Below are 56,086 nucleotides of genomic sequence, written 5' to 3'. Positions count from 1 at the left end.
ATCCGCCTACGCCGACTTCATGTTGCGCTGACTTCATACCGAGCTCAGCTGAGGATCGACATTGAAGCCGAAGACCGACATTGAAAGATTCACGGCATCTGCATACCCTGATGGAAATCCTAGGCGCAAGTATGGCTGGACGATACCCTGACGGCCGGTGACCAGGGCCGCGCCGCAATTTGCCTTGATGGACGCAATTTCGCGCTGCGCCAAGGCACTGGGGTGACAAATTACGCGCTCGCGTTGCTGGAGGGACTGCGTGCGACAGGGCGCGCGGCCGACGTACTGCTTGATGTCCCACCGGATGTCGCATTGGGCGGCTCCCGCCAGATTGGCCATCTGCGGCGCTGGCTGCGTGCGGCCTGGCCGGCGGCATGCCGCGCGGCGGCGATTGCCACGCCACCCGCAGGGTTCGCGCACGCCTGGCTGGCGCCCGATGTCTTTCGCTTGGCGCAGGTGCATTTCGACATCCACGGAAACTTGCTGGAGGTGCGGAGCCGTCAGCCGCCGGCGCTGATGCACTGGACGTATCCGCTGCCGCTGGTATTCCGGAACGTGCCAAACGTCTACACGGTTCACGACCTCATCCCGATGCGCACACCAAACCTCACCGATATCGACAGCCGCCGTTTCGCCCGCATCATCCGGGCGGTCGCGCGGCGGGCCGATCACGTCGTCACGGTTTCCGAAGCCTCTCGCCGCGACATCATGACCCTGCTCGGCCTGCCGCAGGAGCGGGTGACCAATACCTACCAGCCGTTGAACCTGCCGCCCGGCCTGGATGATGCGCCGCCGCCGGATAGGCGGGGACACTTCCTGTTCTGTGGCGCGATCGAGCCTCGGAAGAACATTGGCCGGCTGATCGCGGCCTATCGCGAAAGCGCGGCGGTTGCTCCGCTGATCCTGGCTGGCCCCGATGGCTGGCGGGCGGCGGAGGAGCTCGCCGCCGGCGGGGCCGAGATCCGCCCGCTCAGCGAACTGGCCGGAACAGCGCCGGAACACCGCGGGGTCTGGCGCGCGCCATGGCTGCCGCGACCCGCTTTGCTCGACCTCCTGCGTGGCGCGCGGGCCTTGCTGTTCCCGTCGCTGGCCGAGGGGTTCGGTCTGCCAATCGCCGAAGCGATGGCACTCGGCGTGCCGGTCCTCACGTCAGGCGGCGGCGCCACCGAGGAGATCGCCGGTGATGCGGCGCTTCTGGTCAATCCGCTCGACATCCGCGCGATGGCGGAGGCGATTGCCTGCCTTGATCGAGACACGGAATTGTGCGAGCGCCTTGCCGCGGCCGGGCGGCGCCGGTCAGCCGCGTTTTCGCCCGCGGCCTGTTTCGGTCGGCTCGCCGCGATCTATGATCGGCTGGGAGTTGCCCGCACATGACCTCGCCTTCCGGCGGAACGTCCGTTCGCATCGGCATCGACGGCTTTAACCTGGCCATGGCCCAGGGGACGGGGATTGCCACGTATGCCCGCGTTCTGAGCCGCTGCCTCACTCAGCTTGGCCACCCGGTCGACGTGCTGTACGGGCTGCCGATGTCCGCGAACGCCTCGCCGATCATGCGGGAAGTGGCGTTCTTTGACCGGCTCGACCAGGAGCCCCGCCGTGCGCCCGATCCCGTCATTTCGGCACGCTGGTGGCGCGAGCGTGCTGCCGCACGGCGCGGCTGCGAGGCAATGGAGATGCCGATGACGGGGCTGGTGGACCGGCGCGGCTTCCGCATGCCGGACTTCGACCGCATCCTGAATGTCTCCGACCTGTTCCAGTTGGCCGTGCGGCACTTCCGCCAGACCCGGCGGTTCCTGCGGGTGCGCATCCCGGACGGGCCAGCGATCATGCACTGGACCTACCCGCTGCCGATCGTCGTGGAGGGCGCGCGCAACATCTATACCGTGCACGACCTGGTGCCACTTCGCCTGCCGCACACCACGCTGGACGACAAGGGCTATCATCTTAATCTGGTTCGCAGTTGCATCGCCGAGGGCGCGGCGATCTGCACGGTCTCGGAAGCCTCGCGTGCCGATATTCTTCGGGTCTACCCGGAGGCGGCGGGGAAGGTGGTCAACACCTACGAATCGATCGACCTGCCGGAGCAGGCACTGCCCGAGGCCGCCGACCTCGCCGACTTCCTGGGCGGGGTGTTTGGCCTGGTGCCACGTGGCTACTTCCTGTTCTTTGGCGCGCTGGAGCCGAAGAAGAATATCGGGCGCCTGCTGGAAGCCTATCTCTCGGCCGGCACCTCGGCGCCGCTTGTGCTGGTGGGTGGGCGAAGCTGGAAGGCCCAGTCCGAGCTGCGATTGTTGCGGCTACGCGCGAGCGATCAGCCGGGTGGCCCGCGCATCCGCCGGATAGACTATCTGCCCTTCGGCACGCTGCTGCGGCTGATCCGGGGCGCACGCGCCGTGTTGTTCCCATCGCTCTACGAGGGCTTTGGCCTGCCGGTGGCGGAAGCCATGGCGCTGGGCACCGCCACGCTCACTTCGACCGAAGCGTCGTTGCCGGAGATTGCCGGCGACGCCTCGGTGCTGGTCGATCCGTATGACACGGAGGCAATCGCGCGCGGCATCCGCATGCTCGACCAGGACGAGGCGCTGCGCCGGCGCCTGGAGGCGGCGGGTCCACCTCAGGCCGCCCGTTTCGGCGCGGCGCCGTACCGCGCGGCGCTGACAGCGATGTATGCGGACGTGATGACGAAGACGCCCTCGGGGCGACGATAACCAGACCAGGATCGGCGCTTTCCGCAACGCCCTGTCGTGCGACGGGCCGGCGCGGCGGCGGTTTTGCTGATCAGCTTGGAACCGCGCCGTCGAAGGCGGACACGCCGTCGCGCGGCCGCCACACGTTGCGCTTCATCCCAAGGCCCTCGGCCAGGTCGCCACCGCGCCAGTAAAGCGGCACGCGGTAATGGCCGAGTTCGCCGATCGACCAGGGATCAAGACCGATCCAGGGCAGGAAAGGATTGCGGCGGCCATAAGCCCAGATCTCGACCCGCCGCGTCGGTCGTACGCTCGGCCCACGGGCATGAAAGCCGTGGGTGTCGGCAACAACAAGCGTGTTGGCGGGCACCGCGAGCGCCACCGGCGGAGGCAGCCCGAGTTCGGCAAGCTCGGAGGCTTCGACACGGAAGGAGCCGCGCCGCGTCATCCTGTCAGGGGCGTCGGGCGCACGCAGGCTCATGCGCTTTTCCCAGTCGAGCCGCGCCGTGGTCGCACGGTGCGAGCCAGGCACATAGGTGAATGGACCTTCGTCCTCCGCGACATCAGTAAGGAACAGCCAGGCCTTCACCGTCGGGTGGAACGTGTCGGCGTGCAGCGCGCATTGCGGGTCCTCGGGACCGCTGAGAACGTGGCTCAGGATGGTCTGCACATAGACGAGGGGCGCGGCATTATAACTCCAGGCGAAGCGGATCAGCCAATGCCATTCCGGCATGGCCAGCACGTCCCGCATCGCCGGGATGCGCGAGAGCGTCGCCGGGTCGATGGCGATGCGTCGGGTGATCGTGTCGCCTTGCACCATTTCACGGCCCTGGCCGCGATGGACGCGAATTTGCGCGCACAGCCGCTCGAACAAGGCGGGTGCCAGGAAGTCCCGCTTGACGACGAAGCCATCGCGCTCGAACGCCGCCCGGTCCGCCGGTTCAACGTTGGCGCCGATCGCACGGCGGCGGCGAGCGGCCAGGCGATGCGCGAGCGCCACCCGTCCGACATGCAGGCCGCGTTCATTAAGCTGGCGGCTGCCGATCATCGGATTGTCCATGAACGATTTCGCGCCGGTGAGAAGCTGGGCCGCCCAGAATGGTGCCGCGAATGGGCGGATGACGGCACGCAACAGCTCGGGACGGGAACCGGTGGAGTTCATGAATGCCTATGATGCCGGTGAAGAACTTGTTGATCCAATGCACGTTGCCGATGCCATTCCGACAGGTCCGGCAGCAGGCACTGCAAGCCTGAGTCTCGGCGCGCCGCGTCGGGTTGGCAATCCCCGGCCAAAGGAGGCCACATCCCCCAGTCCGAGCTTGTCCGCCTGGGCTTGCCCGCCGTCATCATGGCCAGGCATGGCGGATCGTCGGTCGCGGCCTGGTTGCCTGTGGTCGAACTGGTCGGATCGTGTCCCCCGCGCGAACGCCGGCTTCAAGCCGGTGCGAATGCCGGCTTTCCAGACAGACACCGCGATCCGCTGACTTTGACAGCGGCACGCGCCGGGGCTTTTCTCGCCGCCGGATGCAACCAAAGGAAACCCGCCGATGCGCCCGATGGAAGGGATGCGCGTGATCGCGCTGGAACACGCCGTGGCAGCCCCACTCTGCACCCGGCATCTGGCCGACCTCGGCGCCGACGTGATCAAGATCGAGCGGCCCGGCGATGGCGACTTCGCCCGCGCCTACGACAGCTATGTCAATGGGATCTGCAGCCACTTCATCTGGCTCAACCGCGGCAAGCGCAGCGTCACGCTGGACGTGAAGAACCCGGACGGCCGCGCCGCGCTGGATAGGTTGATCGCCGGCGCCGACGTGCTGATCCAGAACCTGGCGCCCGGCGCCGCCGCGCGCCTTGGCCTTGGGCACGAGGCACTGAAGCCGGCCAACCCGAAACTGGTGGTCTGCGACATCTCTGGCTACGGCGAGAGCGGACCGTTCGTGCGGAAGAAGGCCTACGACCTGCTGATCCAGGCGGAATCCGGCCTGATCAGCGTCACCGGCTCGCCAGACGAGCCGTCCCGCGTGGGTATCTCGATCGCCGACATCGCCACCGGGATGTACGCGCTGACCGCCATCCTGTCGGCGCTGCTGCGCCGCAGCCGCACCGGAGAGGGCGCCAACGTGAAGGTCGCCATGCTCGACGCGCTGGGCGAGTGGATGACGTATCCGATGTTGCGCCAGGCCTATGCCGGCTCGCCGCCGCCGCGCCTGCCGACCAACCATCCCGCCATCGCACCCTATGGCGCGCATCGGACGCAGGATGGCCAGGTAATCTTCGGGCTGCAGAACGAGCGTGAGTGGGTGACGTTCTGCCAGAAGGTGCTTGGCCGGGACGAGGTGCGGACCGATCCGCGCTTTGCCACGCAGCATGCCAGGCGGGAGAACCGGGTGGCGCTGACCACCCTGATCGAGGATTTCTTTACCACCATGCCGACGGAGCAGGTGGTCGCGCTGCTGGATCGTGCCGATATCGCCAACGGCCGGTTGAACGAGCCAAAGGACGTCTGGGACCACGTCCAGTTCGCCGCGCGCGACAGGTGGCGCATGGTCAACACCGAAGCCGGACCGGTCCGTGGCCTGCTGCCGCCGTTCGAGTTCACCGACCAGGAAGCGATGCTGGGCGATGTTCCGTCCGTCGGCCAGCATACCGATGAGGTACTGGCGGAAATCGGCTTCTCACCGGATCGGATCGCCGCGATGCGCGGGGCCGGCGCGGTATGACGCAGTTTGATCCCACCCAGCACCGCATGATAGCCGAGCAGCGCTGGTTTGAAGACTTCCGCCTTCATGAGCGCTTCGTCCTGCCCAGCCGGACCATGACCGATGCGGTCTTTCTGGCGTTCCAGGCCGCCAGCGGCGACAACCATCCGGTCCACTACGACGTGGAATTCTGCAAGGCCCGCGGCATGCCCGGGCTTCTGGCACACGGCCTGCAGTCGCTTGTCCAGACGGCGCCGGGGGCCGGCCTGTTTCCCTATCTGGTCGAGGATTCACTGGTTGGTTTCATCGAGCAGTCGAGTCGCTTCCTGAAGCCGGTCCATGCCGGTGATACGGTTTATCCGGCGCTGGAGATCGATGAACTGACGCCAAACCGGACAACCGGCGTCCTAGGGTTTCACAGCACGATCCACAATCAGCGGCGCGAACTGGTGCTGGAGGGGCGTCAGCGATATTTGCTGCGCAAGCGGCCAGCTTGATGCCCCGGCGCGCAGCCTCGTATCGCGCATCAGAGAAGCGCGATACGTCGCTATTGGCCTGAAGTATCTGATACACGCGCCGAAACGTGGCCGCTACGCGTCTGACGCTTCTCTGCGATCAGATACTAACATCAAACGGTATCAGCGGACCCGCCGCAACAGCAGCCGCACCGACCCGGGATTCAATGCATGCGGATGCGATGCCGCCAGCACCAGTGGCCTTAGGTCCGGCCGGTTCAGCCAGTGCGGCAGCTCGCGGCGGATGGCGCCGCCATTTTCGCTGTTGCCACGGCCGGTGATAATTTCGACGCAGCGCAGCCGGTCGGCGTGAGCGGAGCGCAGGAAGGCGACAAGCGCATGGAAGGCGTGCTGCACGGTCAGTCCGTGCAGGTCCAACCGCCGCGCCGAGGGCAGCTTGCCCGAGCGAAAGCGTTGCCAGGTCGCGCTGTCCAATCCGCCAGGCTGGCCGCCAACCGACAGGGACGGAATGATCGGCCGTGGTGGACGCACGGCGGGCGTCGACACCTGCCTGGTCGGCGGTATAACGGGTGTAGCCGCTTGGACGGGCTCGCCTGAGGCACCAGCGGTATGGCTGGTCGTCGAGGCACGCAGCGGAGCGATCATGCGGGCAAAAGTCGCCCATGTTTCAAGATCGGCCTGGCTCAGGACTCGCGCGCGGGGCGGCATGAAGCTGCAATCGATAAAGGCGTCAACAACTGATGAGTGGCAGGATCCTGATCTCGCCACATCCCGGGGATGCTGGCGGGTTCAAGCCTCGCAACGCGGGGAGGGCGATGCTTCCTCGGCGCGTGTTTGGTCGCCACGCCGTGCCGGCGAGAGCCATGCCGGTGCGGCACGACCTTCATCTCAAGGCGGATCGGGCAACGGTCGGTCATGACAATGATCTGGCTGGTCGAGCCGTGATGAATGCGGCCGCGTCTCGGCGTCATACCCGTGCTGTAAACAGCTCCCGCTACTTCGGATCGCGCGACAGGCCGCGTGAGGCGAGTGCGTCCAGGTAGGCCGCCCAGAGAGCGTCCTTGTTCTGCCCCATTTCCCAAAGATAGTCCCAGGTATAGATCCCAGTATCATGCAGGTCGTCGAACAGCAGCCGGACAGCGTAATGGCCCACCGGCTCGATACCGATGATACCGACATGGCGGCGGCCGGCGAGGATCTGCTTCTGGGCAGGGTTATGACCCTGAACCTCGGCGCTGGGGCTTTCCACGCGCAGCAGTTCAGTCGGAAGGGCGCAAGCTGTTCCGTCATCGAACGTGACATGTAGCACACTGGTCGCCCGGTCCAGTCGGATCTCAGTGGGGATCACCATTATTCGTCCAGATGGCGGGCTTCTTCCGGCAGCATGATCGGGATGCCGTCGCGCACTGGGTAGGCCAAGCCGGCTTTCCGGCTGATCATCTCATTCGCGAGGCGGTCGTATTCCAGCGGTCCCTTGGTCAGCGGGCAGACCAGGACCTCCAGCAGGCGCGCGTCAACGGCTGATTCCCGCCGGGTTGGATCGACATCCGACATGACGATCAGCTTACCGCATAGCCGGGTGGCATGTCAGGGCCGGCCGCGCCCATCTGCAAAAGCGCCAGCAGCGTCGCGGCGCGCTCGGCCTCGGTCGGGGCTTCCAGCAACGCCTGCTTCTCCACCGGCTCGAACGGACACGCCATCGCCAGGGTCACCACCAGTACCTCGTCCGGCATCCGCCTGATCGCGTCCCAATTCGCCTCGACCTGGCGGCGCAGGAAGTAGCCGCGCAGGGCTTCCACCAACTTCTCCCGTTCCACCGCCGCTGGTTCCGGGATCTCGTGAAGGTCGGTGGCGAAGCGGGAGTAATCGCCACGGGCGCGGCGGTAGCCGTGGCGCATATCCAGTTCACTGTCGATGGTGAAACGGACCAGCCCGGTGAGCGTGATCAGCAGTCGGCCGTCGTCGGTTTCGCTGAACGACGATACCCGGCCCAGGCAGCCAACGCGATATAACGCGGGACCGTTGTCGACACGGGGGATGTTCGGATCGGGCTGGATCATGGCGAACATCCGGCCGGACGCCAGCGAGTCGAAGATCAGCGCCAGGTAGCGTTCCTCGAAGATGTTGAGCGGCAGCTTTCCGCCCGGCAGAAGCAATGCGCCCGTCAGCGGAAAGACCGCGAATTCGGACGGCAGGTCCTGCAGCTTCGGGTGAAATGCCGCCATTCAGCTAAACAGGATCGCGGATAGGCGACGGCGCGCGGCGGCGGTGGCGGGATCGTCGGATCCCCATGCCTCGAAGAACTTCAGCAACTGCAGTCGAGCCGCGTCTTCGTTCCAGCCGCGGTTGCGACGCAGGATTTCAAGCAGCGCCTCGGCTGCCTGCTCGCGCTCGTCTGAGGCGTTCAGAGCCGTCGCGAGATCGTAGCGTGCCTGATGGTCGGCCGGATCGGCCGCCAATCGGGCTTGCAGCGACTGAAGCTGGCCCTTTGCCGCTCGACCTTCCTTGGCCAGTGCCAGGGCGCTGCGGGCGCCTGCGATCTCCGCGTGGTCGGTCAGCTTCTCCGGCACCTCGGTCAATGCGTGTTCAGCGTCTTCCTCCTGGCCCAGTGCCATCAGGGCACGCAACAGGCCGCCCCAGGCGTCACCGTTCTCAGGCTCCTCCTGCAGCAAGGCGCTGAACAACTCGCCGGCCTGCTGGGCATCGCCCTGCTCCATCGCGGCTTTGGCCTCCGCCAGCAGATCAGCCGCCGGCATCGAGCCGCCGGTGGACTTCAGCAGCGCCTCGACAAAGCGTTTGACCTCCGATTCCGGCTGCGCGCCCTGGAACAGGTCGGCGATCTGACCCTGCCAGAACGCCGCGACCGTTGGCACGGACTGCATTGGCAGACCAAGCTGGGCAAGCTGGCGCACCAGCGCCTGGTTCGCGTCGATGTCGATCTTGACCAGCTTGACCCGGCCGGCCGCCGCCCGTACCACTTTCTCCAGCGTCGGCGTAAGCTGCTTGCATGGCCCGCACCAGGTCGCCCAGAAGTCCACCAGCACCGGGATGGTGCGGGACGCCTCGATGACCTGCTGCATGAACGTCTTCTGGTCGCCGTCGACGATCATGTCAGCCGGTGCCGCCCCATGAGGGGCCAGGGAAGGGGAGCCCGAAGGCGATTGGCCGATGATATGGTCCATTTTCGTTTTCCTGATCAGTCGTCCCTGAATGACGCTGAGAACTTCAAGCGTCTAGATGTTGCCGGCTGGCAAACAAACAAGCGGCTGTTTGCGAGGCTTTAAACATGCCGCCGAAGGCCGTGGTCGTCCAGAGGCGCGGCGGATCGCCTAACGCCTCAGTCGAACAGCGAGCTGACCGAGCTTTCGTCGCTGATCCGGCGCATCGCCTCGGCCAGCAGCGGGGCGATCGTCAGCTCCTTGATGTTGTCGCAGCGCTTCACCTCCTCCGTCACCAGGATCGAGTCGGTGATCGTCATCATTTTAATTGGCGAAGACGCAATGCGCGCGACCGCGGCGCCCGATAGAACACCGTGCGTCACATAAGCGCTGGCGGAACGCGCCCCGCGCTTGATCAGCGCATCGGCGGCGTTGCAGTGGGTGCCGCCGGAGTCGACGAGGTCATCCACCAGGATGCAGTCCCGCCCGACCACGTCGCCGATGATGTTCATGACCTCGGAATGGCCGGCGCGTTCACGCCGCTTGTCGATGATCGCCAGGTCGCAGTTCAGCCGTGTCGCGATCGCCCGCGCCCGCACCACGCCGCCAACGTCGGGGGAGACGATCATCAGGTCGCAGCCTTCGTAATGCTCGCGAATATCGCGGGTAAACAAGGGTTCGGCGATGAGGTTGTCCACCGGGATGTCGAAGAAGCCCTGGATCTGGCCGGCGTGCAAATCCATCGTCAGCACGCGGTTGGCACCGGCCTCGGTAATCAGGTTGGCCACCAGCTTGGCGGAGATCGGCGTGCGCGGCGCGGACTTGCGGTCCTGTCGCGCATAGCCAAAATACGGGATCACGGCGGTGATACGGCGGGCGGAGGAGCGGCGCAGCGCGTCCAGCGTGATCAGCAGCTCCATCAGGTTGTCGTTTGCCGGGAACGAGGTTGACTGGATGACGAAGACATCCTCACCACGCACATTTTCCTGGATCTCGACGAACACCTCCATGTCGGCGAAGCGGCGGATGGAGGCCTTGGCCAGCGGCAGCTCGAGGATTTGGGCAACAGCCTCGGCCAGGGGACGATTGCTGTTGCAGGCAACGATCTTCATGGGCAGCGCCGCCGGATAGAAAACCAAACCGGTCCAAGCGCCGGAACGGGAGGCTTTTAGCAACGTGGCTGTCACATGTCCACGTGGATGGGCCGCGTTTGCAGGCTTGATTGACCGCACCGAAACGCCTACATCTATTCCGTCTGCTTGCAGACTATGGTGATAAACGGTGCGTGGAATAATCGTTGTGGACCCGGGGGCAGTGCCCGGCGCCTCCACCATTCATCCCAGGGTCATGGGACGCATGGGGGCGAAACAGGCTCGACACGCGTGGTAAAGACTCACCTTTTGCCCGGCATTGTACCGCCGTTATCGGGCTAAATCACAAGTGCCAATGACAATGAGGCGCTCGCTGTCGCTGCATAAGCGATAAGCGCGGTACGGGGGGCACCGGGCAACAGAAGCCCCCCAACTTGTTTGCAGTCAGGACTATTTTGGCTGGTGCCGAACCAGTCCCGGTTCGTTCCGTGGCAGCGACAGGACAGTGGCAGCGTCAACGCCTGGCCCATCGGCTAACGCCGATACGGCGATGGAAGAAACAGCCGAACCGGCAGCTTGATCAGACCTTCCCCATCCTTGACAATGATCAACGCTTCCGGAGCATGGTCCAGGATCATCTCCCGGCATCCGCCGCACGGTGATACCACGGCTGCCTCACGATCCTCCTCTTCCGGCTTTGGATGCCGCACGGCCACCACGGTAGCGATCGTTCCATCGCCCTCGAGCACGGCTCGACCAAATGCGACAGCCTCGGCACATACAGCCAGACGACCGACTGTGGTGCCGATATGCACGCCGGTCCAGATCTGGCCGTCGCGCGATTGGATAGCCGCCGCTACCGTATGCCAAAACGGCTTGTAATGCTTTTCCAGTACCAGATTGGCTGCCGCGACAAGCGCGTGATCATTGGGCGTAAGTGTGATGTCCTCAAGAACCGAATTATTCAGCCGCTTCGGCTTCTTCAGTCTCATCCGGAGCACTCAGCATTGAGTTCGCGACGACGCCGGACTGCTCCCGCACCTTCACCTCGATTGCATCCGCCATGGCGCGATGGTCTCGGAGGAACTGCTTTGCATTCTCTCGTCCCTGGCCGATCCGTTGACTGTCGTAGCTGAACCATGCGCCAGATTTTTCCACAACATTGGCTTTGACGCCAAGATCAAGAAGTTCCCCAACCTTGCTGATGCCTTCGCCATACATGATATCAAATTCGACCTGTCGGAATGGGGGTGCCAGCTTGTTCTTGACGACCTTGACGCGCGTCTGGTTGCCGACAACCTCGTCGCGTTCCTTGATCTGACCGATACGCCGAATTTCCAATCGAACAGAAGCATAGAACTTCAGGGCGTTACCACCCGTGGTTGTCTCCGGATTGCCAAACATAACGCCGATCTTCATGCGGATCTGATTGAGGAAGACCAGCATGCAGTTGCTGCGGCTGACACTCCCGGTAATCTTGCGCAATGCTTGGCTCATGAGCCGAGCGTGCAGGCCCATGTGGCTGTCGCCCATTTCGCCTTCCAGTTCGGCGCGCGGCACCAATGCGGCAACGCTATCGATCACCAGCACATCAACCGCGCCGGATCGCACGAGGGTATCGGTGATTTCCAAGGCTTGCTCGCCCGCATCCGGCTGGCTGATCAACAGATTATCGACATCCACGCCGAGCTTGCGGGCGTAAATCGGGTCCAGCGCATGCTCCGCATCAACAAAGGCGCACGTCCCGCCGCGTCGCTGCGCCTCTGCGATCGCGTGCAAAGCCAACGTGGTTTTGCCGGAGCTTTCCGGTCCATAAATCTCAACGATGCGGCCACGTGGCAGGCCACCGATGCCCAGCGCCAAATCCAGGCCGAGCGATCCGGACGGAATGACTTCAATCTGCTCGTCGCCAGCGCGTGAGCCCATGCGCATGATCGAGCCTTTTCCGAAAGCTCGTTCGATCTGTGCCATCGCCGCGTCAAGCGCCTTGTTCTTTTCCATTGGAATAACCCCTGGTTCGGTTTTGGCCACGCCGCATTACTCCTAGGATTTATACCTGATCGACAACTATGTGCAACCAATACGTGCAGTTAGCCGGACGGCTTCACTAGAAGCCATCTTGTCAATGAACCGCGCCGCTAACCACATGTAATATGTTCCTTCGTCTCGGGAAGCAAGAACCAATCAGGAACTAAACTCACACGTTTTATGTCATCTGCCCTGAACGGCGTCCGGTTGACAGCCATGCTTCAGACCGCCTGGATAAGCTGTTGGAGGCATGATCCAAGCAGCCCTGCTTACGTGCGCGGCCGTCCTATCGGCCCCGCGCGTACCAGACAGCCCTTGGATCCACTGGTATCGTTTGCAACGTGCGGCAAGTGTCAGCGTACCGGCTTGATTTGCGGGCCAATCCGGCCAACGGTGCGACCCGCCCGCGGCATCGGAGTGACAACGGAGCAGTAGGAGCGACATGACCGTCATCGATAAGGCCGAACGTTTCCAGGCGCTGCACCGGCAAGGCTGCTTCGTCATCGCCAACGCCTGGGATCAGGGAAGCGCCCGTATCCTGACCCAGGTCGGCTTTCCGGCAATCGCCACGACTTCGGCGGGGCTTGCCTTCATGCTCGGCCGGCGCGACGGCCGCGCCAGGGTCTCCCGTCAGGAGGCATTGGCAAACGCACGCGACATCGTCAAAGCCACTGATCTGCCCGTGTCGGCGGACCTGGAAGACGGTTACGGCGCTGCGCCGGAGGACTGCGGGGACACGGTCAGGCAGGCTGCCGAAGCCGGCTTATGCGGATGCACCATCGAAGACACCACGGCCGATCCCGCGGCACCGATCCATGGCTTCGACATCGCTGTCGCCCGGGTAAAGGCGGCCGTCGCCGCCGCCCGCGCCGCGTCGCATCCATTCGTGCTCACCGCGCGGGCGGAGAACTTCCTGCACGGCAGGCCCGACCTGGACGACACCGTTCGACGCCTGGTCGCGTTCGCCGAGGCGGGAGCGGACTGCCTGTACGCGCCGGCGCTGCCGACGATGCAGGCCATCCGCACGGTGGTCGCGGCGGTGGCGCCCCGGCCGGTCAACGTGCTGTCCGGTCCGCGCGACCAATTGGTATCGTTGCAAGCCCTGGCCGAGGCTGGGGTTCGCCGCGTCAGCGTCGGTGGCGTGCTGGCGCGCGCCGCCTATGGGCAGGTGCTGCAGGCGGGGCGCCTGTTGTTGGCCGGGGACGTGCCGGTCGCGCTGCGCGGCGTCGCATCCCATGCGGAGATCGAAGCGATGATGGAGGTGGTCCCTGCGGACGCCGGCGCCCCCAGCCGGTCATAGCCGAACCATCAACGTCGCCACGGACTACGGCGTCGGTTGGTCAGCCAGACACTGCGCCGCTCGCCCCGCGGCAACGCTACCGGTGCCAATGACAAAGATCGCGCCATTTCGGATTCTTCGGGCTGCGGGAGACATCTGCCGCAGCGAACGGCAGCTCAATCGCTGCTTGCCGCCAGCACGGCGTTCTTGGCTGCCTCGGCGAGTGTTGGGTGAATGTGAATGGCGTCGCGCACCATGGCGACCGTGCCGCCGGTGTTCATCAGTTCGACAAAAAGCTGCACCACCTCCGCTCCCTGTTCGCACAGCGCGGTCGCACCCAGGATGGTGTCGGTTTCCGCATCGACGATTACCTTGATGAAGCCGTCGGTCTTGCCGAGTTCGCGCGCCTTGCCGCTGTCCGTCATGTTTTGTCGGCCGACCTTGAACGGCTTTCCCGCCTTGCGCGCTTCTGCCTCGCTGAGGCCGACACGACCCAGTTCGGGATCGGTGAACATCGCATAGGGAACAATGCGGCACCGGCTGTCGCTGCCATCGCCAAGGAACTGCGATTGCAGGACGCGGAAATCGTCGTACGCCGTGTGGGTAAACGCCGGGCCGCCGCGAATGTCGCCCGCGGCCCACAGGTTCGGCACGTTAGTACCCAGATGATTGTTCACCAGCACGTGCCCCTGCTCATCGAGCTGGACCCCCACGGTTTCCAGCCCGAGTTCATCCGTGTTCGGCCGGCGGCCTGTCGCTACGAAAAGATGCGTGCCCTCCACCGAACCGCTGGACAGGTGCAACCGCACGCCGGGTCCCGCCGGTTCGATGCGTTGCACGTCCGCGTTCAGGTGCACGCGACATCCATCGCGTTCGATCGCCGCATGCAGGACCGCGGCGACATCGGGGTCCTCGCGCTCCGCCAGTTGGCCGCCCTTTTGCAACACGGTGACCGCGCAGCCGAGGCGTCGAAACGATTGCGCCATCTCCAGGGCAATGTAGCTGCCGCCGAGGATCAGCAGATGCCTGGGTGGTTCTCGCAGGGCAATCCAGTTCTCGGCATTGATCACCGGCACCTGATCAAGACCCGGGATGGCGGGCTGCGCTGTCCGCGTTCCGGTGTTGAGCACGACGCGTCGCGCGCGCATGAGCGTCTGGCCGGCCCTGATCCGGAACAGGCCCTCTTCTTGCCCGTCCAGGCGTCCGTGCTCCGCCAGGAAACGCGGGTTTTCCGTGCCTGCGAAGCTCGCATCCAGTTCGCCCTTGGACCGCGCGACCAGATCGCGGGCCCGGTCCATGACCGCGAGAAAGTCGATTTCGACCGTCGGGATGCGAATGCCCATCGTCGCGGCGCGCCGCGCGTCGGCAGCCAGTCGGGCCGACGCTATGACAGCCTTGCTGGGGGTGCATCCGAAATTCACGCAGGAGCCCCCCAGATGCATGCTCTCAATGAGCGCGACAGGGCGGCTTGCCGCCGCCAAGGCCCGCGCGAGGGGCACGCCAGCCTGACCGCCGCCGATAATGGCCGTCTCCGTGGTGATTTCAATCATGCTCGCCTTAGCGTCATCGCGACGGCCCTGGTTGCCTGCCCGCTTGCGTCGGAGCTGATTTGGTCGGCGTGGCGAGCCGGCTTACTCAGCCGTTTACAGCGTGGCACGTCCACCGCAGGCCCTTGCGAACGCGGATGACGCAGTGTTTTTGACCCCGACCGTTCATTCAGCAACCACGCCGACAGGAGACGCGAGCATCAATTACACCAAGCCATCCAGCGCCGCGTCGAGGGTAGCCGCGTCGCGTTTCGGTGCCGGTCCTGGCCGAGGCGGCAACCCGATGCGATTGTGCCAGACAACCGTCATGCCGACAGCCGTTGCGCCTGGCACATCGGCACTGCTGCCGGCGACGAACAATGCGTCGCGTGCATCCACATCGAGGGCCGCGAGGACGGCACGGTAGGGCTCCGGGCGAGGCTTATAGAATCCAACCTCCTCCGCCGTCACGACCACGTCGAAAGGCACGCCGCAACGGGCCGCCGCGCGCCGGCCGAGCTCGATGGAACAGTTGGTCACAACACCCAGGCCTAATCCGCGAGCACGTAGGCCAGAGAGCACGCCTGGCACCTCCGGCCAGGCAGCCAGGCTGTCCCAATCAGCGTGGAGCGCGGCGGGAGCGGCGGATGGCAGGCCCGCCTCGCGCGCCGCCTTGGCCACGAGTTCCTCGTACGGTTGGTACGCGCCACAGCCATAGGTCAGTTCAAGATAGCGGGCGCGCCACCGCCGGCCAAGGCGCTTATCGCCGGCGCTGGCATCCCATAGGGACCAGCTATCCAGCAACGCCGTGAGGAGGTCGAAGACAACAGCCTTGGGATATGCCATGCCCCGCTGCTTGCACTTCAGAGGCCGCTTGTCGATAGCGCTGAGCCTGTCCATCGAACAGCGTCCGACGTATCCAGCGGCATCCCCAGCGGCATCCAAGGCTGGCATGAGCCACAAATAAACCGATCAAGACACTGCGACGCGCGGAACAGCAGCCGAGCTTCGCGCTTCCTGTCTCTGCGCAACGGCCATGGGATCATAGCGTCATGACGGATACTCTTCAGGCAAGTCGGCACGCCACGGGCGGTGCCGAGATCTCGCCGCCGCTGGTTTCACTGCGGATCAACGGCAGCGTCCATACACTCGCCATCGGACCGGAGGTCACGCTGCTCGATGCACTGCGCGAGCATCTCGGGCTCACCGGCTCGAAGAAAGGCTGCGGCCTTGGGCAATGCGGCGCCTGTACCGTGCTGATGGACGGCATGCGGGTCAATTCCTGCCTTGTGCTGGCGGTGCGGGCGGAACATCGCGACATCACCACGATCGAGGGCTTGGTGCGGGACGACGGCACGCTGCATCCGGTGCAGCAGGCGTTCATCGACCACGACGCCTTCCAGTGCGGCTATTGCACACCGGGCCAGATCATGTCCGCGGTGGCGCTGATCGAGGAGGGGCGGGCGGCGGACGAGGCGGAGCTGCGGCGCCACATGAGCGGCAACCTCTGCCGATGCGGGGCGCACGCGAACATCATCGCCGCCATTCGCCAGGCGGCCGAACAAATCGCGCGGTCACCGGAAGCGGCGCGGACTGTTACACCGGAAGCGGCGCGGACGGTCACGCCGGAAGCGGCGCGGAATACCACCGCACAGGCAGGCGCGGCGCCATGATGCCCTTTACCCTTGAACGGCCGGCCTCGTTGCCCGCGGCGTTGCGCGCGGATGCCGAGTTCATCGCGGGCGGCACCGACATGGTGCAGCTCATGCAGGAGCACATCCGCACGCCCGGCCGCCTGATCGACCTGTCGGACGTGCTGCCGCGCGGCATCCTTGTTGATACCGACCGCGCCCGTATCGACGCCGGCACATCGATGGAAGCGGCCGCCACCTACACGCCGCTGTCCGAGGCCGCACCAGCGGTGACCATGGCGCTGATCGAAAGCGCCAGCCCCCAGGTGCGCAACCTCGCGACCATGGGCGGCAATCTGCTGCAGCGCACACGCTGCGGCTATTTCCGCGATGTCGCCGTCGCCGCGTGCAACAAGCGCCGGCCTGGCTCCGGCTGCGCCGCGATCGGCGGCGAGAACCGCAACTTCGCTGTTCTTGGCACCTCCGAGCAGTGCATCGCGACGCACGCCTCGGATCTGGCGGTGGCGCTGGTGGCGCTGCGGGCGGAGCTCGATCTCGACGGGCCGCAGGGCGCGCGTCACATCGCGCTTTCGGACCTCCATCGTTCGGCGGCTGACCGTCCGGAGATCGAAACGACACTGCGGGCTGGCGAGGTCATCACCGCAATCGAAATTCCGCTGGATGCGGCCTCCGCCAACTCGGTCTACGTCAAGGTGCGGGACCGCGCGGCGTTCGAATGGGCGCTGCTGTCCGCCGCGGTCGGGCTACGGATCGAGGGCGGCAAGATTACCCAGGCGCGTATCGCCATGGGCGGCGTCGGCACCAGACCCTGGCTCCTGGACCGCGTCGAGTCCGCCCTGCTCGGCTGCGCCCCGACGCGGGCCGCCGTGGCCGAGGCGGTGGCACTGGCGACCGAAGGTGCCCGCGGCTGGGGCCACAACGACTTCAAGATCACCCAGATGCCGGTCCTGCTGACACGCGCGATCGAACTGGCGGCAGCACAAGCGGGAGAACGCGCATGAGCGTCATCGGCAAGCCCATTCCGCGCGTGGATGGCCGAGCGAAGGTAACCGGATCGGCGACTTATGCCGCTGAGTTTCACCCACCCGGCATGGTCTGGGGCGTGCCGGTCCAGAGCACCATCGCGCATGGCCGCATCACAAGTATCGATGCCGCCGCGGCCGAACGGGTGCTCGGCGTGCTGCGCGTGCTGACGCATGGGGATGTCCCGCAACTGCCATGGCATGAGCACCGCCAACTGGTCGATCCAAACACTGGCCAGCTTGTCCGCGTGCTCAACACCGATCGGGTCTACCATCAGGGCCAGCACATCGCGCTGGTGGTGGCCGAAACGCCCGAAGCCGCGGACCACGGCGCTCGGCTGGTGCGGGTCGAGTACGCGCCGGAACCGGCGATCACCGCGATCCAGGATGCGGTGCGCGATGCCAAGCTGCTGGAGGAGGACGAGGTCGATCCGCAGGCCGGCCCCGGCATCACCAGCCGCGGCGATCCCGAAGGCGCCTATGCGGCGTCGGAAGTCCATGTCGACGCTACCTACATCATGCCGCGGCAGAACCAGAACCCGATGGAGCCGCATACCTGTACGGCCTCGTGGAAGGGCGATGAACTGACTTTGTGGGACAAGACGCAGTGGCCACAGAATTGCGCTCAGGCGGTTGCCTGCGCGTTCGGCATTGAGCCGGCCAAGGTCCACGTGATCTGCCCCTTCGTGGGCGGTGCGTTCGGCTCCGGTCTGCGCGTCTGGACGCACACCTATCTGGCGGCGATGGCGGCCCAGGTAGTCGGCCGTCCGGTGAAGATCGAGCTGTCCCGGCGGGAGTACTACCAGAATTGCGGCGCCCGTCCCTGGACGCAGCAGCGCGTGCAGATGGGCGCCACGCGCGACGGCAAGCTGACCGCGATCATCCACGAGACGATCGGCGAGACCTCCACCCACGAAAGCTATGTCGAGGCGACGCCGCGCCCGGTGCGGGTGGTGCATCATTGCGACAACGTCGAGACGCGGTACAAGCTGGCGAAGCGCCACATTGGCACACCCAACGCGATGCGCGCGCCGGGCGAAACCACCGGTCTCTATGCGCTGGAATGCGCCATGGATGAGCTTGCCGTGGCTTTGGGCATCGATCCGGTGGAACTGCGGCTGCGCAACCAGGTCGATCATGACGAATACCAGAACCTGCCGTTCACCTCGATCTCGCATGCCGACGCATTGCGTGTCGGCGCGGAAAAATTTGGCTGGCAGCGCCGGACGGCGGCGCCCCGCTCGATGACGGATGGACGGTTGCTGATCGGCTGGGGCATGGCGTCGGCCTTCTACCCGACCAACGTCTCGCCGGCGTCGGCGCGTGCTCGCCTGACGCGCGACGGCGTGGTGGACGTGATGACCGCGTCCTCCGACATGGGACCTGGCACCTGGACCTCGCTCACGCAGGTGGCGGCGGACGTGCTGGAGGTGCCGGTGGAGCGGGTCAACCTGGCCATCGGCCTGAGCGATCTGCCCAAGGCGCCGGTGCATGGCGGCTCCATGACGATGGCGAGCGTCGGCAACGCGGTCTACCAGACCTGCCTGAAGCTGCGCCAGGAGGTGCAGCGCCAGACTGGCGCCAACGATATCCTGTCGGTGGCCGCGCGGCTTGGCGAAGACATTGAAGTGGAGGGCGATTTCAGCCCCGGAGAGCTGAAAAAGCATTACTCACCGGCGGCGTTTGGCGCCACTTTCGCCGAGGTCTCGGTCGATCCGGACACCGGGGAAACACGGGTGCGGCGTGTGGTCGGTGCGTATGGAGCCGGGCACATCGTCAACCCGCGCCTGGCGCGTAGCCAATGCATCGGCGGCTTCATCATGGGGGTCGGCCAGGCATTGATGGAGCACACCGAGGTGGACGATCGTACCGGGCGCGTCACCAACGCCAACCTCGCCGAATACCTGGTGCCCGTGCTGGCCGACACACCGGACCTGGATGTCATCGTCCTGAACGAGGAGGATGCGCATATCGGTCCACTGGGCGCCAAGGGGCTGGGCGAGATTGCGCTGTGCGGCATTGGCCCCGCCATCGCGAACGCGGTCTATCACGCGACGGGACGGTGGGTGCGCGACCTGCCGATCACGCCGGACAAGCTGAGCGGGCTCTGGCTCGATTGAGGAAACTTGCCTTGGTTGCTACCTGAACGCATTGCGATCTGTCACGGCTTGATGCGCCGTGGCAAATCGCGGCGCCATGAATCGTGCGGAAAAAGGCTCAAGCTTGCGTGGCGGCGCGCTCGGTTACAATGAGGTTCTGCCACTGCTCGCCGGTTATGCGGTGTGGCGTCGTCATGCTTACTGCCAGTTCCGGCCGATCTCGTAACCGATGATCAAATCTAGCGACCCCGATAAGGCGGTGTGGCGGGCGTCGACCTCGGTTGGGATGCGAACGTGGCGCGTCGCCCAGAAAAACCATAGCACTAGCACAACGATCAACAGCGGCGGCCAAATCAGCAGCAGGACGATGGCGGTGGCGGCGCTGCCAATCGTCCAGGTGGTGATTCTGATCACCCGGGCCATGGCGCGGATAATCGGGCGGAGGACGCTGGCAACCGTCTGGCCTTTGTGGTCCTCGGCAAAGATGCGGACGCGGTCGACGATCACCGCGAAGACGCCGGCAAATATCGCCAGCAGAAAGAGCGCGTTCCCCATCTGGCTGAGCGGGCCGATGGCGGGCGGGGCCTGGCTGGCCTGCGCCTGGGTCGGAACGGTCGCCATGCCGAGAACGATGACGGTGGCGACGGCAGGTGTTATAAAATATGAGGTCATCCGTGGTGTGTCCTTCACCCTGGGTAGTCAGAGGCGGCGGCCCGCTGTTGTCGGGCATCGATGCCGTCTCGCTTGCATAGCCGGTTTGTTCCGTTTCCTCAATGGTAAAGACTCGCAAGACGACACAAAGTCGTTATCATACTACGCTGCAACCAGCATTGGCGTTGTCACTTGACGGCCGGAGGTTGCGATAGACGGATTATGGTAACCACACCTATATTAGCCGGATCACCGCGCGCGCGACCGGGGCGTCGGCCATGCGGAAGGTGCCGGCTTCCGAGCCGCCCTGCAGCATGGCCTTGACCCCCGGCGCGCCGTCGTAGCCACCCTTGAGGTCCCGGGTCAGCCCGCGCGCGACCGCGTAACGCTGGAGCGCCGCCGGTTCGGCGTCAGCGGCGGGGCGGAAGATCCGAGGATGCCTGGGCCTGATTCTCCGCCGCCTCCTTGAGGTGCTTCTTGCCCTGGCGCATCCAGTCCAGGTCCGCGTGCTCCATCCCGACCTTGAGCAGCGCCTGGCCGAAAGCCTGTTGCATGGCCGGATGCATTTGCCGCTTGTTGTCCTGCGTCTTTTCCATAGCGTTCCGAAACCTCTTGAAGAACTTGCAGAGCGTTCAGATTACCATGGAATAGATTCGATGAATTCACATTTTGCTGAGCCTCCTCGGCGTAAGCCTCCAGCAGCTGCGTCATCTTGACCTGCGACATCCGGCCGGTGAGCTGCTCGCCGTAAGCCGCCCGCAGTATCTTCTCGGCTTCCGGCGAGAGGCGCGAAAACGCATCCCGCTGCGCCACCGCGTCGGCCAGCGCAATGCCGCGCGCGCGCCTGCGCGACAACCTCGGCCGCCTGCACCAGGTGCGGCGCCAGATCGACCGCCGGATCAACCACGCCGGCGTCGATGCCGGCGCGCAGCCGCGCCATCGGCCCGGCAGCGTCGGCCATGGCACCGGCAAGCACCCGCGCTGTCGGATCGGAGGTCTCGGTGAGCGCCGTGGTCAGCCCGCGACTGCCATAGGTCGCTGCACCAGCGCCGCCTCTAACTGCCGATTACGCCCGTCCGTAAGTATCCTCCAGACGCACGATATCGTCCTCTCCCAGATACGCGCCGGACTGCACCTCGATCAAATTCAGCGGGATGCGTCCGGGATTTTCCAGCCGGTGTACGCAGCCGAGCGGCAGGTAGATGCTTTCGTTCTCCCGCACGATCAGCACGTCCTGGTCGCGGGTTACCCGTGCCGTACCGTTCACCACCACCCAATGTTCGGCGCGATGAAAATGACTCTGCAGCGACAACTGCCGCCCAGGCGTGACGACGATGCGCTTGACCTGGAAGCGGTCGCCCTGGATCAGGCTTTCGTAGTAGCCCCAGGGCCGGTAGCTGCGGTTATGCGCCACCGCTTCCGACCGGCCGGCCGCCTTCAGCCGCTCGACGATCTTCTTGACATCCTGCGCCTGGCCCCGGTGCATCGCCAGCACCGCGTCCTCGGTCACCACGACCACGGCGTCCTTCAGCCCGACCACCGCGGCCAGCATGCCGTCGCTGCGGACGTAGCAGTTCTCCGCGCCCTCCAGCACCACGTCGCCCAACGCGACATTGCCATCGGCGTCCTTGCGACCGAGTTCCCACAACGCGCTCCAGCTTCCGACGTCGGACCAGCCAAGGTCGGCGGGAATGACGGCTGCCCGGCTGGATTGCTCCGCCACCGCGTAATCGAGGCTGATCGACGGGCAGGCGGTGAACGCCGCGACACCCAGGCGGATGAAATCCAGGTCGCTGCTACGGTCCGCCACCGCCTGGCGCACCGCCGGCAGCACATCAGGCGCATGCGTCTCCAGTTCCTCGAGCAACGTACCTACGGTGAAGACGAACATCCCGGAGTTCCACAGATGCCGGCCGTCGGCGACGAACCTCGCCGCGGTCTTCGCATCCGGCTTTTCCCGAAACCGGGCGACAGCGTGGACGCCCGCGGCGTCGCGCAGCGGGTCGCCGATCTCAATGTAGCCGTAGCCGGTTTCGGGTGCGTTAGGCTTCATGCCGAAGGTCACGACATGGCCGGCGCGGGCGGCGGTGGCGGCGGCCTGAAGGGCGACCTGCAACGCCGGAAGGTCGGCGATCGACGCGTCGGCCGGCATCATCCACAACACCGCATCCGGCTCGGTTTCCGCCACCAGCACGGCGGCGGCGGCGATGGCGGGAGCACTGTTGCGGCCCACCGGTTCCAGCAGGATGCGCGCGTCATGGATGCCGGCGGCGCGAAGCTGCTCCGCGATCAGGAACCGATGCTCGTGATTGCACACCACCACCGGCGGCGCGAAACCCGGCCCGCCGGCCCGCAGCGCGGTTTCCTGCATCAGCGTCCGCTCGGATAGCAGCGGCCAGAGCTGCTTTGGAAAACTCTCCCGCGACACCGGCCACAGCCGTGTGCCGGAGCCGCCAGACAGGATAACGGGGACAATACGTTGCTCGGTCATGACCTGCATCCAGTTTGGTGGTCTTTCTTGCCCATCCGGCTTATCTCTGCCAAGCTGAAACATTATCGAGGCAAGCAAAGGATGCGCAGAAGATGCAGGTCGAGATCGAATACTGCGGGATGTGAGGTTATGAACCGCGTGCCCGTGCGGCACGGGACCTGATCCTGAAAGCCAACCCGTCGGCTACGGTCAGCCTGCGCAAGAGCGGCGGCGGGGTTTTCGAGATCACCGTGGACGGCCGGCTTGCCTGGTCAAAGAAGGCAACCGGACGTTTTCCAGAGGAGCGGGATGTGGCGGGCTGCATCGCCAGCAGCCCATAATCCCGAGGTTCCCGGATCACTGGCGCACTGCCTGTCGCGTGACGACGGTTGAATGCCTTAATATTATGACACCTCGGAATTGCCGGATGCGCGGGCATCTGGCATATGCCGGGTCAGCGCGGCGTATCGGCGGGCGGGGCGGTGTGGACCCGACTGAACGAACGACCAGGAGGGGACAACCGGAATGAACATTGCCCAGATTCTGATCATTCTCTGCGGCCTGGCCGCGCTGGTCTATGGCGTGATTACCACCCGGCAGGTGCTTGCCGCGGATGCCGGGACATCCCGCATGCAGGAGATTTCCGCCGCCGTGCAGGAGGGCGCGCGCGCCTACCTGAACCGGCAGTACGCCACGATCGGCATGGTCGGCGTGGTCATCATGATCATCCTGGGGTTGATCCTGGGCATTCACACCGCGATCGGCTTCTTCATCGGCGCCGTGCTGTCCGCCGCCACCGGCTATGTCGGCATGAACGTCTCGGTACGGGCTAACGTGCGCACGGCGCAAGCCTCCCGTCGCGGCCTCGCCGCCGGGCTTGATGTCGCCTTCAAGTCCGGCGCCATCACCGGAATGCTGGTGGTCGGCCTCGGACTGCTGGGTGTCGCCGGCTATTACTTCTACCTGCGCGGGAGCATGGTGCCCGGCGCCGATATCCGTCCGGTGCTGGAGGCGATGGTTGCCCTCGGCTTTGGCGGATCGCTGATCTCCATCTTCGCCCGCCTGGGCGGCGGCATCTTCACCAAGGGCGCCGACGTCGGCGCCGATCTGGTCGGCAAGGTCGAGGCCGGCATCCCAGAGGACGACCCCCGCAATCCCGCCGTCATCGCCGACAACGTGGGCGACAACGTCGGCGACTGCGCCGGCATGGCCGCCGACCTGTTCGAGACCTATGCCGTGACCATCGTCGCCACCATGCTGCTGGCGGCCATCCTGTTCGACGGCGCCGTTCGCGACGCCCTGCTGATGTTGCCATTGGGCATCTGCGCCATCTGCATCCTCACCTCCATCGCCGGCACCTACTTCGTCAAGCTTGGCGCCGACAACGGGATCATGAAGGCGCTCTATCGAGGCCTGGCGGTCACCGGCGGATTGTCCGTGGTCGGGATCGCCATCGTCATCCTGGTCACCGTCGGACTGACCAGCCCGCTGGTGTTGACAGCCGGCGGATCAGTGAACGGGTTCGATCTGTTTATCTGCGCCCTCGCCGGGCTCGGCGTTACCGGACTGATCGTGGTGATCACGGAGTACTACACCGCCACCGAGTACCGGCCGGTAAAGTCGATTGCGCAAAGCTCCACCACCGGCCATGGCACCAACGTGATCCAGGGGTTGGCGGTTTCGATGGAGGCAACCGCGCTGCCGGTGATCGTCATCTGCGTTGGCATCATCATCACCTACATGGTGGCAGGCCTGTTCGGCATCGCCGTGGCGGCGACCACGATGCTGTCGCTGGCCGGGATGATCGTGGCGCTCGATGCCTATGGCCCAGTTACCGACAACGCCGGCGGGATCGCCGAGATGGCCGATCTGCCGGCCGAGGTTCGCGTCACCACCGATGCCCTGGACGCCGTCGGCAACACCACCAAGGCGGTGACCAAGGGCTATGCGATCGGCTCCGCCGGCCTGGCGTCGCTGGTGCTGTTCGCCGCCTATACCCAGGACCTGGCGCATTATTTCCCGACCTTGCATGTCGATTTCGCGCTGCAGAACCCGTACGTGGTGGTCGGCCTGTTCATCGGCGGCCTGCTGCCATACCTGTTCGGCGCCATGGGCATGACCGCGGTGGGACGCGCCGCGGGGGCCGTGGTGGTAGAGGTCCGCCGGCAGTTCCGTGACATTCCGGGGATCATGGAAGGCACCGGCAAGCCGGAATATGGCCGAGCGGTGGACCTGCTGACCAAGGCGGCGATCCGCGAGATGATCCTGCCCTCGCTGCTGCCGGTGGGCGCGCCAATCGTGCTGTGGATCGTCATCGCCATCATCGCCGGCAGGGCGGCGGCATTCGCCTCGCTGGGGGCGATGCTGCTGGGGACCATCGTGACCGGGCTGTTCGTGGCGATCTCGATGACCTCGGGTGGCGGCGCGTGGGACAACGCGAAGAAGTACATCGAGGAAGGCAACCACGGCGGCAAGGGTTCCGACGCGCACAAGGCGGCGGTGACCGGGGATACGGTCGGCGATCCCTACAAGGACACCGCCGGGCCAGCGGTAAACCCGATGATCAAGATCACCAACATCGTGGCTTTGCTGATGCTGGCAATCCTGGCGGGGTGGTTGAGGTAGGCGTGCTCCGGTTTCAGTCGCGCTTGAACCGGATTCGTCAATTAGCCGGCTGAGTGCGTTGGGGTGCCTAGTAACGGTCACAATGCCTGACAGCTCGTCAGGTGGGGTTGGTGGCGACCGGCCGCGCAGGAACCAAACCACGAAACGCCGGGGCTCGGGCGGCAGGGAGTATGAGCCGGGTCGTCATCGACCTGTGCCCGGCCAGCGGCTTCAGCGACAGCAGCGCTTCTTTTGGCACACTGTAAGCAACACCGCTTTCAGAAAAGCGCCTGTAACGGTTGAATCGGCTGATAGCATATGATATCAAGTGCTATCAACGAATCTGAAAGAACTCGTGATGTCGGCCATTACCATTCGCAACCTGCCCGGGACGGTTCATGACTCGCTGCGTCGAATTGCCACCGAGCGCCATGTATCGGTCGAAGCGCTAGCCCGCGATGCACTGAGCGATCTGGTTCGGCAGGCCTGCCCAGTTGGCATCGATTTCGCCAAACTTGCCCGCGACCGTGCATCCCTCGGCCTTGTCGAGGATGGGCCGGATTGGACCTCGACCCTGGACGATCCGGCGCTGAGCCGCCGCGTCCTGGGATTGGGTGATACCTGAGCCTGCTGCTCGACACCCATTACGTGTTCGCCATCGCCGGCAGCCCCGGCCGGCTTTCTGGTGTTGAGCTGAATTTCCTGGCGTCCTACCCGGGACGGTTTGTTGTCAGCGCTGTCTCGATCTGGGAGATGCGGTTGAAATGGGACGCGCTGCACGCCTCAGGTCATCGCAAGGGACCACTCGATCCGGCGCAGGCGCTGCAGGTTCTTGCTGGCCAAAGCATTGACTTCCTCGCGCTGAGCCCGGCGCATGCGGCGACCCCTCTGGCCGAACCGGTGCCGCACCGGGATCCGTTCGATGAAATGTTGCTGATCCAGGCCCAGGTCGAGAAGCTGAAGCTGCTTACGCGGGACCGAAACCTCATGTGCCACCCGTTGGCAATGCACCTTTGAAATTCGCGGGTTCTCGCTCGAGACAGGCATTGGCTGTCCGCGCACACGCCATCGCCGCATCGAGGGTTCGGCGCAAAGCCTGCGCTGCGGGCCGGACTCTTGCGGAAAGCGGCAAACCAGCCGACGCTGCCTTCCATGCAGGGAGGGCACCATGGAATTTGGCATGTTCCACGAGTTTCAGCGCCGGCCGGACCAGAGCGAGGCTGAAGCCTTCCGTGAGTCATTCGAACAGGTGGACGCGGCCGAGGCAGCCGGCCTGGATGTCATGTGGCTGGCGGAGCTGCACAATTCTCCCGAACGCTCCGTGCTTGCCGCGCCGCTGAGCATCGCCAGCGCGATCGCCACGCGCACCCGGCGCATGAAGATCGGCATCGCCGTGCAGGTGCTGCCGCTGTGCCACCCGATCCGCATTGCCGAGGAAGCCACCACGGTCGATCATATCAGCCACGGTCGGCTGATCTTCGGCGTCGGCCGCAGCGGTTTCCCGCGCACCTACCAGGCCTATGGCGTCTCCTACGCGGAAAGCCGGGAGCGCTTTGCCGAGGTGCTGGAAATCCTCAAGCGCGCCTGGACCGAGGAAACCTTCTCGTTTCATGGCCGGTTCTACCATTTCGACGACATCTGCCTGGTGCCGAAACCATATCAGGCGCCGTATCCGGAATTGCGCATCGCGGTGAACAGCCCGGACACGTTCCAGCAGGCCGGCGAGCAGGGATTGCCGATCTTTGTTGCCACCCGTCTCGGCAACCTGGATGAACTGGTCCCCAACCTTCGCGTCTACCGCGAAGCCTGGGCGGCCGCCGGCCACCCCGGAAACGGCAAGGTTTACCTGCGCGTTCCGCTTTATATTGCCGCCACGGAAGCGCAGGCGCGGGACGAACCGCGGGAGAGCGTAATGTTCTTCTACCGCTACCTGGGCCAGCGGATCGAGGCGTCCGCCACGCAGGAAGGTGCCCGCTCGCTGGAGATGCGGGCCGAACGCGGCCAGCGCCTGATGACGATCGACTACGACGAGGCACTGCGCAGCAAGATCGTCGTCGGCACGCCGGCGATGGTGGTGGACCGCCTGAGCGCGTTGAAGGAGACGCTGGGCCTGTCGGGCATCCTGGCCGAGATGAATTGCGGCATGCGCATTCCGCATGATCGCGTGGTCAATTCATTGCGACTAATGTGTTCGGAGGTCATGCCATATTTTCGCGACTAACCGCCCTTGGTCTGGACGCGGGCGGCTAAAGCATTGATTTGTCGCAGACTGGGCCGTATGGTTACCGTAGAGCCGTCGGTTTGGTCCGTGCTCTCGGCCGTGGCGCCTGAACGATCCCGTTGATGTCAGTTTGATTCCGCTGCGTCGTCGTTATGATCCCGTTTCAGGATCGTCTGATGCCGACGCACTCCAAGGAGCCCGCCCTCGATGCTGTCATCGCCCGCCCGGGCAGAGCGGATGATCCGTCCGCCCCGCCACTGGAAAACCGCATCGGCCGAGGCTGTCGCGGCGCAAATTCCGCGCGGCGCCACAATCGCCGTGGGCTGGTTGGGCGATGTCCTTGGCAACGCGCTTGAAGCCGCTTTCCTGGCGCAGGGGGCACCGCGTGACCTGACGATCGTCTATGCCACCACACACGGCGACGGCCGCACCCATGGCTTGAACCACCTTGCTCATGTCGGAATGGTTCGCCGGGTGATCGGCGGCCAATGGCATCCCGTTCCAGGGCTGCAGGCGCTGGCGCGGACGGAGCGGATCGAAGCCTACAGCCTGCCGGCCGGGTTCATTCGGCACCTATTCCGCGACATCGCGGCCGGGTTGCCTGGACATCTCAGCCGCGGCGGACTTGGCACCTTTGCTGACCCGCGTCAGGGCGGCGGTCGCCTCAACCAGGCCACGCGTGAAGAACTCGTGCACGTGGTGCGCGCGGCCGGGCAGGATGCCCTGCTGATGCATAGCTTTCCGATCGATGTGGCGCTGATCTCCGTCGCCTTCATGGAAGGGTCGGCGGCGATTGCCATGACACGCGACGCAATGACCATCGCCCGTGCCGTCCAGGCAAGCGGCGGCCTGGTTATCGCGCAGATGGACCGGGTGGGCACGATGGAGAAGCTGCCGCCTGGCCAGGTTGTGGTGCCAGACACGCTGGTCGATGTCCTGGTGGCAGCCGACCCGCGGGAGCGGACGGAGACGACGTTTTCCTCGCCGCTGGCGATGCCCAAGGGTCAGCGCCGGCTAACGCACTGAACCAGACCAACAGGCTGCCCCAATAGGTTGGCCGGGACCCACTGGCCAATCATTTTTGCGCTTTGTATCAAATGCCTTGATTAGGCCATTCGGCTGGGCTAAAACGATTTTGCAACAAAACTGCGCGGTCGTCGCGCGGTGTCATCTCAGCCAGCGACCATCAAGATCCAACCTTATGAACCAGGTTCAAACATCGCGGCCGGTCATCCCGGCCGCGCGGCCGCTGTTGTCCGCCATCAGCCTGCTGCTGCTGCTTGCCGTCCTGGCGGTGGTGCTGTTCATCACGCTGCGTGCCCCGCTCAAGGATGATATCGCGTGGCTCTTGTATGTCGCACGCCGCTGGATGGCCGGACGTGAACTCTACATCGATGTGATCGAGGTCAATCCTCCGCTGATCATCTGGATCTCCGCCGTCCCGATCAGCCTGGCACAATGGCTCGACGTCGATATCCAGTGCGTCGCCATGCCGGTGTTCATCGCGATGGTGCTCGCCTGTGTCTGGTGGAGCGCCAGCCTGCTGCGTGCCAACGGCGGCCTGCTTGCGCATCGGGTGCCAGTGTTCGCCGTGATCGGCTCGATCTTCCTGATCGTTCCCGGCGCGGACCTCGGCCAGCGGGAGCATCTGCTGGTTGCGGCATTCCTGCCCTACCTGGTGCTGTTCGCCCAGCGTCTGGACAGGCGGCACGCTTCAATCGCGGTGCTGGTCGCGGCCGGCGTGCTGGCGGGGCTGGGATGTGCATTGAAGCCGTGCTACGCCCTGGTTTTTGTCGCGCTCGAATGCCTCGCCCTGACCCGCGGGCTGCGTCCGTGGCGCGTGATGCCCGTCGCGGCGGCCGTGACCTTGCTCGGATATGCTGGACTGGTTGCCATCGTGTGTCCGGCTTATTTCGGCAAAGCCGTTCCGCTTGCGCTGGCACTATATGGCGCGACAGATGTGCCGTTCCTCATGCTGCTGGGCGACAGCGCCCTGCTGATCGGCGGCCAGCTCGTGGCGATCGCCCTGCTGTGGCTGCGCCGGCGCAGCCTGGCCGATTTCAGCCTGCTGCTCACGCTGGTGATCTTCGCGGCGACCAGCACGGTCATCTGCTTTGTCGACGGCAAGGGCTGGTATTACCACCGGCTCCCGGCCACGATCATCACCATGCTGGCCTTGCTGCTCTGGAGCATTTCCGAACTGGTGCATCGCCGCCGGCCGGTGCGCCTGCCGTTCATGGTCGCGGCGTTGGCCATCGGCGTTTTTTGTATTACCTCGGTGCAGCGGATAATGCCGGCGGTCGAGCAGGCGGTTGATCCAAAGACCAACACGGTCGCGCATCTGGAGCGGATCATTCGCGCGCAGCACGCGCGGACCTACCTGGCTTTTTCGGAATGGCTGGCTGTTGGATTTCCGGTCGTCAACAGTACCGGCGTCGGCTGGGCCTCCCGCTTCGATTCGATGTGGGCGCTCAAGGGTGAGGTATGGCGGGCTCGCTTCGACCCGGCCGCGACGAAGCAATGGCCGGTGGCGCGATGGGTTTCACATGACTTCATCGCCGGATGTCCCGACATCGCGGTGGTCGATACGCGGCAAACCACGAACTACATCAGCGTGCTCAGCGCCGCGGACTCGGCATTCGTCCGCGCCTGGTCACGCTACCGCAGGATCGCGGCTTTCGATGGACTTGTCGTCTACCGCCGCGGCAAGGGTGGCTGTCGGGATGTTTGGGTCGCGGCGGAATCCGGATCGGACGTCAAGGTGCGATAGCACCTGCGGCTGGTCGGTGACACGGCCCATTGCTCCGGGATGTTCTGGGGAAGGCCGGCGCCTTGTCGGTTGGCACGATCTTGTGCTCGATTGGCTGTTCGCTCAGGATCCACACCCTTGGGACATGGCTTGACGCTGGATCCTGCGCTCGATGCAGCATCGCGAACAGGCGGATTTCGAGAGTTTCACGTGTGGACGTCAAGCGGCGGGACGCAATGAAAGGTCAGGCAACCTGATGGCCGAGTACCAGCAAGGCGGCATGTACGACCAGGGCAGGATGTACCACGAACTCGGCCGCAAATATGAGCATGGTGATGGTGTTGCCCAATCCGACTCCGAGGCCGCGCATTGGTATGAACAGGCCGCCCAACATGGCAGCACACACGCCCAGCATAGCCTTGGGATCTTCTATGAGGCGGGCCGCGGTGTGAAGCAGTCGGATAGCCAGGCGGCGCATTGGTATCGCCTGGCAGCCGACCAGGGTGACGCACGATCCCAGCTCCGTCTTGCTCGCCTTTACAAGCAGGGCGGCGGCGTGCCGCGGGATCACGCACAGGCCGCGCGGCTGTTTCGATTGGCGGCGGACCAGGGGATTGCCGACGCACAGGTCGAGCTTGGCGCGCTGCATGATCAAGGCCTTGGTGTGCCCAAGGACATGGCGCGGGCTGTCGCCTTGTTTCGCCAGGCCGCGGAACAGCGGCACGCGCAGGCCGAATACTACCTTGGCCTGTGCCATGCGCGTGGGATTGGAGCCGTGAAGTCCACTGTGACCGCGGCATACTGGTTCAGATTGGCGGCCACGCAGGGTCATGCCGGTGCCCAGGTCGAACTCGGCTCAATCTTGTTGCAGAGCCATGGAGTCGCACGCTCCGACGAGGCAGCGGCACGTTGGTTCAGGCTGGCGGCCGAACAAGGTCTCGCCAGCGGACAATTCAACATCGGCTTTCTCCATGCGATCGGCCGCGGTGTTCCGCGATCGGATGCCGAGGCGTTGCGCTGGTATCGCCTGTCGGCCGCGCAAGGCTTCAACGCGGCGCGCAACAATCTCGCTCAGTTTTTTGAGGATGGCCGTGCCGTGGAGCAATCCGATGTCGACGCGGTCAAGCTGTACCGGCTTGCCGCCAACGGCGGCCTGCACAACGCACAGTGCAACCTCGGCCGGATGTATGAACTGGGACGTGGCGTTCCGATGTCATCCGCCGATGCCGTCGCGTGGTATCAACGAGCGGCAGCCAATGGCAACCAGCTTGCACATGAGGCGCTGCGCCGCTTGCTTGAATCGGACCGCAAGACGGCTAGCTAGAGCATGATCGCGCTGAGCGGACCGTTCAGAGCGCGTGAATCATGCGATCAAACAAACGGCATGATCGCGCTGAGCGGACCGTTCAAAGCGCGTGAATCATGCGATCAAACAAACGGCATGATCGCGCTGAGCGGACCGTTCAAAGCGCGTGAATCATGCGATCAAACAAACGGCATGATCGCGCTGAGCGGACCGTTCAAAGCGCGTGAATCATGCGATCAAACAAGGGGCTAGACCATTTTCTGGCTGTGCGGTCAGCCTGAAAATGGTCTAGCAGCGCCGGCTTGCGTCCTATCGCCTTGGCTTGAATCGATATCATACAGGCGCGTCTCGCCAAAGCCGAGCGTGGTGAAGGTGTCGGGCGACAGGCTGGCGGCGCGCCGGGCCTCGGCCAGCGCTTCCAGTGGGGCGTCGATCGCCTCGTCGGTCAACTGGAAGGTGCCAAAATGCATGCCGATCGAGTGGCGCGCGGCGAGCGCCAGATGCGCCTGCACGGCTTCGGCGGGATCCATGTGCACGGCGGCCATGAACCAGCGCGGCTCATAGGCGCCGATCGGCAGCAAGGCTACGTCTGGCGGCCCCAGTCGGGACCGGATGTCCTGCCAGTGCAAGCCCGCACCGGAATCACCAGCGAACAGGATCTGGCCGCCCGTGGTCTTGATCATGAAGCCGCCCCACAGTGTGCGGTTACGGTCGAATGGGGTGCGCGCGGCGAAGTGCCGGGCCGGCGTGACGGTAATGCGCAGCGTATCCAGCCGCACGTCCTGCCACCAGTCCAGCTCTGTCGCATCGATCCCCAATCGAGCCAGCGGACGGGCATTGCCGAGTGTCGTTACAAAGCACGGCGCGAAACGTTGCTGTATTGCCCGCAGGCTCGGCAGATCCATGTGGTCGTAGTGGTTGTGCGACAGCAGGACCACGTCGGGACGCGGCAGATCCGCCAGCGTGATGCCGGGTGGCCGCGCGCGCAGTGGTCCAGCCCAGCCGACCGGCGAGCAGCGTGGGCTGAACATCGGGTCGGTCAGCACCACCATGCCGGCCACGCGGATCAGGAACGTGGCGTGGTTGACGAAACTGATCGCGGCCTGGCCAGGCGCCACGCTGGCGGGTGGCGGGGCAAAGACCGGATCGGTCACGTGCCTTGGCCATGCGGCGCGCTTGTTGCTAAAGCGCCAGCGGAGCACCTGCAACAGTCCGCGTGCTGGTCGGTTCGGTCCAGGATTGAAGAAATGCTGTCCATCGCAATGGTCGGAAAGCGGCAAGCCTTGGTTCATTGACGTCAACCCTGAGATGCGGTTCGTGAGCGGGAAGGCAACGCGGCCGAGGTCGTGACAGGTCTGGTCGCCGGATCGTGCGGCGGCTCACGCAGGCGGGATTTGCATTGACCAATCCTGTTGGTATCACTCTGCCGACGCATCGAAAGGTTAAACCGCATGACGCGTCACCGGATCATCCTTTATGCGGCGCTCGCGCTGCTGGCGGGCGCCCCGGCCTTCGCACAAACGGCACGGTACGGCCAGGGCCAGCCGTACCAGACGCCGCTCTACAGGCCGCCGACGTGGGAGCCGCTCAATAAGAACTTCGGGCTGCCGACGTTTGGCATGCCCGGCACGGAAGTGCCCAAGCAACGGGCAATGGCGCCAAAGCCGAGGACGGCGGGCGGCGGGACCGCGAATGACCGGCCGACGGATGGCCCGGGGTTGGATAACCGGACGTCGGATAGCCAGACGTCGGATGGCCAGACGGGCGGCGTGCCGGATTTTTTCAAACCTTCATCCGACTTCGCTTTGCCCAACACTTCGGCGACGGCCGGCGGTACGGCTTCGGCCGCGACTGAAACGCCGCTGTACACGACCAGCCAGGGCACGACGACTGGTTCTGCCAGTTCATCCCCATTTGCTGCTTCCAGGCCGTCGCAACCGGCTGGCAACGCGTCATCGTCTGCCTCCAATGATGACACGCCGCTGTTCACGACATCCGAGGGCACGTCGACCGACACTGTTGATTCACAGTTCATAACAAAATAGCCGGCTTGAGGGATACGGCGAACCGCCATCGGCCGCTGCCGACGGCGGCGCACGCCTGACCGGACGGAGAATGCCGCGCCCCACGCCGCCCGCGAGGCGCGCGGTTTGGCGGGAAGACCCTGGCCGGTCGCCGCCGTCTGTGGCAGCTTTGCCCTGACCAAGCAAGCACAACGGCGTCCCGTCCAGCAGGCGCCCGAAGGAGGCAAGATGTCCAGCCCAGTCGCCGAAGTGAACTTCCTGTCCGGCGTGAAGATCGTCGATCTGACGCAGTTCGAGGCCGGACCATCCTGCACCGAGGCGCTCGCCTGGCTTGGCGCCGACGTGGTCAAGATCGAGAACCCGAAGATGGGCGACCCCGGCCGCCGTCTGCGGCCGGGCCAACCTGACAACGACCCGTATTACTTTCACGTCTTCAATGCCAACAAGCGGTCGATGACGGTCAACCTGAAGTCACCGGCCGGGCTGGCGGTGGTGAAGGACCTGCTGCGCCAGGCCGACGTCTGCATCGAGAACTTCGCGCCTGGCGCGATCGAGCGGCTGGGGCTTGGCTACGACGTCGTCAGGCCGCTCAATCCCGGCATCATCTACGCCCAGGTAAAGGGCTTCGGTGAGGGCAGCCCGTATGAGAAGAACCTGGCGTTCGACATGATCGCGCAAGCTTGCGGCGGCACCTTCAGCGTGACCGGCGACCCGGACGGGCCGCCGACGCGTCCTGGCATTTCCCTCGGCGATACCGGCACCGGCATGCTGATGGCGATCACCATCCTGGGCGCGCTGTACAAGCGGCGGGAGACCGGGCAAGGCCACCGTCTGCAAGTGGCGATGCAGGATGCGGTCATGCACTACATGCGGATCAATTTCGCGACGCAGGGCCGCACCGGCCGGCCCGTGAAACGCGGCGGCAGCAAGGTGCCCGGCGTCAGCAACGCGCCGATGGGCCTGTATCCCTGCGCACCCGGTGGCCCGAACGACTACGTCTACATCATGACAAGTCGCGCGAATCCGGACCACTGGGACCGGCTGTTGAAACTCATCGGACGGGAGGATCTGATCGGCGACGCCCGTTACACCACACCGCAGGACCGCGTGAGCCGGGAGCCGGAGGTGGACGCGATCATCGCCGCCTGGACCCGGGGGCACACCAAGCACGATGCGATGCGCGCAGTGGGCGATGCGGGGATCCCGGCCGGCGCGGTGCTCGACACCATGGAACTGCACGAGGACCCGAGCTTCGAGGCCCGCGGCATCATGCAGGTGATGCGCCACCCAATGCATCGCGACTTCAAGATGCCGGGCTGGCCGGTGCGGATCGACGGCAGGCCGCCGGCGCTGACGTCGTCTCCGGTGCTGGGGGAGCACACGGACGATGTGCTGGGCGAATGGCTGGGGTTGAACGCGCAGGCCGTGGCGGCGCTGCGGGCCGAGGGAGCGGTGTAGGTCCGTCGCTGCCCTTTGCCTTCGCGGCATGATACAGTCGCTCGGCAGGAGGTTGATATGCCGCTTCGCCTGACGCGCCAGGAGTACCATAAGTGGACCGAGGGTCAGACCCAACGGTTCGAGCGGGTTGCGGGTGAGCCGGTCGCCATGTCGCCCGAGCGCATCCAGCATGTGCGGATCAAGAACCGCATATGGGCCGCATTAGATGGTGCCATACGAGACGCTGACCTGGACTGTGAAGCGCTCGGCGACGGTGTAACGATAGAGGTGGATGAAGACACCGACTATGAACCAGACGCCGTGGTAAATTGCGGCCCCAGGCTGTCCCCGGATGCGACGGCGGCCACCAATCCGGTGGTTGTGGTTGAGGTAATGTCGCCGTCGACTCAGTCGCTTGATAGCGGTGAAAAGCTGGCCGATTATTTTCGTGTTCCGTCGATCCAGCATTACCTGATCGTCCGCGTACGCCGGCGGGAAATCATCCATCATGCGCGGGCGGGCGACGAAATCGTTTCTCGCACGGTGAACGTCGGCATGATCCGGCTGGACCCGCCGGGGATCGTGCTTGATGTGGCCGAGGCTTACGGCGACGACATTAGGTAAGAATATTCGACGGCTGGAGAGGAATGTCTCAGCACGGCTTCATCAATGTTCGGGCGGGATTCAAGCACCTCATGCGGGAGGCAGAGGTGTATTCAAAAGGCCCTCCAGCACGGCCCGAGGCTTTGTCAAAAGGTCGTCCAGCGCAAATGGGCACTCGATAGGCCATGGACGCGGAGCCAGGCTATCGCAGTACACACCGTCGAGCTGTTCCAGTGCATCGCGGTAAAGCTTGGTCAGGTCGATCCTCTGCCGCATTGACGGCGTGAAGCGGCGAGCCGCGTTCTTTTGAAAGGATCCAAGCTCCATTCGCCAATGTTGCACCGACTGGCTGTTGGGCCAGCCATGAAGCTTCAACAGATGCACCAGCATCAAGTCAAAATAGCTTTCGACGGAATGCAGCTCGGACAGGCCGACGTCCTCGATCTCCTCGACAACGTGCTCCCAATCCACGTCATTCACCCGCTCCCCCCGCGCGAGGCGGCGTAGCAGGTCGGCCTGGTGCTGGGACCAGGACAGGACGTCTCGTTCATAAATTCCGTCTGGCATGACTTCGTATTATCCTGTTCAGCCAAAAAAGGCCATCAAGTCTCACCGCTGCGCTTGCCGCCATGCGTGGATGATGCTTGCCTTCCCAACACCACAAGCCTCGAGGAACGCGTCCATGCCCACCCTGACCGCCTTCCGCGCCGAAACCCGCGCCTGGTTGGAAGAAAACTGTCCGCCCGCTATGCGCACCTGGATGCCGGAGGACGAGCAGGTCGCCGGCGGCAAGCAAGCCGTCTACAAGCGCCCTGAACAGAAACTCTGGCTCGACCGCATGGCCGCCCAGGGCTGGACCGCGCCGACATGGCCGAAACAATACTGCGGCGGCGGCCTGTCCGGCGATGCAGCCCTGGTGCTGGAGGAGGAGATGCAGGACCTCGGCTGCCGCGCGCCGCTTCGCGGCATGGGCCTGTCGATGCTGGGTCCTGTCCTGCTAGAATACGGCACCGAGGCGCAGCGCCAGGCCCATATTCCGCCGATCGTCCGCGGCGAGATCCGCTGGTGCCAGGGTTATAGCGAACCGGAAGCCGGCTCGGACCTTGCCAGCCTGCGCACCCGTGCGGTGCTTCAGGGCGACCACTTCCTGGTCAACGGGCACAAGATCTGGACCTCCAACGCGCACCTGTCGGACTGGATCTTCTGTCTGGTGCGCACCGACCCCACGGTGAAGAAACACGACGGCATCAGTTTTCTGCTCATTGACATGGCTGATCCTGGGGTTCGCCCGCGACCGATCCGGCTGATCAGCGGCGCCTCCGTCTTCTGCGAGACGTTCCTAGAAAACGTCCAGGTGCCGGCCGGCAACCTGGTCGGCCAACTGAACAAGGGCTGGACCATCGCCAAGCGGCTGCTGGAGCACGAACGCAAGGGCATCGGCGGCATCGGCGCCCGTCAGGCGGCAAAATTCGAAACGCCGGTCGAGACCATTGCCAAACATCTTGTCGGCGAAACCGACGGCCGCATCGCCGACCCTACCTTACGCGAACACATCACCGCTTTCGCCATGGACTCGCACGCTTTCCAGTTGACCCGCCGCCGCGCCGCGGAAGAAGCCGAGGCCGGCACGCCGCCCGGCCCGCTGTCGGCGATGTTCAAGTATCAGGCCACCGAGCTGAACAAGCGCCGCTACGAGACGATCCTGGAGGCCGAGGGCTTCCAGGGTCTCGGCTGGGAAGGCGACGGCTTCACCCCGGACCAGCTTCGCCTGACCCGCGAATGGCTCCGCTCCAAGGCCAACACGATCGAGGGGGGAACCTCCGAGGTCCAGTTGAACATCATCGCCAAGCGCGTGCTTGGCCTGCCGGATTAGCGCGTGATCGCCTGAGGCTGATCAGTCAGAAGGCGTGAATCACGCGATCAAACAAAGAGGTAGACCATGATCGGACACGCACGATGATACAACCTCAGACGATCATGGCCTGACGCCATGCCGATGATCCTGACCGAAGAAGCCCGCATGGTGCGCGACACCGCGCTGGACTTCTTCAAGCAACGCAGCCCGATCACCGCGCTGCGCAAGCTGCGCGACGACAAGGACCCGTCTGGCTTCTCCCGTTCGCTGTGGCGGGAAATGGCGGAGCTCGGCTGGACCGGGTTTCTGGTCCCCGAGGATTATGGCGGATCGGCGTTCGGCATCACTGGTCTGGCCCAGGTGATGGAAGCCGCCGGCCGCACCTTGGTCGCGTCCCCGCTGCTGTCCACAGCCGTTCTCGGCGCCTCCCTGCTGTCCATGGCCGGATCGGAAGATCAGAAGGCCGAGTATCTTCCGGCCCTGGTTGCCGGTGAGCACCTGTTCGCCCTGGCGCTGGAGGAAGGTAGCCGCCACGCGCCCACCCGCATCGATCTGAAAGCCGAGCGGGACGGCGCGGGCTACCGGCTGACCGGCCAGAAAACCTTTGTGCTGGACGGGCATGTTGCCGACACACTGATTGCTGCGGCGCGCACGGGTAGTGGGATCACGCTGTTCCTGGTTCCGGCCGACGCGCCCGGCCTGGTTCGCACGCGCCTGACGATGGTCGATAGCCGCAACGCCGCCAACCTCGGCTTTGATGGCGTCTCCGGCGTGGTGCTCGGCCGGCTCAACGGTGGTGCCGACATTCTGGAACCCGTGCTGGACTACGCTCGCGCCGGGCTGGCGGCGGAAATGCTGGGCAGCGCCAGCGAGGCGTTCGAGCGGACTGTTCAGTACCTCAAGGACCGCAAGCAGTTCGGTGTGGCCATCGGCTCCTTCCAGGCGTTGAAGCACCGGGCGGCGCAGATGTTCTGTGAGGTGGAGATGACCCGCTCCGCCATACTGGCAGCGGTCTCGGCCCTGGATCAAGGCGGTAATGATGCCGCCGCGTTGGTCAGCCTGGCGAAAGGCAAGGCCAACGATACGCTGTTTCTTTGCGGTAATGAGGGTGTGCAGATGCATGGTGGCATCGGCATGACCGACGAACACGAAATTGGCTTCTTCCTGAAGCGCGCCCGTGTCGCACAAGCGAGCTTTGGAGACACCGCGTTCTGCCGCGACCGCTATGCTCGTCTGATGGGTTACTGATCAACCCCGTTTGCGGCGGTGTACAGCGCTTTCAACGGCATTGCTGCCGCAGGGCCGGCCCATCCAGGCCGTGCGGCACTGGCTTGGAGAGAGGCTGAATGACTGGCTTGCTCCCGCTACTACGAGATCAGACGACCCGCTGCCTGATTTGTCGCAGTTTTTGCCTGGTTGCCAGCCTTCCCGCGCAACGGTCATTCCTTCAGCGAACAATGTCCGATCAGCATACCGACCGGGACCGAGGTCAGCGTCCACACCACCAGAAAATTCACTGCTTCCGTCGGCAGGAGATGTAACAGGAGAGCTGTCAGCCCGACGAGCAAGGGCGGACCCGCGATCGCTGAAACCTTGTCGTTCGTTGTCATATGCAATCTCCCGACTGGAGCCACATGTTTCCCCAGACCAGCGCCGATCGACTGGCATGCATAAATCGTGCTAGCGTCCGATTGCATTTGGATTCAAAGCGTTAACAGAGCCAAGAGAGCGCGTTAGGTGCAGTTGTAAATTATCGTGACACTTGAGGCATGATCGCCTGAGGCTGACCCAGTCAGAAGGCGTGAATCACGCGATCAGACAACGAGTTAAAGCGCGATTCGTGGGTCAGCCTAAACCAATCGCGCTGTAAATCGCAGCTTATCTCTTCGGCGTGCTGCGTCGCCAAGTTGCTGAACCGGCGCGTCGTCGCCTACGGACGCGATGGCGAATGAAGCGTCACTCGATCCCGGTCGCGATGTCGTGGAACAGCCTGGCGGGCAGGTTGCCGCCCTGAACGTTCCGCATCGGCTCGTTGTCATCGTTGCCGAGCCATGTGCCGATCAGGACGCCGTTCACGCAACCAATGAACCAGGCATCCCGGAAATCCTGTGTCGTGCCGGTCTTGCCCGCCACCACCCGGCCAGGGACCGAGGCGGGCCGACCGGTGCCGTGCGCCACCACCGCAGTCAGCATACGCGCCATCATCGCCGCTTTCTCCGGCTCGATCACCAGCCGCGGTTGATGCGGCGTCTTCTCAAGCGCATGCGCCACCACGCGGAACCCGCCGTTGAAGAAGGCGGCGTAGGCGGTGGTCAGTTCCAGCAACCCAACCTCCCCGGTGCCGAGCGCCAGCGAGTCATCCATGGGCAGCCGGTCGGCGATGCCTAGGCGAGCCGCGGTGCCGGCGACGGTTCGGGGGCCGCCGGCACGGAGCAGAAGGCGGACGGCGGCGGTATTAATTGATTGCGCCAGCGCGTCCGTCAGCGTGATCTCGCCCAGGTAGCGGCGCTCGAAGTTGACGGGACTCCAGGACCCGATGCGCAGCGGGGCGTCCAGCACGGTGTCGTCCGGCGCCATGCCCTTCTCCAGCGCCGAGAGCCACACGAACGGCTTGAAGGCGGAGCCGGGCTGCCGGCGCGCGAGGACGGCACGATCGTAAGGACTTTCGCGGTAGTCGCGGCCGCCGACCAGCGCCCGTACGGCTCCCGTGGCGGCGTCGACGATGACCACCGCGCCTTGGCTGACGTTGGCCGCCGCGCCGGCACCGTCCAGCAGGGCGTCCAGCCGCTTTTCAGCCACGGCCTGGAAGCGGCTGTCCAGCGTAGTGCGCAGCACGGCGTCGGCATCCGGCGCCAGCAGCGCCTGCGACTGCGCCGCCACCCAGTCGGCGAACCATCCGGCCGCCACCGGGCTGGACGAAAATGCGATCTGACCGGCGGCGGTTCGCGCCTGTTCGGCGGTGATCACACCCGTCTCGACCATCGCGGCCAGAACCTCCCTGGCACGGGCGCGTGCGGCATCAGGATTGATCCTGGGATTGAAGCGCGACGGCGCTCGCGGCAATCCGGCGAGCACCGCGGCCTGCGCCAGGCTTATTCGGCGGGCGGAGACGCCGAAATATTGTTTCGCCGCGGCGTCCATGCCCCAGGCGCCGGAGCCGAGGTAGACGCGGTTCAGGTAGATCTCGAGGATCTCCCGCTTGGTGAAATGATGCTCCAGCCACAGGGTCAGCAACAGTTCCTGGATCTTGCGGCGGACGGTGCGGGCATTGGTCAGGAACAGCGTCTTGGCGACCTGCTGCGTCAGGCTCGATCCGCCCTGCACCACGCGTCCGGCCCTGATGTTCACCCAGGCGGCGCGCAGCAGCCCGATCGGGTCGATGGCACCATGATGCCAGAAGCGCCGGTCCTCCACCGCGACGACAGCGGCGGGCAGCGCCGGCGGAAAATCCTTCAGGTGCAGCGGCTGGCCGACCAGGTCGCCGAAGGTCGCGACGATGTGGCCGGATCGGTCCTCCAACGTCAGGCTGGGGCGGCGGGTCGCGTCCAGCGCGTCCTGCGGCCTTGGCAGGTCGCGGGCGAACCACAGCACGGCGACGGCACCGACCAGGATCGCCCAGACCGTGACGATGAAGCCCCAGCGCAGCAGCCACAGCATCGCGCGGCGCTTGCGTGATTGTGGCGGAGGCGCGGGTTTATTCGGCGTCTGCCGCACGGGCTTGGCCGGCGGGACGGATACGCGGGGCAGGGCGGTGGCGGGTGCGGCCATTCTCATCTCGTGGGTCGAAAGGGCCGTCTAGCAGATTTTGCCCGCCGGTGATGCGACGGCTTGTCGCCAGCCGCAACGTTGCGCAAACTTGTGGCCGTTGTGCGTCAGGAGGACCCGATGAAAGGCCTGTTCATGGATGCGGTTGACGACTTGGCCGCGGTCTTCCACCGCGTCGTTCGGCCGACCGATCCGCCGGTGGTGGTCGAGGAGCGCGGCGCCATCACGCCGGACGAACTGCCGGAACTGTGTGCCGGCTACGACTTCATCCTCGACGACCACACCCAGTTGCCGACCGAGTCGATGAAACGATGCGTTGGATTGAAGCATGTGATTTTCCTCGGCACCGGCGCGCGCAGCTACATGCATCCGGAGCAGCTGGCCGACATCGGCATCACCGTGCACACCATCAAGGGCTACGGCGATACCGCAGTGGCCGAGCATGCCATCGCCCTGATGTGGGCCGCGGCGCGCGGGCTGGCAAGGATGGACGGCGGCATGCGCGCCGGCAACTGGATCCGCACGGAAGGCATGGAACTGACCGGCAAGACGATCGGCCTGGTCGGCTTTGGCGGCATCGCGGCGGAGGTGGCGCGGATTGCCGCCGGATCGGGCATGCGGGTGCTGGCATGGAACCGCTCGCCCAAATCGGCGCCGGGGGTGACGTTCGTCGACCTGGATACGCTGCTGGCGGAGAGCCAGGTGCTGTCGCTGCATCTGCTGCTGAATGACGAGACGCGCGGGTTCCTGACCGCTGACCGGCTGGCGAAGCTGCGGCCGGGGGCGATCCTGGTGAACACGGCGCGGGCGGCGGTGGTGGATCAGGCGGCAATGATAGCGGCGCTGCGGTCCGGGCACCTGCGGCACGCCGCGCTGGATGTGTTCGACGTGGAGCCGCTGCCGGCCGGGCATGTCCTGACCACGCTGCCGAACGTGACGCTATCGGCGCACAGCGCGTTCCGCACGCCGGAGGCGAGCGACAAGCTGATCCGGATGGCGCTGGATATCGCGTGCGGGTTGTAGGGATCGGGTGGGCGACGGTAAAAGGGGTCTATGCCCGCCTGGCGGAATGGTAGACGCAGCGGACTTAAAATCCGCAGTTGGAAACGACGTGCCGGTTCGAGTCCGGCGGTGGGCATACCTATAATACGTCGGGATTTTTTGTAGATTGAATGGTCTCGTCAGGATGGAAAGACGATTTCACATCAATTCACAAAACCGACGGCGATTGGGCGGTGGTCGTTTAGGATTTTCCCCTCGGCCATTCGGATCATATGAGGTTCGTCCGATGCGACAATCTAATAATATCTTGATTTGAAATCATCTTAACCGACAAACTATGAGGCATGACAGACGTGATAACGCTGAGCGACGCGCGAGCCGAGCAGCCGAAGAAGCGCGGTAGCCGCAGCATGATGCGGTTGCTCAAAACCGTTGTCGCCGTCGCCATCGTCAACTTTATCGCGTTTGTCATCATAGCAATTCTCATCGGCGGTGACGCTTGGAATGGGAAGATGGAAAACGGCCGCTACTTTGTCGCCAACCATGGGCGGCTTACCGAAGTCAGCGCGAGTGTATTCACTTACAGTCTGTGGCATGTCCGGTGCTTGTTCGTGACCCACCTCTTTGGGATGGTGGCCGGTGGGTGGATTGCTTTTCGCCGGAAACGCCGCCTACCAATTACAAATTAAGACATTACGGACAATTCCGTTCGGATTGATAAGATGATCCTTGCCTGATACATCTTTTTATACGTTGTTCGCGGAGAACGAGCGCACGACGATAATCCTCCGCACGAAGCAAGCTCTTGCCGCGCAACGTGCGCGCGGGCTGCCGCTCGGAAATCCCCGCAATCTTGCCAACCGCGAAGTAGGGCAGGCCAACGGCGCAAATGCCAACCGCACCAACGCGCAGTCCCGCGCGTGCGACCTCCGCCACCGTAGCGGAAATTCGTGCGACTGGTGCGACAACATTGCAGGCGATTGCCGATGGCCCCAACGACCGCCACATCCCAACAGCACGCGACGGTTCGTGGTCGTCGACTCAAGTGCATCGACTTCTAAAAATGACATAGACCAACCTACGCCCCCCTGTATAGATGTGTATCGTAAAGTGATAACGTCTCTTTTATACAGTAAATGGCATTGCTTTTAGTATAGTCACCTTGACAAATATTTTGGAAAGAAGGCGATCAACACGAGACGCCCGCGCCGAGTTCGAACGCTGAGAGACTGCAAGCCGTTCTCCTGTTCATGCAGCTACGACTACACTCGGCAGGATCAGCGTCCCGGAACTAGCGCCCCAAAATTTCAGTGGCGCGGGCGCAGAACATCGATGCATACCTTCCAGCCGTCCCGCTAAGCGCTCACGGCGGCCTGTCCGCCAGTGACTGATGCAACAGCGCCTGCCGATGCGAATAAGCGAGATATGTTCGCGCCCCGCATGTCAAGGTCCAGGCGAAGCCGGTGGTAATCGCTAGAAAGATCGTTGATGGCCGCGCCATTTGCCCCGCCACTTCACATCACGGAGGCTTATTCCACCAGCGATCTGGTTGTATTGCAGAGCCTTGATGCTGCCAAAATTAGCCATTCACGGCGACGAGATCTAGATCGCGTGTGATCGTGTCAGATAGCCCGCCTCGCTCGGCATCAAGGCAGCGCTTGACCAGCAACGGCAGAACGGATGTCACCAGCAACCACACGATATTCCTTATCCGGCCTTGCCGCAGAATTAAACCGGAGACACCCCTAGTTTGTGTTCCACGGCAAATAAAACCTTCCGCGCCGACTTACCTTTAGAGACAAGCGGCAGATCAGCACCCTGGGTGCCGCGATCTTCTGACATGCCATACAACGAGGAAATCATGATCCCGAAAATCCTGGCCATAACCGGCCTCGCCGTTGCGTTCGCGCTGCCCGCGGCTGCGCAATCATCCACATCATCGACGACCACGACAAACACACCAGCCGAGACCGGCCAATCAAGTGGCATGAGCATCCGACAACATATCATGCAGGACCTGCAGAAGGCCGGCTACAAGAACATACAGCTCACGCCCGCCTCGTTCGTGGCGCATGCGACTGACTCGCATGGTCAGCCAGTACTTATAGCAATCAATCCCGATTCTGTAACGGTCATTTCGCCGGCGGCCGGTTCCGGCCAGTCTGAGCCTGGGAAGAGCGCGTCCGCCAACGCCGGTAACAGTCCAACCGCCGGCGGCACGAAAAACGGCAAATAGCCGGCAAGCGCACACCCGAACAGCACTGCCGCGGCTGTTCGGGTGCGCTGCCGCGACAGCTTTTGGCATCGCGCGACGAAAGCTGGCAGAAGCGGCCTGCCTTGTCGCGACCAGGCATATCATTGCTTCTGGAATTCTACTGCCGTTCGGCGGCGGCTCGACATCCCGTGCATGGTTTCATATGCGCCCACCCCGGTTGCCAAGAAACCAGTTCCTTGCCAGAAGGTGACATGAAGCTCACCTAGACGCCAAGGAGTTTGCCGCGAATGAACTCTCAGAAGACCATGGGAACCACGTCCGCCTTCACCGTCGCGACCCTCCTCGCCACGACGCTGCTGCTGACAACCGGATCACCCGCCCGCGCCCAGACAGACTGCAAGGCCGACGCCGGCGGCATCACCCTCTCGCCCGGCTTCTGCGCCACCGTCTTCGCCGACAAGCTCGGCCATGCCCGCCACCTCGTGGTAGCACCCAACGGTACCGTCTACGTCAATACCTGGAGCGGCGTGTACTTCCACAATGACACGCCGCCACCTGGCGGAATGCTGATCGCCCTGAAGGACACCAACGGCGACGGCCACGCCGAACAGATCGTCCGCTTCGGTCCCACCAAGCCCGAGGGCGATGCCGGCGGCACCGGCATCGCCCTGTATAAGAACTACATCTACGCCGAGACGAACGATCTCATCGTCCGCTATGCCCTGCCGTCAAACGGCATCGCCCCCACTGGCAAGCCAGAGACGGTGGTGTCCGGCCTGCCGCTGGGCGGTGACCATCCCATGCATCCCATGGGCATCGACGCGAACGGCAACATGTATGTCGACCTGGGGTCGGCCACCAACTCCTGCCAGAGCCAGAACCGCATGCCGGACGTGCCGGGCGACAAGCCCTGCACCGAGCTGAAAACCCGCGGCGGCACCTGGCACTTTGACGCCAACAAGCTGGGCCAGCGGTTCTCGCCGGCGCAGCGCTTTGCCACCGGCCTGCGCAACGGCGAGGGCATTTCCTTCGACTCCGCCGGCCGGATCTTCGTGACCCAGCACGGCCGTGACCAGCTCTGGGAGAACTGGCCAGCCCTCTACAAATCGAACCAAGGTCAGAATGAACCGGCCGAGGAACTGGTTCAGGAACGACAGGGCGCCGATTTTGGCTGGCCGGAGTGCTATTACGACTACGACCAGAAGAAGCTCGTCCTGGCCCCGGAATACGGCGGCGATGGCGGCAAGAAAGTCGGAGTCTGTGCCAGCAAGCAAGCCCCGGTCGCGGCTTTCCCGGCGCACTGGGCGCCCAACGACATGCTGATCTACCACGGCAGCCAGTTCCCGACCGCCTATAAGGATGGCGCGTTCCTCGCCTTCCACGGCTCCTGGAACCGCGCGCCAGGGGCGCAGGGCGGCTACAACGTGGTGTTCCAGCCGCTGGCCGACGGCAAGGCTTCCGGTCCCTTCATCGTCTTTGCCGACGGCTTCGCCGGAGGCGACAAGCAGCCGGGCAGGGCGGCGCATCGCCCGACCGGCCTTGCAGTGGGGCCGGATGGCGCGCTGTATATCGCTGACGATGTGGGCGGCCGGATCTGGAAGGTCACCTTCCAGGGAGGCAACAAGACAGCCGGGATCGCCGCCGCCGCACCGGCGCCCACGACACAGCAGGCCTCGGCGTCCGGCAACCCGCTGCCGCCGGAAGGCATTCATCCCAACGCCGGCGCGCCCCTGCCGACACCGCCTGGCGCCTCGCCGGACCAGGTCGCGCTGGGCGAGCGCATTTTCCTCGGCCAGGCGGATGGCGGCACCTGTGCCGGATGCCACGGCACCGACGGCAAGGGATCCGAGGTGGGATCGAACCTGGCAAGCGGCCATTACCTATGGAGCGACGGTAGCGTGCAGGGAATAACCCAGACGATCGACCATGGTGTGGTCAAGCCCAAGGAACACACCGGCGGAATGCCGCCCAAAGGTGGTGTGCAACTGTCTCAGGCCGATGTCGCGGCGGTGGCTGACTACGTGTGGGCGCTGGGGCATCCCAGCACGCACTAAGTGTGTATCGGGCCTCGATAGGCGCACGATGAGCAAATAAGTAACGGAGAAGTCATAAAATTCTTCTGGAGTCGTCATGGTTGGGCTACGCTGGCCATCGCGCCGTCGGTCGTCAAGTATGTACAGTTACCCGCCGCACAGGCGGCTTAGAAGTTGCTGATCGACGCCGGGCTTGAACAGAGGGTGTTACCCGCTGCACAGGCGGCTTAGAAGAGCGGGAAGTCATGAAGAATCTGATCCTGAGCTACCCGCCGCGCAGGCGGCTGACACCTAAAACCGGCCCTGACGATTAGGCGAACCGCAACATCAACGGAACCACAACCCGATAGAAGGTCGGTTTGATGAACGCTCGATAGACAATCTTCAGCGTGAAGAACTTTCCGCTGCCAAGCTCCCTGCGAAGCCTTTGCTGCCGTAAGCTCAGGCTGTGGGCCGCTTCCTGTTTACGGACCTGACCCGTGTTAGTCGCCTCGGTGAGATCGAGCGGATTCCACAACGAGTCAGCGCTGCCCGAACGATACAGCGTGGCGACCTCGTCGAGGAAATAGACCCCATACCGCCGGATCGCTCGCGAAAAGAATTCGTAGTCCTCGATGAGCCAGACTTCTGGATCAAACCCGCCCATCTGCATGATATGTGCATAACGGATCATGCCGCCGCTGCACAAAAACATCTCCGGTCCGAACATCGACTGCAAAGCAAACAGCCATCTCGACAGCAGCGGCAGTCTGAGGATGGCGTCAATCTGCTGATACATCCGTGCCAGACAGGCAGCCGTCGCGCGTAACTTTATCAGATAGTTAAGTTGCCGTTCCTGCCGCTGACGGCGACCCGGATCATCGGCGAACACACAAAACGGTGTCATGATCCCAAAGACGACACCCGTGTGCGGATGCTCGTCAAAGGCTTGTTTGGCGCGGCTGTAGTAGCCAGCCGGTACGAGGTCATCGTCGTCGAAACAATGGACGAAACTGGCTCGGATACCGAGGTCCTGCGCGAAGCGCAGCCCGCAATTGCGAACCCTGCCGCACCAACCGCCGGTCGGGTGCGGATTGCGATGATAAATTACCTCGGCGGAGCCCAAGCTGCGGATGAACTTTTCCGCCGATCCGTCGGGGCAATCATCGACCACAAGTAATGTCTTTTGTGACACTAGTTTGGTTGAGCACGCTGGCGACTGCCTCAGCCAAGAACTCCGGCCGCCGAAACGTCGGGATGATTACCAAAAAATCTACCTGAGATCGATCGTCGATAAACCTAGGCTCGGTTTGCATCTCGGTCTCCACCGATCCGTCTACAACGGAATAATATCATAAACGGATGGAGTGACTAAGCAAGAATTGTCTGCCCCGATGCGCTAGAGCCTGTTATGGACCTGCGGCGGAGTAATCACCAAGTTTGCAGGCATGAGCACCGTCCGCAAGCCCTACCCGTCTGATGTAACTGATGAAGAATGGGTTTTGGTTGCGCCGTACCTGACCTTGCTGGCGGAGGATGCCGGACAACGGGCCCATCCGCTACGGGAAGTGTTCAACGGCCTGCGATACATCATCAAGACCGGCGCGCAATGGCGCTGGATGCCAAATGACCTGCCGCCCTGGGCAGCGGTCTACCAGCAGGCGCAGCGGTGGTTGGCAGCGGGCTGTTTCGAGGCGCTGGTTGACGATTTGCGGGCGGTGCTCCGCCACGCCTTGGGCCGCTCAGCAGAGCCAAGCGCCGTCATTCTCGACAGCCGTACCCTGCGGTCCTCGCCGGAAAGCGGGCAGCGTGCGGGCTATGACGGTGCCAAGCGCAAAAAGGGCTCGAAGCTGCATCTGGCGGTCGATACGCTGGGCAGTCTGCTGGCACTGCACGTCACTGCGGCTGATGTCGACGAGCGGGTTGAGGTCGGCCGACTGACCCGGACGGTGCAGGCCGTGAGTGACAACAACGTCGAGGTTGCGTTCGCCGATCAGGGCTACAATGGTCCCAACGCCGCCGCGGCCGCCGAAGCCAACGGTATCGAACTGGTTGTGGTCAAGTTGCCGGAAGCCAAAAAGGGTTTTGTCTTGCTACCGCGTCGCTGGGTGGTCGAGCGGTCGTTCGCTTGGATGACCCGCTTTCGGCGCCTGGTCAGGGATTATGAACGATATGCCAGTACTCTGGCAGGATTTCACCTCATTGCATTTGTATGCCTCATGCTCAAACGCGTCGCTTCACTGGCGGTAGGTTCATAACAGCCTCTAGATGTAGGCATCCTTTCTTCTAAGCCGAACTTTGCTGTGTTTTTGAGCCATCCGGTTGATTACCAAGGAAACGTGCCACGAACGTAGTCAAGCATTTGGCGAATTTCTCCTTGACACAGGCCGAACCGGTTTGATTCCATGCCTCATGCACATCGCCAAGGTCCCAAACCGTAACGCCAAACCGTCCTTCCTCCTGCGCCAAACCTATCGCGAGGACGGCAAGGTCAAGAACCGCACGCTGGCCAACCTCTCCAAGCTGCCGGTCGAGCGCATCGAGACTCTGCGTGCTGCCCTGCGTGGCGACCCGCTCGCCCCGGTTGGTGACAACGGCTTCGAGATCCGCCGCTCGCTGCCGCATGGCCACGTGCTTGCGGCGCTGAGCGTGGCACGGCGCATCGGCCTCGACGATCTGCTGCCGCGCCGCGCCCCGCCGCGCCGCCGTGACCTGGCGCTGGCGCTGATCGTCGCCAGACTGCTCGACCCGGCGGCGAAGCTGGCGACAGCGCGCATGCTCGACAGCGCCACCGCCAGCCACTCGCTGGGTGAAAGCCTCGGCCTTGGCTGCGTTACCGCCGGCGAAATCTACACCACCCTCGACTGGCTCGGCAGCGAGCAGGCCTTCATCGAAAACCAACTCGCCCGCCGCCATCTGAAGAACGGCGCGCTGGTGCTCTACGACGTCACCTCCACCTACCTCGAGGGCCGCTGCTGTCCGCTGGCCCACCACGGTTACAGCCGCGACAGCCGTGGCGATCGGCCGCAACTGGTGATCGGCCTGCTGTGTGCCGCGGATGGTTGCCCCGTGGCGGTCGAGGTGTTCGAGGGAAACACCGCCGACCCGGCCACCGTCGCGGCGCAGATCAGCAAGCTGAAGCAGCGCTTGCGGCTGCGCCACGTGGTGATGGTCGGCGACCGCGGCATGCTCACCGCCGCACGGATCGAACAAGCCCTCCGCCCCGCCGGCCTAGACTGGATCACCGCGCTGCGTGCCCCGGCGATCCGGCAACTGGCGGAAGGCGGACAGCTGCAATTCTCCCTGTTCGACACCCGCGATATGGCTGAGATCAGCAGCCCGGATTATCCCGACGAACGGCTGGTGGTGTGCCAGAACCCGCTGCTGGCGGCGGAACGCCAACGCAAGCGTGACGCGTTACTGGCGCTGACCGAGGCCGACCTGAGCAAGATCCAGGCCCGGGTGACGCGCGCGAAGAACCCTCTGCGCGGGGCTGGGGACATCGGCCGCGCGGTCGGCGCTCTCCTGGGCAAACGCAAGATGGCCAAGCATTTCGCGTTGACCATCACCGACGCCGCATTTGACTTCACGCGCAAGGCCGAAGCGATCGCCGATGAAGCCAGGTTCGATGGCTTTTACGTGCTGCGCACCAACCTCCCCGCCAAGCAGATCGATACCGCCGGGACCGTGCGGGCCTACAAAGCCTTGGCCCAGGTAGAGCGCGCGTTCCGCTGCCTCAAGAGCGTCGATCTGGACCTGCGGCCGGTGTTCCATTGGACCGCGCCGCGGGTACGCGCGCATGTCCTGCTGTGCATGCTGGCGTATTACCTGGAGTGGCATATGCGCCAGCCGCTGGCGCCGATGTTGTTCGACGATCATGACCGCGCGTCGGCCGAAGCAGAGCGGACGTCGCCAGTGGCCAAGGCCAAGGTCTCCAAGGCGGCTTATCGCAAGGCCTCGACGCAGCGCGTGGTGGACGCTAGCGGCGAGCTCCAGCCGGTGCACAGCTTCCGCACCCTGCTGGGCGATCTGGCAACATTGGCCCGAAACACCGTCTGCTTCGCAGGGCAGAAGATGCTTACCGTTCAGACCACCGCAACGCCGATACAGCGCCGCGCACTCAGTCTGTTGGGGGTCGAATTGACGGCAGCGTAGACAGCAAGCAGGTGGGGTCCGGAGTCGGATCAATGACTTACGTCGAAAAGACGGTAAAGTTCAGTCTAAGCCGGCTGATCGACAGCAATCGAGTTTGTGCAGCATTACATCCCAGTTTCCATGCGCTGCTGACGTGCGGGCTCACACAAGAGCCAGGGAGAGATATGTTACCCGCCGCACAGGCGGCTTAGAAGCTGGAGCAGGCTGGCATCCGGCTGACCGGTGGCGTTACCCGCCGCACAGGCGGCTTAGAAGAGCGAGGCATGCGAGATGCGATGACAAGAAGGGATTATCCTCCGATCCGACGCCGCAACGCCACCGCCCGCCGCACGACAGATCGGGCACGCGCCACCACCGGCACGTCGATCATCGCGCCCTCGAACTGGACCGCACCCAGTCCCGCCGCATACGCCTCATCGTAGGCCGCGATCATGCGTTCCGCCCGCTCCACCTCCGCCGGATCGGGGGAAAACTCCTCGTTCAGCACCGCCACCTGCAACGGATGCACCGCGCTGGCGCACATGAACCCCAGCCGCCGGGACCGCCGGACAATGGCGCGAAACGCCGCCTGATCCCGGAAGTCGGCAATCGATCCGATGAAACCCATCGGCATGATACCCGCCGCCCGAGCAGCGAAGATCGTCTGCTGCTTGGGGTAGAACAACCCCTCCGGCTCCGACTGCATGCCGACATCGGCGGCGAAATCCTCCGATCCCAGGCTCAACCCTACGATCCGAGCGTGCGACCTGGCGATCTGCTCGATGCGAAAGAACCCGGCCGCGTTTTCCACCAGGGCGATGAACTTCAGCCCGCCCGCCGGCAGTCCCCGCTCGGTTTCCAGTTCGGCAACGATCTCCGCCACCGCCTGCACATGCTCGGGACTGTCCACCTTGGTCAGCATCAGCGCCGTCACGCCCGGAACTACCGCGGCCTCCAGGTCGCGCACCAGCAGCCGCCAGGGCCGGTTGACGCGCACCACCACATCGGCGCCGTTGCGCGACACCTGCGGGATGGCCCCGACGATAAGCGTCCGCGCCTGCGCCTTCTGTGACGGCGCGACCGCGTCCTCCAGATCCAGGATGATGGCGTCGGCGCCCCGATCGGCACCGGTGCGGACGAACTTCTCCGCCGTCACCGGAACGAACATCAGGGACCGCCAGACCGGCAGATCGTCGCGCATTGTCAGCCCTCCTTGATTACGCCCTCGGCCGCCAATGAAGCCAGCCGGGTTGCATCGTAGCCGATGGACTCTAAAACCGAGCGTGTGTGCTGGCCGAGCGAAGGGGCCGCCGACCGCAGCCGCCCCGGCGTGTCCGACAGGCGCGGAATGATGTTGTGCATCAGCACCGACCCGGCTTCCTCGTCCGGCGCTTCCACAAGCACGCCACGCGCCTGCACATGCGGATCATCCAGCAACTGGTCGATTTCGAAAATCGGCGTGGCGGTTACCTCCGCCGCCTCGAACACCGCCATGTTCGCCGCCAGCGTCCGCTCGCCGATCCACGCCGCGACGATGCCGTCGCACGCGTCGATGTTCCGCACCCGATCCGTATTTGTCCGGAAGCGCGGGTCGTCGATCATGTCCGGCCGCCCGATCGCGCGGAACAGCCGCTCCGCCATTGCCTGGATCGAGGCGGAAATCGCGATGAACCGTCCGTCGCTGGTGCCATAGACATTGCGCGGCGACGTGGTCAGCGACCGGCTGCCGGTCCGCGCCGGCTTTTCCCCCGACACCCGGTATGCCGCCGCATCCGGGCCAAGGACGGAAATCATCGGCTCCAGCAGCGGAAGATCAATCACCTGCCCGCGGCCGCCGCGTTCCACCACCCGCAGCGCCACCATCACCGCATAGGCGCCATACAGGCCGGCGACCATGTCGGCCATCGCCAGCGGCGGCAGCACCGGCGGGCGGTCGCCGTAGCCGTTCTTGGCGGCGAAGCCCGACATCGCCTCCACCAGCGTGCCGAAGCCCGGACGCTCGCGGTATGGACCGTCCTGGCCGAAGCCGGTGATGCGCACGATGATCAGGCCAGGATTGCGCGCGTGCAGGACGGCAGGGCCCAGTCCCATCTGCTCCAGCGTGCCGGGCCGGTAGTTCTCGATCAGCACCTGACTGGTCGCCAGCAGATCGAGCAGTGCATCACGGCCGGCTTGCGGGCGCAGGTTGATCGCCAGACTCTTCTTGTTGCGCGCATAGACCTTCCAGTGCAGCGACAACCCCTTCACCCGCCAGGCGCGCAACGGGTCGCCGACCTTCGGGTCTTCGATCTTGATGACCTCGGCACCCTGGTCGGCGAGTTGCAGGCTGACCATGTTGCCAGCGACCAGCCGCGACAGGTCGACGACACGGATGCCATCCAGCGGCGCCGGCGCGGTCGGGTCGAATTCGATGCGTGGGATCATGAACGGCTCTCTCGGATCAGCCAGTTTCGTGCCACTATCGAAGACCCGCAAGAGCCGTGGGAACGTTCATCCGGCCGCGGACAGGCGATCGAGACGTCGGCCAATGGCCAGATGAAAGCAGACGAGCGCAACTTGCAACCCATCGCCGCCGACCCAGCCATGTGCCGCGGCGACCTGTCGCGGCATTCCATGAACCGCGCAATGGCACGCGAACAGGAGATCACATGAGGGACATACTGGGTTGGCGCCACCGCTTCGGCATCCTTGGCCCATCAACCAACACCGTCGTGCAGCCGGACATGGAGGCAATGCGCCCCGTCGGCGTCACCAACCACTACAGCCGCATCTTCACGCCGAACGCTGATGCCATCAGCAACGAAACCTTCATGACCGGCGCCCGCCTGATCGGACAGAACACCCTGGACGCGGTCGCCTCGGTCATGACCAGTTCACCCGATTCCCTGGTCATGGGCATGTCGGCGGTAACCTTCTTCGGCGGCATGGCCGGCGCGAACGCCTTCCAGGCTTCATTGGAGCAGGCCAGCGGACTGCAGGCGACCGTCGGCTCGCACGCCTGCACCGCCGCCCTGCGAGCCTATGGCGGGGTGCGGCGGCTGGCCTTCATGTCGCCTTATTTTCCCGCCGCCAATCATGAGGTCCGCGGTTATTTCCGGGAGGCCGGGTTTGACGTCGTCCGCGACCGCTGCCTGCTGTGCCCGAGCTGGACCGCGATCGCGACGATCCCCGTCTTAACGATCCGCGACACCTTCCGCGAACTCGATGGCGACGATGTCGATGCCATCGTCCAGGTTGGCACCAACCTCAGCGCCGCCCGCCTATGCGCCGCGGCGGAATTGTGGCTCGGCAAGCCGGTGATCGCAATCAACACCGCGACCTACTGGCACGCGTTGCGCGGCAACGGCATTGCCGACAAGGTCGCCGGGTTCGGCCGCCTGCTGGAGGACTTCTGACCAATGGCGGACGCGCCATCGGTCCTGCCCGAAGCGTCCGATCGCCTTCCCACCCGCCGGTCCGAGTTCGCCCGCGCATGGACCGTGATCGTGGCGGCAGCGATCGGCGTCGGCCTCGGCACCACCGGGCTGCCGATCTACACCACCGGCCAGTTCATCCGGCCCCTGGGCGATGCCTTCGGCTGGAGCCGGTCCGCCACCGCCGGCGGCCTGATCTTCCTGACCATCGGCAGCGTGCTGATGGCGCCGATCATCGGCGCGCTGATCGACCGCTTCGGTGCGCGCCGCGTCGCGATGACCGCGATGGTCGGGCTGTGCCTCGGCTATTTCGGCCTCACCCTGAACGGCGGATCGATCGGCCGCTACTATCTCGGCTGGGCCATGCTCGCGGTGCTCGGCGCCGGCACCTCGCCCATCGTCTGGACCCGGGCCGTGGCAAGCTGGTTCGAGCGCGGCCGCGGCCTGGCCTTGGGGATCACCCTGTGCGGCACCGGGCTGGTCGCGGTGGTCGGTCCGGGCATCATCGGTGGCATCATCGCCGTCCACGGCTGGAAGGCCGGCTTCTACGCGCTGTCGGCGGCGCAGATCGTCATCGGCCTGCCGGTGGTCTTCCTGCTGTTCCGGGCACGTGACGCGGTGTCCGGCGTCGCGGCTGTCGCGCTGCACGGCACGACGGTGCGCCAGGCGATGGCCTCCAGCCGGTTCTGGCGGCTGGCCACGGCGTTCCTTCTGATCTCCATCGAGGTTGGCGGCCTGATCGTCAACCTGCCGGCGATGCTGGCCGATCGCGGCGTGGACCTGGCCCAGGCATCGCGTGCGTTGGGCTATCTCGGCTTTGCCATCATTGCCGGCCGGCTCAGCATCGGCGGCCTGGTGGACCGATTTCCTGCCCGCGTCGTGGCACCCATCTACATCCTGCTGCCCGCCCTGAGTTGCGTTCTGTTGGCGCAAGGATTGGCGCCGGTGCCGGCCATCCTGCTGATCGGCCTGTCGGCCGGCGCCGAGGTCGATCTGCTGGCCTACCTGATCAGCCGCTATTTCGGCATGCGGCAATACGCGAGGATTTACGGCTGGTGCCTGTCCATCTTCAGTGCCGGCGTCGGCACCGGACCAATCCTGGGCGGCTGGGTGCACGACCGGACCGGCACCTACCGGCTGGCGCTGTATGCCTTCGCGATCATGATAACGCTCGCCGCGGCGCTGATCGGCAGCCTTGGCAAACCGGATCCGATGCTGGATGAACAGCAGCGGTCGGAACCGTAGCCGAAGGTCCGGGACGCGACAATGAAAGCGTGAGGATGGCAGCATCCGCAGCCTTATTTCCGGGCGGAACCTTTGCGGCCATACGTGTGAAATCCTTCCAGCAGCGGCGTGAAGATATCCTCGTCAGGCGGAATAAAGAACCCTGGCTGGCCGGCTGCATCATTGAACACCAGGTCGGGCCAGCCTCGGATCACCACCGCCGGCACGCATTCCGCGCCTTCGCCCATTAGTCCGACAGCGGCGGCCGCCATTGCGTCGGCCCGGTTCGCCAGGGTCACAGCCAGAGGCCGACCAAAGATATCAGGCTGACCGCGATAGTCCCTAAGCGCCTCAAATCCGTAGAAGCCGATCGAGATGCCCGTGGTGCCGCGACGGAGCGGCGTGCAGTGGCTATCGGTCAGAATGATACCGAGATCGGTGATGTCATGTCGCTGCTTCAGGCGATGGCCGATCTCCGCTGCCGCGTCCGACGGCGTATCGGGCCAGAGCACGAAATGGTCGTTGGAGTTGCTGGCGTCGATCCCGGCGCTCGCGATCAGCGTTCCGCCCTTGATGGCAAGGGTTATGCCATACCGGGAGGAGGCTTTAGGGATCCAGGCATCGGCCTCCGCCGCAACCAGATCCTCCTTGTCGGTTACCTCCGCCATAGGCACGCAACGA

At 64.5% G+C, this 56,086-nt stretch carries 52 protein-coding genes, 1 tRNA gene, 1 other RNA gene and 1 pseudogene (2 of these 55 cut by a window edge); 31 read left to right on the top strand and 24 right to left on the bottom strand.

Annotated features, from left to right (window positions below; all coding sequences use genetic code 11):
- Nucleotides 1–2 carry a 2-nt sliver of an ABC transporter ATP-binding protein gene (locus ACQY4S_RS07485; RefSeq protein ID WP_428484554.1) on the bottom strand. The gene continues 655 nt to the left of window position 1, outside the view, so just 2 of its 657 coding nucleotides fall inside the window; its start codon straddles the left edge of the window (only 2 of its three bases are visible, at nucleotides 1–2); its stop codon lies off the left edge, out of view.
- Nucleotides 3–222: 220 nt separating this feature from the next.
- Here ACQY4S_RS07485 and ACQY4S_RS07480 point away from each other — a divergent pair, with 220 nt between their 5' ends.
- Together ACQY4S_RS07480 and ACQY4S_RS07475 are read left to right on the top strand one after the other, a co-directional pair.
- Nucleotides 223–1,374: a glycosyltransferase family 4 protein gene (locus ACQY4S_RS07480; RefSeq protein WP_428484553.1), complete on the top strand. Its 1,152-nt coding sequence runs from the start codon at nucleotides 223–225 to the stop codon at nucleotides 1,372–1,374.
- Nucleotides 1,371–2,708, top strand: coding sequence for a glycosyltransferase family 4 protein (locus ACQY4S_RS07475; RefSeq protein WP_428484552.1), 1,338 nt, complete (start codon nucleotides 1,371–1,373; stop codon nucleotides 2,706–2,708). Before ACQY4S_RS07480 ends, ACQY4S_RS07475 begins: the two co-directional genes overlap by 4 nt.
- Nucleotides 2,709–2,778: 70 nt before the next feature.
- On the opposite strand, the gene ACQY4S_RS07470 is transcribed toward ACQY4S_RS07475, so the two are convergent.
- Nucleotides 2,779–3,849 (bottom strand): phytanoyl-CoA dioxygenase family protein, encoded by a 1,071-nt coding sequence (locus ACQY4S_RS07470; protein ID WP_428484551.1) that lies wholly within the window; start codon nucleotides 3,847–3,849, stop codon nucleotides 2,779–2,781.
- Between the two features lie 385 nt (nucleotides 3,850–4,234).
- On the opposite strand from ACQY4S_RS07470, the gene ACQY4S_RS07465 reads away from it, so the two are divergent.
- Entirely contained in the window at nucleotides 4,235–5,410 is a 1,176-nt protein-coding gene (locus tag ACQY4S_RS07465) for a CaiB/BaiF CoA transferase family protein (protein WP_428484550.1), read from the top strand.
- Nucleotides 5,407–5,886 carry a MaoC family dehydratase gene (locus ACQY4S_RS07460; protein ID WP_428484549.1) on the top strand — a complete coding sequence of 160 codons (480 nt, stop codon included), beginning with the start codon at nucleotides 5,407–5,409 and terminating at the stop codon, nucleotides 5,884–5,886. Before ACQY4S_RS07465 ends, ACQY4S_RS07460 begins: the two co-directional genes overlap by 4 nt.
- 141 nt (nucleotides 5,887–6,027) lie before the next feature.
- Here ACQY4S_RS07460 and ACQY4S_RS07455 read toward each other — a convergent pair whose 3' ends face one another.
- From ACQY4S_RS07455 to ACQY4S_RS07430, 6 genes are all read right to left on the bottom strand, one after another.
- Nucleotides 6,028–6,411, bottom strand: coding sequence for a Smr/MutS family protein (locus tag ACQY4S_RS07455; protein WP_428484548.1), 384 nt, complete (start codon nucleotides 6,409–6,411; stop codon nucleotides 6,028–6,030).
- Nucleotides 6,412–6,859: 448 nt separating this feature from the next.
- Complete coding sequence (locus ACQY4S_RS07450; protein ID WP_428484547.1) at nucleotides 6,860–7,216, bottom strand: gamma-butyrobetaine hydroxylase-like domain-containing protein; 357 nt, start codon at nucleotides 7,214–7,216, stop codon at nucleotides 6,860–6,862.
- On the bottom strand, nucleotides 7,216–7,419 hold the full coding sequence (locus ACQY4S_RS07445; RefSeq protein WP_428484546.1) for a Trm112 family protein: 204 nt from the start codon (nucleotides 7,417–7,419) through the stop codon (nucleotides 7,216–7,218). Before ACQY4S_RS07445 ends, ACQY4S_RS07450 begins: the two co-directional genes overlap by 1 nt.
- A gap of 5 nt (nucleotides 7,420–7,424) precedes the next feature.
- Entirely contained in the window at nucleotides 7,425–8,090 is a 666-nt protein-coding gene (locus ACQY4S_RS07440; protein WP_428484545.1) for an LON peptidase substrate-binding domain-containing protein, read from the bottom strand.
- Nucleotides 8,091–9,047, bottom strand: coding sequence for a tetratricopeptide repeat protein (locus ACQY4S_RS07435; protein ID WP_428484544.1), 957 nt, complete (start codon nucleotides 9,045–9,047; stop codon nucleotides 8,091–8,093). It lies immediately after the preceding gene.
- A gap of 155 nt (nucleotides 9,048–9,202) precedes the next feature.
- Nucleotides 9,203–10,135, bottom strand: coding sequence for a ribose-phosphate pyrophosphokinase (locus ACQY4S_RS07430; RefSeq protein WP_428484543.1), 933 nt, complete (start codon nucleotides 10,133–10,135; stop codon nucleotides 9,203–9,205).
- Between the two features lie 102 nt (nucleotides 10,136–10,237).
- Here ACQY4S_RS07430 and ssrA point away from each other — a divergent pair.
- Nucleotides 10,238–10,549, top strand: a transfer-messenger RNA (tmRNA) gene (gene ssrA, locus ACQY4S_RS07425).
- A 98-nt stretch (nucleotides 10,550–10,647) separates the two neighbouring features.
- Here ssrA and ACQY4S_RS07420 read toward each other — a convergent pair.
- The gene (locus ACQY4S_RS07420; RefSeq protein WP_428484542.1) at nucleotides 10,648–11,106 is read right to left on the bottom strand and encodes a cytidine deaminase; all 459 of its coding nucleotides are present in this window, start codon (nucleotides 11,104–11,106) and stop codon (nucleotides 10,648–10,650) included.
- A complete protein-coding gene (recA, locus tag ACQY4S_RS07415; RefSeq protein ID WP_428484652.1) occupies nucleotides 11,075–12,115 on the bottom strand; it encodes a recombinase RecA in 1,041 nt (346 codons plus the stop codon). Before recA ends, ACQY4S_RS07420 begins: the two co-directional genes overlap by 32 nt.
- 469 nt (nucleotides 12,116–12,584) lie before the next feature.
- On the opposite strand from recA, the gene ACQY4S_RS07410 reads away from it, so the two are divergent.
- A complete protein-coding gene (locus tag ACQY4S_RS07410; RefSeq protein WP_428484541.1) occupies nucleotides 12,585–13,442 on the top strand; it encodes an isocitrate lyase/PEP mutase family protein in 858 nt (285 codons plus the stop codon).
- Between the two features lie 155 nt (nucleotides 13,443–13,597).
- Here ACQY4S_RS07410 and ACQY4S_RS07405 read toward each other — a convergent pair whose 3' ends face one another.
- On the bottom strand, nucleotides 13,598–14,971 hold the full coding sequence (locus ACQY4S_RS07405; protein ID WP_428484540.1) for an FAD-dependent oxidoreductase: 1,374 nt from the start codon (nucleotides 14,969–14,971) through the stop codon (nucleotides 13,598–13,600).
- A 201-nt stretch (nucleotides 14,972–15,172) separates the two neighbouring features.
- Entirely contained in the window at nucleotides 15,173–15,793 is a 621-nt protein-coding gene (locus tag ACQY4S_RS07400; RefSeq protein ID WP_428484539.1) for an HAD family hydrolase, read from the bottom strand.
- Between the two features lie 206 nt (nucleotides 15,794–15,999).
- On the opposite strand from ACQY4S_RS07400, the gene ACQY4S_RS07395 reads away from it, so the two are divergent.
- Genes ACQY4S_RS07395 through ACQY4S_RS07385 form a run of 3 tightly spaced genes read left to right on the top strand, consistent with a single transcriptional unit; the run spans nucleotide 16,000 to nucleotide 19,741 of the window.
- A complete protein-coding gene (locus ACQY4S_RS07395) occupies nucleotides 16,000–16,620 on the top strand; it encodes a (2Fe-2S)-binding protein (RefSeq protein ID WP_428484538.1) in 621 nt (206 codons plus the stop codon).
- A complete protein-coding gene (locus tag ACQY4S_RS07390; protein ID WP_428484537.1) occupies nucleotides 16,617–17,600 on the top strand; it encodes an FAD binding domain-containing protein in 984 nt (327 codons plus the stop codon). Before ACQY4S_RS07395 ends, ACQY4S_RS07390 begins: the two co-directional genes overlap by 4 nt.
- A complete protein-coding gene (locus tag ACQY4S_RS07385) occupies nucleotides 17,597–19,741 on the top strand; it encodes a xanthine dehydrogenase family protein molybdopterin-binding subunit (RefSeq protein ID WP_428484536.1) in 2,145 nt (714 codons plus the stop codon). Before ACQY4S_RS07390 ends, ACQY4S_RS07385 begins: the two co-directional genes overlap by 4 nt.
- Nucleotides 19,742–19,918: 177 nt before the next feature.
- Here ACQY4S_RS07385 and ACQY4S_RS07380 read toward each other — a convergent pair whose 3' ends face one another.
- The 3 genes from ACQY4S_RS07380 to ACQY4S_RS07370 all read right to left on the bottom strand — a co-directional run bounded on the left by ACQY4S_RS07380 (nucleotide 19,919) and on the right by ACQY4S_RS07370 (nucleotide 22,862).
- Nucleotides 19,919–20,392, bottom strand: coding sequence for a hypothetical protein (locus ACQY4S_RS07380; RefSeq protein WP_428484535.1), 474 nt, complete (start codon nucleotides 20,390–20,392; stop codon nucleotides 19,919–19,921).
- Between the two features lie 389 nt (nucleotides 20,393–20,781).
- Nucleotides 20,782–20,925 (bottom strand): hypothetical protein, encoded by a 144-nt coding sequence (locus tag ACQY4S_RS07375; RefSeq protein WP_428484534.1) that lies wholly within the window; start codon nucleotides 20,923–20,925, stop codon nucleotides 20,782–20,784.
- 512 nt (nucleotides 20,926–21,437) lie between these two features.
- The gene (locus ACQY4S_RS07370; protein ID WP_428484533.1) at nucleotides 21,438–22,862 is read right to left on the bottom strand and encodes a mannose-1-phosphate guanylyltransferase/mannose-6-phosphate isomerase; all 1,425 of its coding nucleotides are present in this window, start codon (nucleotides 22,860–22,862) and stop codon (nucleotides 21,438–21,440) included.
- A gap of 137 nt (nucleotides 22,863–22,999) precedes the next feature.
- On the opposite strand from ACQY4S_RS07370, the pseudogene ACQY4S_RS07365 reads away from it, so the two are divergent.
- The 9 genes and pseudogenes from ACQY4S_RS07365 to ACQY4S_RS07325 form a co-directional block, all read left to right on the top strand.
- A pseudogene (locus ACQY4S_RS07365) lies at nucleotides 23,000–23,182 on the top strand (SelT/SelW/SelH family protein); the annotation flags it as partial.
- 184 nt (nucleotides 23,183–23,366) lie between these two features.
- Entirely contained in the window at nucleotides 23,367–25,466 is a 2,100-nt protein-coding gene (locus tag ACQY4S_RS07360) for a sodium-translocating pyrophosphatase (RefSeq protein WP_428484532.1), read from the top strand.
- 337 nt (nucleotides 25,467–25,803) lie between these two features.
- Nucleotides 25,804–26,070, top strand: coding sequence for a FitA-like ribbon-helix-helix domain-containing protein (locus ACQY4S_RS07355; protein ID WP_428484531.1), 267 nt, complete (start codon nucleotides 25,804–25,806; stop codon nucleotides 26,068–26,070).
- Complete coding sequence (locus tag ACQY4S_RS07350; protein WP_428484651.1) at nucleotides 26,067–26,462, top strand: type II toxin-antitoxin system VapC family toxin; 396 nt, start codon at nucleotides 26,067–26,069, stop codon at nucleotides 26,460–26,462. The genes ACQY4S_RS07355 and ACQY4S_RS07350 overlap by 4 nt, the downstream gene beginning before the upstream one ends.
- 151 nt (nucleotides 26,463–26,613) lie before the next feature.
- Nucleotides 26,614–27,666, top strand: a complete 1,053-nt coding sequence (locus tag ACQY4S_RS07345) for an LLM class flavin-dependent oxidoreductase (protein ID WP_428484530.1) — start codon at nucleotides 26,614–26,616, stop codon at nucleotides 27,664–27,666.
- 207 nt (nucleotides 27,667–27,873) lie between these two features.
- Nucleotides 27,874–28,692 carry a CoA-transferase gene (locus ACQY4S_RS07340; protein ID WP_428484529.1) on the top strand — a complete coding sequence of 273 codons (819 nt, stop codon included), beginning with the start codon at nucleotides 27,874–27,876 and terminating at the stop codon, nucleotides 28,690–28,692.
- A gap of 175 nt (nucleotides 28,693–28,867) precedes the next feature.
- Complete coding sequence (locus tag ACQY4S_RS07335) at nucleotides 28,868–30,436, top strand: hypothetical protein (protein ID WP_428484528.1); 1,569 nt, start codon at nucleotides 28,868–28,870, stop codon at nucleotides 30,434–30,436.
- Nucleotides 30,437–30,587: 151 nt separating this feature from the next.
- The gene (locus ACQY4S_RS07330; RefSeq protein ID WP_428484527.1) at nucleotides 30,588–31,739 is read left to right on the top strand and encodes an SEL1-like repeat protein; all 1,152 of its coding nucleotides are present in this window, start codon (nucleotides 30,588–30,590) and stop codon (nucleotides 31,737–31,739) included.
- A gap of 3 nt (nucleotides 31,740–31,742) precedes the next feature.
- Entirely contained in the window at nucleotides 31,743–31,973 is a 231-nt protein-coding gene (locus tag ACQY4S_RS07325; RefSeq protein WP_428484526.1) for a hypothetical protein, read from the top strand.
- Between the two features lie 20 nt (nucleotides 31,974–31,993).
- Here the strand turns inward: ACQY4S_RS07325 and ACQY4S_RS07320 are convergent, their stop codons facing one another.
- Both ACQY4S_RS07320 and ACQY4S_RS07315 read right to left on the bottom strand, forming a co-directional pair.
- Nucleotides 31,994–32,875 carry an MBL fold metallo-hydrolase gene (locus ACQY4S_RS07320; RefSeq protein WP_428484525.1) on the bottom strand — a complete coding sequence of 294 codons (882 nt, stop codon included), beginning with the start codon at nucleotides 32,873–32,875 and terminating at the stop codon, nucleotides 31,994–31,996.
- A 407-nt stretch (nucleotides 32,876–33,282) separates the two neighbouring features.
- A complete protein-coding gene (locus ACQY4S_RS07315; protein WP_428484524.1) occupies nucleotides 33,283–33,795 on the bottom strand; it encodes a hypothetical protein in 513 nt (170 codons plus the stop codon).
- A gap of 178 nt (nucleotides 33,796–33,973) precedes the next feature.
- On the opposite strand from ACQY4S_RS07315, the gene ACQY4S_RS07310 reads away from it, so the two are divergent.
- On the top strand, nucleotides 33,974–35,203 hold the full coding sequence (locus tag ACQY4S_RS07310) for a CaiB/BaiF CoA transferase family protein (RefSeq protein ID WP_428484523.1): 1,230 nt from the start codon (nucleotides 33,974–33,976) through the stop codon (nucleotides 35,201–35,203).
- A gap of 57 nt (nucleotides 35,204–35,260) precedes the next feature.
- Nucleotides 35,261–35,806 carry a Uma2 family endonuclease gene (locus ACQY4S_RS07305; RefSeq protein ID WP_428484522.1) on the top strand — a complete coding sequence of 182 codons (546 nt, stop codon included), beginning with the start codon at nucleotides 35,261–35,263 and terminating at the stop codon, nucleotides 35,804–35,806.
- A gap of 69 nt (nucleotides 35,807–35,875) precedes the next feature.
- Here ACQY4S_RS07305 and ACQY4S_RS07300 read toward each other — a convergent pair whose 3' ends face one another.
- Entirely contained in the window at nucleotides 35,876–36,352 is a 477-nt protein-coding gene (locus ACQY4S_RS07300) for a DUF29 domain-containing protein (protein ID WP_428484521.1), read from the bottom strand.
- 115 nt (nucleotides 36,353–36,467) lie between these two features.
- Between ACQY4S_RS07300 and ACQY4S_RS07295 the strand changes: the two genes are divergently transcribed.
- On the top strand, nucleotides 36,468–37,658 hold the full coding sequence (locus tag ACQY4S_RS07295; RefSeq protein ID WP_428484520.1) for an acyl-CoA dehydrogenase family protein: 1,191 nt from the start codon (nucleotides 36,468–36,470) through the stop codon (nucleotides 37,656–37,658).
- A 123-nt stretch (nucleotides 37,659–37,781) separates the two neighbouring features.
- Nucleotides 37,782–38,888, top strand: coding sequence for an acyl-CoA dehydrogenase family protein (locus tag ACQY4S_RS07290; protein WP_428484519.1), 1,107 nt, complete (start codon nucleotides 37,782–37,784; stop codon nucleotides 38,886–38,888).
- A gap of 191 nt (nucleotides 38,889–39,079) precedes the next feature.
- Here the strand turns inward: ACQY4S_RS07290 and ACQY4S_RS07285 are convergent, their stop codons facing one another.
- Nucleotides 39,080–39,250: a hypothetical protein gene (locus ACQY4S_RS07285; RefSeq protein ID WP_428484518.1), complete on the bottom strand. Its 171-nt coding sequence runs from the start codon at nucleotides 39,248–39,250 to the stop codon at nucleotides 39,080–39,082.
- Nucleotides 39,251–39,596: 346 nt separating this feature from the next.
- Nucleotides 39,597–41,408, bottom strand: coding sequence for a transglycosylase domain-containing protein (locus ACQY4S_RS07280; protein ID WP_428484517.1), 1,812 nt, complete (start codon nucleotides 41,406–41,408; stop codon nucleotides 39,597–39,599).
- A 117-nt stretch (nucleotides 41,409–41,525) separates the two neighbouring features.
- Here ACQY4S_RS07280 and ACQY4S_RS07275 point away from each other — a divergent pair, with 117 nt between their 5' ends.
- From ACQY4S_RS07275 to ACQY4S_RS07255, 5 genes are all read left to right on the top strand, one after another.
- Nucleotides 41,526–42,428 (top strand): NAD(P)-dependent oxidoreductase, encoded by a 903-nt coding sequence (locus ACQY4S_RS07275; protein WP_428484516.1) that lies wholly within the window; start codon nucleotides 41,526–41,528, stop codon nucleotides 42,426–42,428.
- A gap of 32 nt (nucleotides 42,429–42,460) precedes the next feature.
- Nucleotides 42,461–42,543: transfer RNA gene (locus tag ACQY4S_RS07270), tRNA-Leu, on the top strand.
- A gap of 208 nt (nucleotides 42,544–42,751) precedes the next feature.
- Nucleotides 42,752–43,096: a hypothetical protein gene (locus ACQY4S_RS07265; RefSeq protein ID WP_428484515.1), complete on the top strand. Its 345-nt coding sequence runs from the start codon at nucleotides 42,752–42,754 to the stop codon at nucleotides 43,094–43,096.
- Between the two features lie 1,172 nt (nucleotides 43,097–44,268).
- Nucleotides 44,269–44,643, top strand: coding sequence for a hypothetical protein (locus tag ACQY4S_RS07260; RefSeq protein WP_428484514.1), 375 nt, complete (start codon nucleotides 44,269–44,271; stop codon nucleotides 44,641–44,643).
- 266 nt (nucleotides 44,644–44,909) lie between these two features.
- The gene (locus tag ACQY4S_RS07255; RefSeq protein WP_428484513.1) at nucleotides 44,910–46,676 is read left to right on the top strand and encodes a c-type cytochrome; all 1,767 of its coding nucleotides are present in this window, start codon (nucleotides 44,910–44,912) and stop codon (nucleotides 46,674–46,676) included.
- Nucleotides 46,677–46,965: 289 nt separating this feature from the next.
- Here the strand turns inward: ACQY4S_RS07255 and ACQY4S_RS07250 are convergent, their stop codons facing one another.
- Entirely contained in the window at nucleotides 46,966–47,829 is an 864-nt protein-coding gene (locus ACQY4S_RS07250; RefSeq protein ID WP_428484512.1) for a glycosyltransferase family 2 protein, read from the bottom strand.
- A gap of 253 nt (nucleotides 47,830–48,082) precedes the next feature.
- Between ACQY4S_RS07250 and ACQY4S_RS07245 the strand changes: the two genes are divergently transcribed.
- Nucleotides 48,083–48,892 (top strand): IS5 family transposase, encoded by an 810-nt coding sequence (locus ACQY4S_RS07245; RefSeq protein ID WP_428483489.1) that lies wholly within the window; start codon nucleotides 48,083–48,085, stop codon nucleotides 48,890–48,892.
- A 154-nt stretch (nucleotides 48,893–49,046) separates the two neighbouring features.
- Entirely contained in the window at nucleotides 49,047–50,789 is a 1,743-nt protein-coding gene (locus tag ACQY4S_RS07240; RefSeq protein ID WP_428483124.1) for an IS1634 family transposase, read from the top strand.
- A 289-nt stretch (nucleotides 50,790–51,078) separates the two neighbouring features.
- On the opposite strand, the gene ACQY4S_RS07235 is transcribed toward ACQY4S_RS07240, so the two are convergent.
- Together ACQY4S_RS07235 and ACQY4S_RS07230 are read right to left on the bottom strand one after the other, a co-directional pair.
- A complete protein-coding gene (locus tag ACQY4S_RS07235; protein ID WP_428484511.1) occupies nucleotides 51,079–51,969 on the bottom strand; it encodes an HpcH/HpaI aldolase/citrate lyase family protein in 891 nt (296 codons plus the stop codon).
- Nucleotides 51,970–51,971: 2 nt separating this feature from the next.
- Complete coding sequence (locus tag ACQY4S_RS07230) at nucleotides 51,972–53,192, bottom strand: CaiB/BaiF CoA transferase family protein (protein ID WP_428484510.1); 1,221 nt, start codon at nucleotides 53,190–53,192, stop codon at nucleotides 51,972–51,974.
- Nucleotides 53,193–53,416: 224 nt separating this feature from the next.
- Here ACQY4S_RS07230 and ACQY4S_RS07225 point away from each other — a divergent pair, with 224 nt between their 5' ends.
- A complete protein-coding gene (locus tag ACQY4S_RS07225; RefSeq protein ID WP_428484509.1) occupies nucleotides 53,417–54,163 on the top strand; it encodes a maleate cis-trans isomerase family protein in 747 nt (248 codons plus the stop codon).
- Nucleotides 54,164–54,166: 3 nt separating this feature from the next.
- Complete coding sequence (locus tag ACQY4S_RS07220; protein ID WP_428484508.1) at nucleotides 54,167–55,426, top strand: MFS transporter; 1,260 nt, start codon at nucleotides 54,167–54,169, stop codon at nucleotides 55,424–55,426.
- 53 nt (nucleotides 55,427–55,479) lie between these two features.
- Here the strand turns inward: ACQY4S_RS07220 and ACQY4S_RS07215 are convergent, their stop codons facing one another.
- Nucleotides 55,480–56,086, bottom strand: partial view of a coenzyme F420-0:L-glutamate ligase gene (locus ACQY4S_RS07215; protein WP_428484507.1) — the 3' portion only. It continues 161 nt past the right edge of the window; only the last 607 of its 768 coding nucleotides appear in the window; its start codon lies beyond the right edge, outside the window — the gene reads right to left on this strand; the stop codon is at nucleotides 55,480–55,482.

The organism is Rhodopila sp. (assembly GCF_965276935.1).
Taxonomy (GTDB): Bacteria; Pseudomonadota; Alphaproteobacteria; order Acetobacterales; family Acetobacteraceae; genus Rhodopila.
The sequence above is the reverse complement of the archived record's forward strand: the minus strand, read 5'-3'. Positions and strand labels throughout refer to the sequence as shown.

Bases quoted from the DNA above. Each gene is read 5' to 3' on its own strand.
- ACQY4S_RS07240 (WP_428483124.1), top strand. From the start codon at position 49,047: ATGCACATCGCCAAGGTCCCAAACCGTAACGCCAAACCGTCCTTCCTC.
- ACQY4S_RS07380 (WP_428484535.1), bottom strand. From the start codon at position 20,392: ATGACCTCATATTTTATAACACCTGCCGTCGCCACCGTCATCGTTCTC.
- ACQY4S_RS07400 (WP_428484539.1), bottom strand. From the start codon at position 15,793: ATGGCATATCCCAAGGCTGTTGTCTTCGACCTCCTCACGGCGTTGCTG.
- ACQY4S_RS07405 (WP_428484540.1), bottom strand. From the start codon at position 14,971: ATGATTGAAATCACCACGGAGACGGCCATTATCGGCGGCGGTCAGGCT.
- ACQY4S_RS07430 (WP_428484543.1), bottom strand. From the start codon at position 10,135: ATGAAGATCGTTGCCTGCAACAGCAATCGTCCCCTGGCCGAGGCTGTT.
- recA (WP_428484652.1), bottom strand. From the start codon at position 12,115: ATGGAAAAGAACAAGGCGCTTGACGCGGCGATGGCACAGATCGAACGA.
- ACQY4S_RS07245 (WP_428483489.1), top strand. From the start codon at position 48,083: ATGAGCACCGTCCGCAAGCCCTACCCGTCTGATGTAACTGATGAAGAA.
- ACQY4S_RS07295 (WP_428484520.1), top strand. From the start codon at position 36,468: ATGCCCACCCTGACCGCCTTCCGCGCCGAAACCCGCGCCTGGTTGGAA.
- ACQY4S_RS07310 (WP_428484523.1), top strand. From the start codon at position 33,974: ATGTCCAGCCCAGTCGCCGAAGTGAACTTCCTGTCCGGCGTGAAGATC.
- ACQY4S_RS07450 (WP_428484547.1), bottom strand. From the start codon at position 7,216: ATGGTGATCCCCACTGAGATCCGACTGGACCGGGCGACCAGTGTGCTA.
- ACQY4S_RS07435 (WP_428484544.1), bottom strand. From the start codon at position 9,047: ATGGACCATATCATCGGCCAATCGCCTTCGGGCTCCCCTTCCCTGGCC.
- ACQY4S_RS07340 (WP_428484529.1), top strand. From the start codon at position 27,874: ATGCTGTCATCGCCCGCCCGGGCAGAGCGGATGATCCGTCCGCCCCGC.
- ACQY4S_RS07290 (WP_428484519.1), top strand. From the start codon at position 37,782: ATGATCCTGACCGAAGAAGCCCGCATGGTGCGCGACACCGCGCTGGAC.
- ACQY4S_RS07465 (WP_428484550.1), top strand. From the start codon at position 4,235: ATGCGCCCGATGGAAGGGATGCGCGTGATCGCGCTGGAACACGCCGTG.
- ACQY4S_RS07330 (WP_428484527.1), top strand. From the start codon at position 30,588: ATGCAGCATCGCGAACAGGCGGATTTCGAGAGTTTCACGTGTGGACGT.
- ACQY4S_RS07260 (WP_428484514.1), top strand. From the start codon at position 44,269: ATGATCCCGAAAATCCTGGCCATAACCGGCCTCGCCGTTGCGTTCGCG.
- ACQY4S_RS07470 (WP_428484551.1), bottom strand. From the start codon at position 3,849: ATGAACTCCACCGGTTCCCGTCCCGAGCTGTTGCGTGCCGTCATCCGC.
- ACQY4S_RS07385 (WP_428484536.1), top strand. From the start codon at position 17,597: ATGAGCGTCATCGGCAAGCCCATTCCGCGCGTGGATGGCCGAGCGAAG.
- ACQY4S_RS07265 (WP_428484515.1), top strand. From the start codon at position 42,752: ATGACAGACGTGATAACGCTGAGCGACGCGCGAGCCGAGCAGCCGAAG.
- ACQY4S_RS07395 (WP_428484538.1), top strand. From the start codon at position 16,000: ATGACGGATACTCTTCAGGCAAGTCGGCACGCCACGGGCGGTGCCGAG.
- ACQY4S_RS07225 (WP_428484509.1), top strand. From the start codon at position 53,417: ATGAGGGACATACTGGGTTGGCGCCACCGCTTCGGCATCCTTGGCCCA.
- ACQY4S_RS07410 (WP_428484541.1), top strand. From the start codon at position 12,585: ATGACCGTCATCGATAAGGCCGAACGTTTCCAGGCGCTGCACCGGCAA.
- ACQY4S_RS07370 (WP_428484533.1), bottom strand. From the start codon at position 22,862: ATGACCGAGCAACGTATTGTCCCCGTTATCCTGTCTGGCGGCTCCGGC.
- ACQY4S_RS07345 (WP_428484530.1), top strand. From the start codon at position 26,614: ATGGAATTTGGCATGTTCCACGAGTTTCAGCGCCGGCCGGACCAGAGC.
- ACQY4S_RS07275 (WP_428484516.1), top strand. From the start codon at position 41,526: ATGAAAGGCCTGTTCATGGATGCGGTTGACGACTTGGCCGCGGTCTTC.
- ACQY4S_RS07445 (WP_428484546.1), bottom strand. From the start codon at position 7,419: ATGTCGGATGTCGATCCAACCCGGCGGGAATCAGCCGTTGACGCGCGC.
- ACQY4S_RS07300 (WP_428484521.1), bottom strand. From the start codon at position 36,352: ATGCCAGACGGAATTTATGAACGAGACGTCCTGTCCTGGTCCCAGCAC.
- ACQY4S_RS07305 (WP_428484522.1), top strand. From the start codon at position 35,261: ATGCCGCTTCGCCTGACGCGCCAGGAGTACCATAAGTGGACCGAGGGT.
- ACQY4S_RS07235 (WP_428484511.1), bottom strand. From the start codon at position 51,969: ATGCGCGACGATCTGCCGGTCTGGCGGTCCCTGATGTTCGTTCCGGTG.
- ACQY4S_RS07325 (WP_428484526.1), top strand. From the start codon at position 31,743: ATGATCGCGCTGAGCGGACCGTTCAGAGCGCGTGAATCATGCGATCAA.
- ACQY4S_RS07440 (WP_428484545.1), bottom strand. From the start codon at position 8,090: ATGGCGGCATTTCACCCGAAGCTGCAGGACCTGCCGTCCGAATTCGCG.
- ACQY4S_RS07355 (WP_428484531.1), top strand. From the start codon at position 25,804: ATGTCGGCCATTACCATTCGCAACCTGCCCGGGACGGTTCATGACTCG.
- ACQY4S_RS07375 (WP_428484534.1), bottom strand. From the start codon at position 20,925: ATGCAACAGGCTTTCGGCCAGGCGCTGCTCAAGGTCGGGATGGAGCAC.
- ACQY4S_RS07475 (WP_428484552.1), top strand. From the start codon at position 1,371: ATGACCTCGCCTTCCGGCGGAACGTCCGTTCGCATCGGCATCGACGGC.
- ACQY4S_RS07255 (WP_428484513.1), top strand. From the start codon at position 44,910: ATGAACTCTCAGAAGACCATGGGAACCACGTCCGCCTTCACCGTCGCG.
- ACQY4S_RS07230 (WP_428484510.1), bottom strand. From the start codon at position 53,192: ATGATCCCACGCATCGAATTCGACCCGACCGCGCCGGCGCCGCTGGAT.
- ACQY4S_RS07335 (WP_428484528.1), top strand. From the start codon at position 28,868: ATGAACCAGGTTCAAACATCGCGGCCGGTCATCCCGGCCGCGCGGCCG.
- ACQY4S_RS07360 (WP_428484532.1), top strand. From the start codon at position 23,367: ATGAACATTGCCCAGATTCTGATCATTCTCTGCGGCCTGGCCGCGCTG.
- ACQY4S_RS07280 (WP_428484517.1), bottom strand. From the start codon at position 41,408: ATGGCCGCACCCGCCACCGCCCTGCCCCGCGTATCCGTCCCGCCGGCC.
- ACQY4S_RS07315 (WP_428484524.1), bottom strand. From the start codon at position 33,795: ATGGCGGTTCGCCGTATCCCTCAAGCCGGCTATTTTGTTATGAACTGT.
- ACQY4S_RS07420 (WP_428484542.1), bottom strand. From the start codon at position 11,106: ATGAGACTGAAGAAGCCGAAGCGGCTGAATAATTCGGTTCTTGAGGAC.
- ACQY4S_RS07220 (WP_428484508.1), top strand. From the start codon at position 54,167: ATGGCGGACGCGCCATCGGTCCTGCCCGAAGCGTCCGATCGCCTTCCC.
- ACQY4S_RS07460 (WP_428484549.1), top strand. From the start codon at position 5,407: ATGACGCAGTTTGATCCCACCCAGCACCGCATGATAGCCGAGCAGCGC.
- ACQY4S_RS07390 (WP_428484537.1), top strand. From the start codon at position 16,617: ATGATGCCCTTTACCCTTGAACGGCCGGCCTCGTTGCCCGCGGCGTTG.
- ACQY4S_RS07285 (WP_428484518.1), bottom strand. From the start codon at position 39,250: ATGACAACGAACGACAAGGTTTCAGCGATCGCGGGTCCGCCCTTGCTC.